The 54,964-nt window shown below is 73.0% G+C and carries 55 protein-coding genes, 1 tRNA gene and 1 pseudogene (2 of these 57 only partly in view); 29 read left to right on the forward strand and 28 right to left on the reverse strand.

Features of this window, described 5'->3' with window-relative positions; translation table 11 throughout:
• The 5 genes from acs to DFJ68_RS12705 all read left to right on the forward strand — a co-directional run.
• Positions 1 to 624 carry the final stretch of an acetate--CoA ligase gene (acs, locus tag DFJ68_RS12685; RefSeq protein ID WP_121033730.1) on the forward strand. It extends 1,359 nt beyond the left edge of the window, so only the last 624 of its 1,983 coding nucleotides appear in the window; its start codon lies off the left edge, out of view; it ends in the stop codon at positions 622 to 624.
• A gap of 78 nt (positions 625 to 702) precedes the next feature.
• Positions 703 to 1,329, forward strand: coding sequence for an NADPH-dependent FMN reductase (locus DFJ68_RS12690; protein WP_245963632.1), 627 nt, complete (start codon positions 703 to 705; stop codon positions 1,327 to 1,329).
• Between the two features lie 178 nt (positions 1,330 to 1,507).
• A complete protein-coding gene (locus DFJ68_RS12695; protein ID WP_121033734.1) occupies positions 1,508 to 2,029 on the forward strand; it encodes a phage holin family protein in 522 nt (173 codons plus the stop codon).
• 21 nt (positions 2,030 to 2,050) lie between these two features.
• The gene (locus tag DFJ68_RS12700) at positions 2,051 to 2,962 is read left to right on the forward strand and encodes an alpha/beta fold hydrolase (protein ID WP_121033736.1); all 912 of its coding nucleotides are present in this window, start codon (positions 2,051 to 2,053) and stop codon (positions 2,960 to 2,962) included.
• Complete coding sequence (locus DFJ68_RS12705) at positions 2,959 to 3,891, forward strand: serine hydrolase (RefSeq protein WP_245963633.1); 933 nt, start codon at positions 2,959 to 2,961, stop codon at positions 3,889 to 3,891. Before DFJ68_RS12700 ends, DFJ68_RS12705 begins: the two co-directional genes overlap by 4 nt.
• A gap of 307 nt (positions 3,892 to 4,198) precedes the next feature.
• Here DFJ68_RS12705 and DFJ68_RS12710 read toward each other — a convergent pair whose 3' ends face one another.
• Genes DFJ68_RS12710 through nth form a run of 3 tightly spaced genes read right to left on the reverse strand, consistent with a single transcriptional unit; the run spans position 4,199 to position 6,926 of the window.
• A complete protein-coding gene (locus tag DFJ68_RS12710; RefSeq protein ID WP_121033738.1) occupies positions 4,199 to 5,401 on the reverse strand; it encodes a MarP family serine protease in 1,203 nt (400 codons plus the stop codon).
• On the reverse strand, positions 5,398 to 6,183 hold the full coding sequence (locus tag DFJ68_RS12715; RefSeq protein ID WP_245963634.1) for an NUDIX hydrolase: 786 nt from the start codon (positions 6,181 to 6,183) through the stop codon (positions 5,398 to 5,400). Before DFJ68_RS12715 ends, DFJ68_RS12710 begins: the two co-directional genes overlap by 4 nt.
• Positions 6,180 to 6,926: an endonuclease III gene (gene nth, locus DFJ68_RS12720; protein ID WP_420823672.1), complete on the reverse strand. Its 747-nt coding sequence runs from the start codon at positions 6,924 to 6,926 to the stop codon at positions 6,180 to 6,182. The genes DFJ68_RS12715 and nth overlap by 4 nt, the downstream gene beginning before the upstream one ends.
• Positions 6,927 to 7,050: 124 nt before the next feature.
• Here nth and DFJ68_RS12725 point away from each other — a divergent pair, with 124 nt between their 5' ends.
• A complete protein-coding gene (locus DFJ68_RS12725; RefSeq protein WP_121033740.1) occupies positions 7,051 to 7,728 on the forward strand; it encodes a Crp/Fnr family transcriptional regulator in 678 nt (225 codons plus the stop codon).
• An 82-nt stretch (positions 7,729 to 7,810) separates the two neighbouring features.
• Here the strand turns inward: DFJ68_RS12725 and DFJ68_RS12730 are convergent, their stop codons facing one another.
• The 3 genes from DFJ68_RS12730 to DFJ68_RS12740 form a co-directional block, all read right to left on the reverse strand.
• Positions 7,811 to 8,755 (reverse strand): pentapeptide repeat-containing protein, encoded by a 945-nt coding sequence (locus DFJ68_RS12730; RefSeq protein ID WP_245963635.1) that lies wholly within the window; start codon positions 8,753 to 8,755, stop codon positions 7,811 to 7,813.
• A 78-nt stretch (positions 8,756 to 8,833) separates the two neighbouring features.
• Positions 8,834 to 9,208 carry a DUF202 domain-containing protein gene (locus DFJ68_RS12735; protein WP_170165765.1) on the reverse strand — a complete coding sequence of 125 codons (375 nt, stop codon included), beginning with the start codon at positions 9,206 to 9,208 and terminating at the stop codon, positions 8,834 to 8,836.
• Positions 9,205 to 9,621: a YidH family protein gene (locus DFJ68_RS12740; protein WP_338067420.1), complete on the reverse strand. Its 417-nt coding sequence runs from the start codon at positions 9,619 to 9,621 to the stop codon at positions 9,205 to 9,207. Before DFJ68_RS12740 ends, DFJ68_RS12735 begins: the two co-directional genes overlap by 4 nt.
• 85 nt (positions 9,622 to 9,706) lie before the next feature.
• On the opposite strand from DFJ68_RS12740, the gene DFJ68_RS12745 reads away from it, so the two are divergent.
• Positions 9,707 to 11,005 (forward strand): alpha-amylase family glycosyl hydrolase, encoded by a 1,299-nt coding sequence (locus DFJ68_RS12745; protein WP_121033746.1) that lies wholly within the window; start codon positions 9,707 to 9,709, stop codon positions 11,003 to 11,005.
• A gap of 38 nt (positions 11,006 to 11,043) precedes the next feature.
• Here the strand turns inward: DFJ68_RS12745 and DFJ68_RS12750 are convergent, their stop codons facing one another.
• From DFJ68_RS12750 to DFJ68_RS12770, 5 genes are all read right to left on the reverse strand, one after another.
• The gene (locus tag DFJ68_RS12750; RefSeq protein ID WP_121033748.1) at positions 11,044 to 11,424 is read right to left on the reverse strand and encodes a VOC family protein; all 381 of its coding nucleotides are present in this window, start codon (positions 11,422 to 11,424) and stop codon (positions 11,044 to 11,046) included.
• 85 nt (positions 11,425 to 11,509) lie between these two features.
• The gene (locus tag DFJ68_RS12755) at positions 11,510 to 12,274 is read right to left on the reverse strand and encodes an MBL fold metallo-hydrolase (RefSeq protein ID WP_121035351.1); all 765 of its coding nucleotides are present in this window, start codon (positions 12,272 to 12,274) and stop codon (positions 11,510 to 11,512) included.
• Between the two features lie 43 nt (positions 12,275 to 12,317).
• Positions 12,318 to 13,154, reverse strand: a complete 837-nt coding sequence (locus tag DFJ68_RS12760) for an NUDIX hydrolase (protein WP_121033750.1) — start codon at positions 13,152 to 13,154, stop codon at positions 12,318 to 12,320.
• A gap of 24 nt (positions 13,155 to 13,178) precedes the next feature.
• On the reverse strand, positions 13,179 to 13,652 hold the full coding sequence (locus tag DFJ68_RS12765) for a RidA family protein (RefSeq protein ID WP_121033752.1): 474 nt from the start codon (positions 13,650 to 13,652) through the stop codon (positions 13,179 to 13,181).
• A 2-nt stretch (positions 13,653 to 13,654) separates the two neighbouring features.
• On the reverse strand, positions 13,655 to 13,810 hold the full coding sequence (locus DFJ68_RS12770; protein ID WP_121033754.1) for a Sp36 family protein: 156 nt from the start codon (positions 13,808 to 13,810) through the stop codon (positions 13,655 to 13,657).
• A gap of 53 nt (positions 13,811 to 13,863) precedes the next feature.
• Here DFJ68_RS12770 and DFJ68_RS12775 point away from each other — a divergent pair, with 53 nt between their 5' ends.
• From DFJ68_RS12775 to bagB, 3 genes are read left to right on the forward strand one after another with little or no spacing between them, the layout of a single operon-like run.
• Entirely contained in the window at positions 13,864 to 14,640 is a 777-nt protein-coding gene (locus DFJ68_RS12775; protein WP_211333359.1) for an alpha/beta hydrolase family protein, read from the forward strand.
• 40 nt (positions 14,641 to 14,680) lie between these two features.
• Positions 14,681 to 15,667: an ATPase BagA gene (gene bagA, locus DFJ68_RS12780; RefSeq protein WP_121033759.1), complete on the forward strand. Its 987-nt coding sequence runs from the start codon at positions 14,681 to 14,683 to the stop codon at positions 15,665 to 15,667.
• Entirely contained in the window at positions 15,664 to 16,821 is a 1,158-nt protein-coding gene (gene bagB / locus DFJ68_RS12785) for an ArsA family ATPase (RefSeq protein ID WP_121033761.1), read from the forward strand. Before bagA ends, bagB begins: the two co-directional genes overlap by 4 nt.
• Before the next feature lie 169 nt (positions 16,822 to 16,990).
• On the opposite strand, the gene DFJ68_RS12790 is transcribed toward bagB, so the two are convergent.
• Positions 16,991 to 17,269, reverse strand: coding sequence for a WhiB family transcriptional regulator (locus DFJ68_RS12790; protein ID WP_276330703.1), 279 nt, complete (start codon positions 17,267 to 17,269; stop codon positions 16,991 to 16,993).
• A 576-nt stretch (positions 17,270 to 17,845) separates the two neighbouring features.
• Between DFJ68_RS12790 and DFJ68_RS12795 the strand changes: the two genes are divergently transcribed.
• On the forward strand, positions 17,846 to 20,440 hold the full coding sequence (locus tag DFJ68_RS12795) for a penicillin-binding protein (RefSeq protein WP_211333360.1): 2,595 nt from the start codon (positions 17,846 to 17,848) through the stop codon (positions 20,438 to 20,440).
• Positions 20,441 to 20,525: 85 nt separating this feature from the next.
• On the opposite strand, the gene DFJ68_RS12800 is transcribed toward DFJ68_RS12795, so the two are convergent.
• Positions 20,526 to 20,981, reverse strand: coding sequence for a GatB/YqeY domain-containing protein (locus DFJ68_RS12800; RefSeq protein ID WP_121033765.1), 456 nt, complete (start codon positions 20,979 to 20,981; stop codon positions 20,526 to 20,528).
• Positions 20,982 to 21,059: 78 nt separating this feature from the next.
• Here DFJ68_RS12800 and DFJ68_RS12805 point away from each other — a divergent pair, with 78 nt between their 5' ends.
• The 3 genes from DFJ68_RS12805 (at position 21,060) to DFJ68_RS12815 (ending at position 23,144) form a co-directional block, all read left to right on the forward strand.
• Entirely contained in the window at positions 21,060 to 22,034 is a 975-nt protein-coding gene (locus DFJ68_RS12805; RefSeq protein WP_121033767.1) for a metallophosphoesterase, read from the forward strand.
• Positions 22,035 to 22,115: 81 nt separating this feature from the next.
• A tRNA-Pro gene (locus DFJ68_RS12810) sits at positions 22,116 to 22,192 on the forward strand.
• 118 nt (positions 22,193 to 22,310) lie between these two features.
• The gene (locus DFJ68_RS12815) at positions 22,311 to 23,144 is read left to right on the forward strand and encodes an Fpg/Nei family DNA glycosylase (protein WP_170165766.1); all 834 of its coding nucleotides are present in this window, start codon (positions 22,311 to 22,313) and stop codon (positions 23,142 to 23,144) included.
• A gap of 50 nt (positions 23,145 to 23,194) precedes the next feature.
• Here DFJ68_RS12815 and DFJ68_RS12820 read toward each other — a convergent pair whose 3' ends face one another.
• The gene (locus DFJ68_RS12820) at positions 23,195 to 24,535 is read right to left on the reverse strand and encodes a C1 family peptidase (protein WP_121033769.1); all 1,341 of its coding nucleotides are present in this window, start codon (positions 24,533 to 24,535) and stop codon (positions 23,195 to 23,197) included.
• Positions 24,536 to 24,776: 241 nt separating this feature from the next.
• Between DFJ68_RS12820 and DFJ68_RS12825 the strand changes: the two genes are divergently transcribed.
• Together DFJ68_RS12825 and DFJ68_RS12830 are read left to right on the forward strand one after the other, a co-directional pair.
• Positions 24,777 to 25,205, forward strand: a complete 429-nt coding sequence (locus tag DFJ68_RS12825; protein ID WP_121033771.1) for a DoxX family membrane protein — start codon at positions 24,777 to 24,779, stop codon at positions 25,203 to 25,205.
• A gap of 77 nt (positions 25,206 to 25,282) precedes the next feature.
• Positions 25,283 to 26,020, forward strand: coding sequence for a sulfite exporter TauE/SafE family protein (locus tag DFJ68_RS12830; RefSeq protein ID WP_245963636.1), 738 nt, complete (start codon positions 25,283 to 25,285; stop codon positions 26,018 to 26,020).
• Positions 26,021 to 26,065: 45 nt separating this feature from the next.
• On the opposite strand, the gene DFJ68_RS12835 is transcribed toward DFJ68_RS12830, so the two are convergent.
• Entirely contained in the window at positions 26,066 to 27,469 is a 1,404-nt protein-coding gene (locus tag DFJ68_RS12835) for a DUF2252 domain-containing protein (protein WP_121035352.1), read from the reverse strand.
• Between the two features lie 43 nt (positions 27,470 to 27,512).
• Here DFJ68_RS12835 and DFJ68_RS12840 point away from each other — a divergent pair, with 43 nt between their 5' ends.
• Entirely contained in the window at positions 27,513 to 28,373 is an 861-nt protein-coding gene (locus DFJ68_RS12840) for an SCO6745 family protein (protein ID WP_121033775.1), read from the forward strand.
• 75 nt (positions 28,374 to 28,448) lie between these two features.
• On the opposite strand, the gene DFJ68_RS12845 is transcribed toward DFJ68_RS12840, so the two are convergent.
• Positions 28,449 to 28,964 (reverse strand): DUF3995 domain-containing protein, encoded by a 516-nt coding sequence (locus DFJ68_RS12845; RefSeq protein ID WP_121033777.1) that lies wholly within the window; start codon positions 28,962 to 28,964, stop codon positions 28,449 to 28,451.
• A 199-nt stretch (positions 28,965 to 29,163) separates the two neighbouring features.
• Between DFJ68_RS12845 and DFJ68_RS12850 the strand changes: the two genes are divergently transcribed.
• Entirely contained in the window at positions 29,164 to 30,909 is a 1,746-nt protein-coding gene (locus DFJ68_RS12850; RefSeq protein WP_245963799.1) for a flavin-containing monooxygenase, read from the forward strand.
• A gap of 39 nt (positions 30,910 to 30,948) precedes the next feature.
• A complete protein-coding gene (locus DFJ68_RS12855; protein ID WP_245963637.1) occupies positions 30,949 to 32,301 on the forward strand; it encodes an APC family permease in 1,353 nt (450 codons plus the stop codon).
• Here DFJ68_RS12855 and DFJ68_RS12860 read toward each other — a convergent pair.
• Complete coding sequence (locus tag DFJ68_RS12860; RefSeq protein WP_121033779.1) at positions 32,288 to 32,710, reverse strand: nitroreductase family deazaflavin-dependent oxidoreductase; 423 nt, start codon at positions 32,708 to 32,710, stop codon at positions 32,288 to 32,290. The genes DFJ68_RS12855 and DFJ68_RS12860 overlap by 14 nt on opposite strands.
• A gap of 152 nt (positions 32,711 to 32,862) precedes the next feature.
• On the opposite strand from DFJ68_RS12860, the gene DFJ68_RS12865 reads away from it, so the two are divergent.
• The 5 genes and pseudogenes from DFJ68_RS12865 (at position 32,863) to DFJ68_RS12880 (ending at position 37,654) form a co-directional block, all read left to right on the forward strand.
• On the forward strand, positions 32,863 to 35,181 hold the full coding sequence (locus DFJ68_RS12865) for a M14 family zinc carboxypeptidase (RefSeq protein ID WP_147431580.1): 2,319 nt from the start codon (positions 32,863 to 32,865) through the stop codon (positions 35,179 to 35,181).
• 73 nt (positions 35,182 to 35,254) lie between these two features.
• Positions 35,255 to 36,118 carry an oxidoreductase gene (locus DFJ68_RS12870; RefSeq protein ID WP_121033783.1) on the forward strand — a complete coding sequence of 288 codons (864 nt, stop codon included), beginning with the start codon at positions 35,255 to 35,257 and terminating at the stop codon, positions 36,116 to 36,118.
• A gap of 21 nt (positions 36,119 to 36,139) precedes the next feature.
• Positions 36,140 to 36,526: pseudogene (locus tag DFJ68_RS19095) on the forward strand (putative immunity protein); the annotation flags it as partial.
• Between the two features lie 114 nt (positions 36,527 to 36,640).
• A complete protein-coding gene (gene arr / locus DFJ68_RS19100; protein ID WP_245963801.1) occupies positions 36,641 to 37,093 on the forward strand; it encodes an NAD(+)--rifampin ADP-ribosyltransferase in 453 nt (150 codons plus the stop codon).
• Positions 37,094 to 37,210: 117 nt separating this feature from the next.
• Positions 37,211 to 37,654, forward strand: coding sequence for a PA2169 family four-helix-bundle protein (locus tag DFJ68_RS12880; protein ID WP_121035355.1), 444 nt, complete (start codon positions 37,211 to 37,213; stop codon positions 37,652 to 37,654).
• 93 nt (positions 37,655 to 37,747) lie between these two features.
• Here the strand turns inward: DFJ68_RS12880 and DFJ68_RS12885 are convergent, their stop codons facing one another.
• The 7 genes from DFJ68_RS12885 to DFJ68_RS12915 form a co-directional block, all read right to left on the reverse strand.
• Positions 37,748 to 38,752: a Gfo/Idh/MocA family protein gene (locus DFJ68_RS12885; RefSeq protein ID WP_121033787.1), complete on the reverse strand. Its 1,005-nt coding sequence runs from the start codon at positions 38,750 to 38,752 to the stop codon at positions 37,748 to 37,750.
• A gap of 13 nt (positions 38,753 to 38,765) precedes the next feature.
• The gene (locus tag DFJ68_RS12890) at positions 38,766 to 39,698 is read right to left on the reverse strand and encodes a TIM barrel protein (protein ID WP_121033789.1); all 933 of its coding nucleotides are present in this window, start codon (positions 39,696 to 39,698) and stop codon (positions 38,766 to 38,768) included.
• A gap of 89 nt (positions 39,699 to 39,787) precedes the next feature.
• The gene (gene iolD / locus DFJ68_RS12895; RefSeq protein WP_121033791.1) at positions 39,788 to 41,824 is read right to left on the reverse strand and encodes a 3D-(3,5/4)-trihydroxycyclohexane-1,2-dione acylhydrolase (decyclizing); all 2,037 of its coding nucleotides are present in this window, start codon (positions 41,822 to 41,824) and stop codon (positions 39,788 to 39,790) included.
• Entirely contained in the window at positions 41,821 to 42,741 is a 921-nt protein-coding gene (gene iolB / locus DFJ68_RS12900; RefSeq protein WP_121033794.1) for a 5-deoxy-glucuronate isomerase, read from the reverse strand. Before iolB ends, iolD begins: the two co-directional genes overlap by 4 nt.
• Entirely contained in the window at positions 42,738 to 43,664 is a 927-nt protein-coding gene (locus tag DFJ68_RS12905; protein WP_121033796.1) for a Cgl0159 family (beta/alpha)8-fold protein, read from the reverse strand. Before DFJ68_RS12905 ends, iolB begins: the two co-directional genes overlap by 4 nt.
• Complete coding sequence (gene iolC / locus DFJ68_RS12910) at positions 43,661 to 44,698, reverse strand: 5-dehydro-2-deoxygluconokinase (RefSeq protein WP_121033798.1); 1,038 nt, start codon at positions 44,696 to 44,698, stop codon at positions 43,661 to 43,663. The genes DFJ68_RS12905 and iolC overlap by 4 nt, the downstream gene beginning before the upstream one ends.
• The gene (locus DFJ68_RS12915; RefSeq protein ID WP_121033800.1) at positions 44,695 to 45,702 is read right to left on the reverse strand and encodes a Gfo/Idh/MocA family protein; all 1,008 of its coding nucleotides are present in this window, start codon (positions 45,700 to 45,702) and stop codon (positions 44,695 to 44,697) included. Before DFJ68_RS12915 ends, iolC begins: the two co-directional genes overlap by 4 nt.
• Positions 45,703 to 45,889: 187 nt before the next feature.
• On the opposite strand from DFJ68_RS12915, the gene DFJ68_RS12920 reads away from it, so the two are divergent.
• The 3 genes from DFJ68_RS12920 (at position 45,890) to DFJ68_RS12930 (ending at position 49,445) form a co-directional block, all read left to right on the forward strand.
• Positions 45,890 to 46,630: a GntR family transcriptional regulator gene (locus tag DFJ68_RS12920; RefSeq protein WP_121033802.1), complete on the forward strand. Its 741-nt coding sequence runs from the start codon at positions 45,890 to 45,892 to the stop codon at positions 46,628 to 46,630.
• A gap of 172 nt (positions 46,631 to 46,802) precedes the next feature.
• On the forward strand, positions 46,803 to 48,131 hold the full coding sequence (locus tag DFJ68_RS12925) for a cation:proton antiporter (protein WP_121033804.1): 1,329 nt from the start codon (positions 46,803 to 46,805) through the stop codon (positions 48,129 to 48,131).
• A gap of 291 nt (positions 48,132 to 48,422) precedes the next feature.
• Positions 48,423 to 49,445, forward strand: coding sequence for a 1-aminocyclopropane-1-carboxylate deaminase (locus DFJ68_RS12930; protein ID WP_121033806.1), 1,023 nt, complete (start codon positions 48,423 to 48,425; stop codon positions 49,443 to 49,445).
• Here the strand turns inward: DFJ68_RS12930 and DFJ68_RS12935 are convergent.
• Together DFJ68_RS12935 and DFJ68_RS12940 are read right to left on the reverse strand one after the other, a co-directional pair.
• Positions 49,421 to 49,966 carry a DUF6328 family protein gene (locus DFJ68_RS12935; RefSeq protein WP_121033808.1) on the reverse strand — a complete coding sequence of 182 codons (546 nt, stop codon included), beginning with the start codon at positions 49,964 to 49,966 and terminating at the stop codon, positions 49,421 to 49,423. The two genes, DFJ68_RS12930 and DFJ68_RS12935, sit on opposite strands and share 25 nt — an antisense overlap.
• Positions 49,967 to 50,082: 116 nt before the next feature.
• Entirely contained in the window at positions 50,083 to 51,198 is a 1,116-nt protein-coding gene (locus DFJ68_RS12940) for an NADH:flavin oxidoreductase/NADH oxidase (protein WP_420823673.1), read from the reverse strand.
• A 355-nt stretch (positions 51,199 to 51,553) separates the two neighbouring features.
• Here DFJ68_RS12940 and DFJ68_RS12945 point away from each other — a divergent pair, with 355 nt between their 5' ends.
• Complete coding sequence (locus DFJ68_RS12945; protein ID WP_121033812.1) at positions 51,554 to 53,041, forward strand: MDR family MFS transporter; 1,488 nt, start codon at positions 51,554 to 51,556, stop codon at positions 53,039 to 53,041.
• A 59-nt stretch (positions 53,042 to 53,100) separates the two neighbouring features.
• Here DFJ68_RS12945 and DFJ68_RS12950 read toward each other — a convergent pair whose 3' ends face one another.
• A complete protein-coding gene (locus DFJ68_RS12950) occupies positions 53,101 to 53,379 on the reverse strand; it encodes a Rho termination factor N-terminal domain-containing protein (RefSeq protein WP_121033814.1) in 279 nt (92 codons plus the stop codon).
• Positions 53,380 to 53,540: 161 nt separating this feature from the next.
• Here DFJ68_RS12950 and DFJ68_RS12955 point away from each other — a divergent pair, with 161 nt between their 5' ends.
• Positions 53,541 to 54,026 (forward strand): pyridoxamine 5'-phosphate oxidase family protein, encoded by a 486-nt coding sequence (locus DFJ68_RS12955; protein ID WP_184509466.1) that lies wholly within the window; start codon positions 53,541 to 53,543, stop codon positions 54,024 to 54,026.
• Positions 54,027 to 54,139: 113 nt separating this feature from the next.
• Here DFJ68_RS12955 and DFJ68_RS12960 read toward each other — a convergent pair whose 3' ends face one another.
• Positions 54,140 to 54,964 carry the 3' portion of a DNA topoisomerase IB gene (locus DFJ68_RS12960; RefSeq protein ID WP_170165767.1) on the reverse strand. The gene runs 213 nt beyond the window's last position, so 825 of the gene's 1,038 nt are visible here — the last part of the coding sequence; its start codon lies off the right edge, out of view; its stop codon occupies positions 54,140 to 54,142.

A 54,964-nucleotide genomic window follows, 5' to 3' on the forward strand; every position in this document is an offset into this window, starting at 1 on the left:
GAGGGCAAGCCGTTCACGACGCCCGAGCAGGTCGGCTACCTCGTGCTGACCAAGCCGTGGCCGTCGATGCTGCGCGGCATCTGGGGCGACCCCGAGCGGTACAAGGAGACGTACTGGTCGCGGTTCGGGCCCGAGTACTACTTCGCCGGTGACGGCGCCAAGTACGACGCCGACGGCAACATCTGGCTGCTCGGCCGCGTCGACGACGTCATGAACGTCTCGGGCCACCGGCTCTCGACGGCCGAGATCGAGTCGGCCCTCGTCTCCCACCCCAAGGTCGCCGAGGCCGCGGTCGTCGGCGCGTCCGACGAGACGACGGGCCAGGCGGTCTGTGCCTTCGTCATCCTCCGCCAGGAGGCCGTCGCCGAGGCCGACGAGCCCGGCGAGGGCGAGGCCCTCGTGCAGGAGCTGCGCAACCACGTGGCCAAGCAGATCGGCCCGATCGCCAAGCCGCGCCAGATCCTCGTCGTGGCCGAGCTGCCCAAGACCCGCTCGGGCAAGATCATGCGCCGCCTGCTCAAGGACGTCGCCGAGGGCCGCGAGGTCGGTGACGTCACCACCCTCGCCGACAGCTCGGTGATGGACCTCATCAAGAAGGGCATGGACGCCCCGGCCTCCGACTGACCGACCCCCGTCGGGTGGGCGCCCCGTCCTCGGTGGCGGGGCGCCCACCCGAGCACCGGACGTGAGACGAACCACACCGTGGATGCCGCTCGGCCCGGAATGCGCGTGGGCCGGCATCCGTTCGGCACCGTCGTGAAGCAGCTACGAGTCGTCGTCTCCAGCACCCGTCCCGGCCGCATCGGCCCGAAGGTGGCCCAGTGGGTCGCCGAGCGGGCTCCCGGAGCCGAGTGGGAGGTCGAGCTCGTCGACCTCACGAGTTTGCCGTTCCTCGACGAGGACGACATGCCCCGCAACGGCAACTACGCCAAGCCGCACACGAAGCGGTGGGCCCGCGAGGTCTTCGAGGCCGACGCCGTCGTCGTCGTGACGCCGCAGTACAACCGCAGCTTCCCGGCCCCGATCAAGAACGCCGTCGACTACCTCTTCGCCGAGTGGCACGCCAAGCCCGTCGCCCTCGTCGGCTACGGCTGGACCGGCGCCTCGGAGGCCACCGCAGACCTCGCCCGCGTGTTCGGCCACGTCAAGGCCCACGTCGTGGGCGAGGTCGGCCTGACCTTCACGAAGGACCTGTCGCCCGAGGGCGAGATGCACCTCACCGACGAGCGCCGCGACGAGACCGACGCCCTGCTGCGCCGTCTCGGGGTGGCCGCCGACGAGGCTGCCGACGGTGTCGAGGACGGGGTCGCCGAGGTGACCGTCGGCTGACTCCACCCCGTCGCACCCCGGCCCACCGGGGCACTGCCGGGGTTCCCGGGTCGCGCGGTCCGACGCGACCCGGGAACGGGCACAGTAGGGTTGCACCGGCGACCGCAGCGGCGGTCGCGCACCCGGCCGTCGTCGCGGCCATCCAGGGCAGACACCGTCATCGTGAGGACGTGAGCAAGTGAGCAGCGAGCCGCAGCAGGACCGCACGCTGGGACAACTCGTGGCCTCGGCCACGGAGGACGTCTCGACGCTGGTCCGCGGCGAGATCGCGCTGGCCAAGGCCGAGATCGGGGCGCAGGTCAAGAAGGCCGGCATCGGCGGCGTCTTCCTCGCCGCGGCGGCCGTCGTCCTCTTCTACAGCGTCTACTTCCTCTTCACGACGATCGCCGAGGCGCTGCAGGCCCTCGGGCTGCCGCGCTGGCTCTCGTTCCTCATCGTCTTCGTCGTCATGCTCCTCGTGGCCGGGGTCTTCGCCCTCATCGGCGTGCGCAAGATGAAGACGGTCGAGCCCAAGCCGGAGAAGACGATCGAGAACGCGGAGCGCACCGTCGACGGCCTCAAGGCCGCCGTGGCCAACCCCGGCAGCGCCCGCCCGGCCCCGCGCCCGACGTTCGCCGACCGCCCGCTGGGCTCCCCGGCATCCGGTGCCTCGACGCCCGCGACCTCGCCGGTCACGACGTCGTCCACCCGCGACGCCTGACCCCGCCCCGGACCGCTCGTCATGTCGGTGGACGCCTCCGTCGTCAACGTCGACGGACCCTGGGAGCACCGCTTCGTCGCGGCCAACGGCGCACGCTTCCACGTCGCCGAGATGGGCGACGGGCCGCTCGTGCTCATGCTGCACGGCTTCCCGCAGTTCTGGTACGCCTGGCGCCACCAGATGCGCGCCCTCGCCGCGGCGGGGTACCGGGTGGCCGCGATGGACCTGCGCGGGTTCGGCGGCTCCGACAAGCCGCCGCGCGGCTACGACACGTACACGGCGACCCTCGACGCCGCCAGCGTCATCCGTGCGCTCGGTGAGAAGGACGCCGTCGTCATGGGCCAGGGGCTCGGCGGCTGGATCGCCTGGTGCATGCCGGTGCTGCGCCCCGACGTGACCCGCGCGATCGCCTCCCTGTCGATGGCGCACCCGCGCGTCATGCGGCACGCGACGTGGACGAACGGCGCGCAGCGTGAGGCGTCGCGCTGGATCGTCGGGCTGCAGAAGCCCTTCGTGCCCGAGCGTGAGATGGCCCGGTCGCACGGCTACGTCGCCGGGCTGCTGCACGAATGGTCCTCCCCCTTCGGGCAGTTCCCGACGAAGGAGGACATCGCGCGCTACGGCGACGGGATGATGATCCCGTTCGTCGCGCACTCCGCCGCGGAGCACTACCGCTGGCTGGGGCGCTCGTCGGTGCGACCCGACGGGCCGATGTTCATGCGGCGCATCAAGCACGCGGTGCGCGTGCCGGTGCTGCAGCTGCAGGGCACAGACGACCGCTGCGTGCTGCCCGAGGCGACGTACGGCTCCGGCGCCTGGGTGCCGGGCGACTACCACCACGTCAAGGTGCCGGGGGCGGGGCACTTCCTCACCGAGGAGGCGCCCGAGGCCGTCGACGCCGCCCTGCTCGACTGGCTGCGGACCCTGCCGTGAGCGGCCTCGTGCTCCCCGACGCGGGCGGCGTGACGTGGTCGGTTCTCGTGCAGACCGACGAGGGGATGCCGGTGGGCGCGGTCGGTGCCGAGTCCGCCCTGCGCACCGCTTCCGTCGGCAAGGTGCTGCTGCTGCTCGAGACCGCCCGCGCCGTGACCGAGGGCGAGGTGAGCGGCGACGAGCTGCTGACCCGCACCGTCGACGAGTGGGTGGCCGACTCCGGGCTGTGGCACACGATGGCGGTCGAGTCGCTGCCCGTGACCGACGTCGCCGCGCTCGTCGGGGCGGTGAGCGACAACCTCGCCACGAACGTCCTGCTGCGCCGCATCGGTCTCGACGCCGTGGCGCGCCGGGCCGTCGTGCTCGGGCTGCGCGCGACGGCGCTGCACGACCGCGTGCGCGACGTGCGCACCACCGAGCACGCCGCCACGTTGTCGACCGGGTCGGCGGCCGAGCTGGCCGGGCTCATGGCCCGCGTCGCCGCCGGCACCGCGGTGTCGCCGGCCGCCGACGCCCTCGTGCGGCAGTGGCTCTCGGCCAACGTCGACCTGTCGATGGTCGGCTCGGTGCTCGTCGAGCAGGCCGGCGTCGACCCGATCGCCCACTCGGTGGTGCTGGCCCGGCAGGCCGCGGCCGACTCGTCGGTGGCCGGTCACGCGCCCGGGCTCGTGCTGTGGAACAAGACCGGCACCGACGACGGCGTGCGGGCCGACGTCGGCGCCGTCACCCGCCACGGGCGCACGGTCACCTGGGCGGCCATCGCGAACTGGAGCGTCGCCGGCGGCCGGGGCGCCGACCGCGTCGAGGCCGGGCCGGCGTTCGACGCCGCGGGCGCGGCCGGGATGTCGCGCGCCGACCTCACGACGTGGGCGGTGCTGCGGGGCATGCGCCAGGTCGGCGAGCTCGTCCTCGACACCGTCACCGCCTGACCCCCCGTCGAAAGGCCAAATAGAGGGTGCCGAAAGGTCAACCGGGCCGGACGACGACGCTGAGTCGCCGCGCATGCCGGATGCCGGATGCCGGATGGCGGATGGCGGCGTCTCGAGGCGCCCACCCCAGCGGTCGGCGCCGGGCTCGCGGGACGTGGAGCGGGAGGACGACGAGCCGCTCACGTCGGCACCGGCATCCGATCGGCCCCCGATCAGCACTCGACGGCCCGAGCGCCCACCCGACGAAGTGACCCTTCGGTGGCCTCTATTTGGCCTTTCGACGGGGTGGTCCCCCGGGGGAAGGGGGTCAGCCGGAGACGCAGGCTCCGGTCGAGACCTCCTGCGACGCCGAGGCGGCGGCCTGCAGCACCGGCTCGGCCTCGTCGAGCGTCAGGGCGTAGCCGGTGCGGTCGTCGTCGAGCGACTTGGCGAAGACGACCCCGACGACGCGCCCGTCGGTGTCGAGCAGCGGACCGCCGGAGTTGCCCGGCCGCACCGTCGTGTTGAGCGAGTAGATCTCGCGCACCACCTGCTCGGCGGAGTAGATGTCGAGCCCACGCGCGTCGAGCACCGACCGCACCCGGGCCGAGACGACCGTGTACGGACCGTCGAGCGGGTAGCCGGGCACGACGGCTGTGTCGCCGCGACCGAGCTCGGTGCCGAGCTGCAGCGCCGGGGCGTCGAAGTCGTCGACGCGCAGCACGGCGAGGTCACGCTCGGGGTCGTAGAGCACGACCTCGGCGGGGACGATCTGCCCGTCACCCTCGACCCGCAGGCGGCTCGCACCGGCGACGACGTGCGCGTTGGTCACGATGCGGCCGGGGCTGAGCACCCAGCCCGTGCCCTCCGAGCCCCGCTGGCACGAGGCGGATGCCGTCGTCACCTTGACGATGGAGCGGGCCGCGGACTGCACCCCGCTCGTGCGGGTCGCGCCGGGGTCGGGGTCGGGCACGGGCGTGATCGGCTCGGGCGCGAGGCCCTCGAAGACCTGCGGGAACCCCTGGCTCGAAAGGAAGCCACGGACGCCGGCGAACACCGACCCGGCATCGGTCGGGGCCACCGAGTCGACCGCGCGCAGCACTCGCGACTCGCTCACGGCCCGCGACAGCGTCGGGTTCCCCGCCGAGCGCAGGGTGCTGCCGATGAAGCCGGCGACGAGCGCGGCGACGACGGTCACGACGACGGCCCCGAGCACCGAGTCGACCCGACGCAGCGGCGAGCGCGCGAGCCGGTTGCGGATCGAGGCCCCGGCCAGCCCGCCGAGGAACTGCCCCAGCCAGCCGACCAGCACGACGCCGACCACGACCGCGAGGACACGCCAGCGCGGGTCGTCGGCGACGGCATCCCATCTCGCCAGCACGTTCGGCAGCTGCCAGACGGCGATGAGGGCGCCGATGACGAAGCCGACGAGCGAGAAGACGCTGGCCACGAGGCCGCGGCGGTACCCCGAGACGGCGTACGCGAGCAGCAGCAGCACGAGGACGAGGTCGAGCCACCCGGAGCCGGTCACGAACGGGGCCCCTGCAGGTAGCGCTCGGGGATCTCGCGCTCGACGGAGGAGTCCCACTCACGGCTCTGCCCGCCGAGGTCGAGGACCCGGCTGACGAGGCCCGCGGTGAAGCCCCAGAGCAGCAGGTCGTCGAGGTCGAAGGCAGGGCCGACGAAGCCGCTCGGGTGGGTGACGGTGAAGCGGGTGGCCGGGTCGAGCAGGTGCGAGACCGGCACCGACATCACGTCGTGCACCTCGTACGGGTCGCGTACCGACATCGGCGACGGCTGCGCCCACCAGCCCAGGACCGGCGTGACGACGAAGCCGGAGGGGGGCAGGAAGAGCGCCGGCAGCACCCCGAGCACGTCGACGCCCGCGGGGTCGAGACCGGTCTCCTCTTGCGCCTCGCGCAGCGCCGTGCCGACGACGCCGTCGTCGGAGGGCTCGGCCGCGCCGCCGGGAAAGGCGATCTGGGCGGGGTGGGAGCGCATGTCGTGAGAACGCTCGAGGAGCACGAGGTGCTCCCCCGGTACCTGTGAATCGGCAGGCGGCGGCCCGAAGAGGATGAGCACGGACGACTGCCGGCCGCCCTCCTCGGGCGGGAGGAAGCGCGAGAACCGCTCCGGCTCGAGGTCGGGCAGACGTGCCGCGAGGTCGGTCAGCCAGGTCGGCGGGGCGACTCCGGCCGGGCCGGGCGTGATGGCGCCGTGCGCCCCCGAGTAGGTGATCGGGCTGCCCGCCGACCCCCGCCCGGCCGCTGCGGGCGGGTTGGCCTCGCCGGGCGCGTCGGGCGCGTCGGTCACCGGGGAGCCAGCTCGTACTTGAGCAGCTTCGCCGCCTTGTCGGGGTCGGTCTCGCCGACGCCGTAGCTGGGGCACCACTGCGTCACCGGGCAGGCGCCGCACGCCGGGCGCTTGGCGTGACAGGTCCGCCGCCCGTGGAAGACGAGGACGTGGCTGAGCATGGTCCAGTCGCTCCGCGGGAACATCGAGCCCACCTCGTGCTCGACCTTGACGGGGTCCTCCTCCGTCGTCCAGCCGAAGCGGCGCACGAGCCGCCCGAAATGCGTGTCGACGGTGATGCCGGGCACGCCGAACGCGTTGCCGAGCACGACGTTGGCCGTCTTGCGACCCACGCCCGGCAGCGTCACGAGGTCGGCCAGCCGGCCCGGCACCTCGCCGTCGAAGCGCTCGACGAGCGCTGCCCCCAGCTTGATCAGGGCGTCGCTCTTCGCGCGGTAGAACCCGGTCGGCTGGATCATCGTCTCGAGCTCGGTGCGGTCGGCACCGGCGTAGTCGGATGCCGTGGGGTACCTCGCGAAGAGCAGCGGGGTCACCTTGTTCACCCCGACGTCGGTCGTCTGGGCCGACAGGATCGTGGCGACGAGCAGCTCGAGCGGGGTGGTGAAGTCGAGCTCGCAGTGCGCGTACGGGTAGCGCTCGTGCAGGGCCCGGTAGGTCTTGCGCGCCCGGCGCACCGTCGAGACGTCCTTCTTCGGCGGCGGTTCGGGGGCCTTGGCGCGCTGACGTGGTGGCACGGACGTCACTGTATGACGGGGCACCGACACGCCCCGCACGCCCGTCGAGCCCCGGCTCCGCCCATCGCCCGCCCCTCGTGGCCCGCGGCCGGGCCGCCGACGACCGCCGGGTGTGACGTGGCACACTGACCCCGTGGATCTCGACGTGGTGAGGCGAGCGCCTCTCTTCCAGGCCCTCGACGACGAGGCGGCCGCCGCCCTGCAGTCGGAGATGAGCCGTACCCACCTCGAGCGGGCCGACGTCCTGTTCCGTGAGGGTGACCAGGGCGACACGCTCTACGTCATCGCCGAGGGCAAGATCAAGCTCGGCCGCACGAGCCCCGACGGCCGCGAGAACCTCGTGGCCATCCTCGGCCCCGGCGAGATGTTCGGCGAGCTGAGCCTGTTCGACCCGGGCCCGCGCACGATGACCGCGACCGCGGTGGCCGAGACGCAGCTGCTCGGGCTGCGCAACGACTCCCTCACCCCGTTGCTGACCGGCCGGCCGGAGGTGTCCAAGGCCCTCCTCGGCGCCCTCGCCCAGCGGCTGCGCCGCACCAACGCGCACCTCGCCGACCTCGTCTTCACCGACGTGCCCGGCCGCGTGGCCAAGGCGCTGCTAGAGCTGTCCGAGCGGTTCGGCCGCCCGGTCGAGGGCGGGCTCATGGTCTCGCACGACCTCACGCAGGAGGAGCTCGCCCAGCTCGTCGGCGCCTCCCGCGAGACGGTGAACAAGGCCCTCGCCGACTTCGCCACCCGCGGCTGGCTGCGCCTCGAGAACCGTGCCGTGCTGCTGCAGGACGTCGAGCGCCTCACGCGCCGCGCCCGCTGAGCCACGCCCGCACACCGGCCCACTCCACCCGCCGGGCTCCCCCGCCGGCCGGCCGATCCCTGTCCCGCTCCGGCGTCCGCCCTCAGGACCGCGTCGTCGGCGCGGTGCGAGCCACCCAGTGGCGCGGCCGCTCGAACCCGTCCGGCAGCCGCGTCCGGTCGTCGCCGCGGGCGCTGTTGACCTGCATCTGCGTGAGGTAGATCGCCGTCGCGAGGTCCGCCCCGCCCAGGTCGGCGTCGCGCAGGTCGACCCCCAGCACGTCGCAGCGCCGCAACGTCGCGCCCCTGAGGTCGGCGGCGATGGCGAGGCTGCCGCGCAGGGTGAGCCCGTCGAGGTCGGCGCCGGCCAGCCGCGCCCCTGACAGGTCGCTGCCCGGCCCGACGGTGACGCCCGACACCCGCGCCCCACCACGCGAACCGCGCGGCCCCCGAGGCCCCTGCGACTCCCGGCCACCGCGTCCGCCCCGGCGACCCGGGCGTCCGCCCCGGACCGACCTCGCGACCTCGCTCGCCTCGACGAGCAGGTCCCGGGCGGCGGCGTACTCGGCGTCGACGTCGAGGGCCGCGAGCGCGGCCGGCTCGCCGTCGCTGAGTCGGCGCACCCGCTCGAAGGACGCGGCCCACGGGGCGGGGTCGCGGGCCGCCGCCACCATCGTGATCGCCTCGTCGAGGTACCAGAGCAGCTCGTGCAGCCGCCGCACGACGGGAAAGACCGCGAACATGGCCTCCCGCGTGGCCGGGTCGTCGCGCCACGACCGTCCACCGAAGGTGCGCTGCGACACCTTCTGGCCGGCGCCGAAGCAGTCGAAGACCGTGCAGCCCTTGTAGCCGACCTCGCGCAGCCGCCCGTGCGCGACGCAGCCGTCGTCGGCGTCGAGGTTGACGCACGGCTCCCCCGCTGGCTTGTCGACGGGGAAGTCGGCCGTCCGGGCGAACGCGAGGGCGACGCAGCACAGCCCGAAGCACCGGGCGCAGTCGGCGCCGAGGTCCTCGCGGCGACCCAGCTCGATGCGTGTGCGTGCGACCACTGTGCCCACGCTAGTCGCGGCGCCGCGGCGCCGCGGCGCCGCGGCGTCGCGGCGCCGACCCCGCCTGCCGCCCGAGGGCTACCGACCGCCCGTCGTGACGACGAAGGCCGCCCCACCGACGGCGAGCAGCAGCGCCGCCACCGCGGTGCACGTGATGAGCGTGCCGCCGGCCGCGAGGCGCCGGTGGTCGCGCACGAGCGAGTCGTGCGAGCGGCGGTAGCGCGCCACCGCGGTCGCCCACCCGGCCGCCGAGAGCACGAGCGCCCCCAGCGCCACGGGTACGACCGGGGCCCGGTCGACGGCCGCGAGCAGCCGCACGCACAGCGCACTGCCGATGACGAGCGAGAGGCACGTGCGCTGCCACGCGAGCAGCGTGCGCTCGAGCTGCAGACCGGGGTCGAAGGGCGAGGATGCCGGTGAGCCGGCGTCAGGGGTCCCCGCGCCCCCGCTCACAGCAGCAGGCCTATGACGAGCAGCACCGCGGCGAGGACGAGCCCGACCGCGAGCAGGGCCCCGAACGACGGCCCGCGCAGCACCTGCCCCCTGCGCAGCGCCCGCTCCGTGCGCGCCCAGCCCACCCAGCCCTGGACTGCGGCGGCCACCCCCATGGCGACGAAGAGCAGCGCCACGGCCATCCGCAGGCCGGGCGTGATGGGCGCCGAGACCGCCTCCAGGGCCACGCCGGCGGCGACGAGCGCGAGAGCCGTGCGCACCCAGGCGAGGAAGGTGCGCTCGTTGGCGAGGCTGAAGCGCGGGTCAGGCTCGGAGCCGCCCTCGTACACGAACCGCGGAAAGCGCTGCGGCACAACGTCGTCGGGGCGCAGAGGCATCGGCTCAGGCTCGTGCTGCGGGTCGACCTCGGTCACGACCCCACCCTAGGGTCGCCGCAGTCACAGTGACGGCCCGGCACGCGCGGCCCGCCCGACCCACGCCTGCGCCTACGGTGGGTGGATGCAGTGGACCGAGCACGTCATCTGGTGGCACGTCTACCCGCTCGGCTTCGTCGGCGCCGACACGACGGGTGACGACCGCTCGCCGCAGCCACGACTGCGCCGCCTCGTCCCCTGGCTCGACCACCTGCTCGCGCTCGGTGCCAACGGCCTCGCCCTTGGCCCGGTCTTCGCCTCCCAGACGCACGGCTACGACACGACCGACCACCTCGCGGTCGACCTACGTCTGGGGTCGACCGACGACCTCGTGCACCTCCTCGACGAGGCGCACCGGCGCGGCATCCGGGTCATGCTCGACGGCGTCTTCAACCACGTGGGGCGCGGGCACCCCCTCGTGGAGGCCGCGCTCGCCGACCCCAACGGGGCGGAGGCGGCGATGCTCGCCCGCGACGACGCGGGCGAGCTGGGGGTCTTCGAGGGCCACGGCGGCCTCGTCGCCCTCGACCACGCGAACCCGGCCGTCGCGGACCTCGTGACCGACGTCATGACGCACTGGCTCGACCTCGGCGTCGACGCCTGGCGGCTCGACGCGGCCTACACGGTGCCGACGTCGTTCTGGGCCCGGGTGCTGCCGCGGGTCCGCGAGCGCCACCCGGAGGCCTACGTCGTCGGCGAGGTGCTGCACGGCGACTACGCCACGGTCGTGCGCGAGAGCGGCATGGACAGCGTGACGCAGTACGAGCTGTGGCAGGGGGTCTGGCACGCGCTGCAGGAGGTCAACCTCTTCGAGCTCGACTGGGCTCTGCAGCGGCACAACGGTTTTCTCGACTCCTTCGTGCCGTACACCTTCGTGGGCAACCACGACGTGACCCGCATCGCGTCGCAGGTCGACGACGAGCGCCACCACCCCCACGCCCTCGTCCTGTTGTTCCTCCTCGGCGGCACGCCGTCGGTCTACCACGGCGACGAGGTGGGCCTGCGCGCCGTCAAGGAGGAGCGGTTCGGCGGCGACGACGCCATCCGCCCCGCCTACCCCGAGACGGTGTCCGAGCTGGTCGACCACCTCGACGACGAGCAGGCGGCGACCCTCGCGCTGCACCAGCAGCTCATCGGGCTGCGGCGACGCCACCCGTGGCTGCACCGGGCGCGCAGCAGCACGCTCGCGGTCGCCAACGCGAGCCTCGTGCTCGAGGTGGCGGCCGAGGGCGGGCGCCTGCTCGTGGCCCTCAACCTCTCCGACGACGAGCTGGCGCTGCCGACCGGGTGGCAGGCGCTGGCCGGGCGTGACGAGCAGCGTCGCGGGGACGCCCTCGCCGTGGGGCCGCACGGCTGGGTCGTGGCCGAGCCGACGTCACCCTGAGCCGGATGCTAGGGCCGCCCGCGGGCGCGCCGGGACCCTCACATCTGCGCCCAGTTCGCCCGCGTAGTGAGGCAGAAGGGGTGGCCGGCGGGGCTGAGAAGGACCAGCCAGGTGTCCCCGGGCTGGTGGTCGGGGCGGGTGGCACCGAGCCCGACCGCGCGCTCGGCGGCCTCGTCGAGGTCGCCGTCGACCGAGAGGTCGAGGTGGAACTGCTTCGAGCCGTCGGGGTCGGGCCACGCGGGCGGCGCGTACCCGTCGACGCGGCCGAACCCGAGGCGGCGCCCGTCGGCCTTGACGAGGCCGTAGCTCTCGTCGGCGTGGACGAGCTCGGCGTCGAGCAGCTCGGACCAGAACCGGGCCTCGGCCTGCGGGTCGTCGCAGTCGAGGGTGGTCATCTCGAGGACGGGGGTGCTGCTCATGGCGTCTCCTTCGCACAAGTGACGGACGGCGGTCGACCCATCGTGCTCCGGTGATGCCTCGACGCGCTAGAACGAATCCGACGCCCTACGTTGGCTGTTCGTGCTCGCGGAGGTAGTCGAGCTGGGCCCGCACCGACAGCTCCGCGGCCGGCCACACCGACCGCGCGACGTCGGCGTAGACCGTCTCGACGACCTCACGGGCGGTCGCCGCGCCGGACTCGACCGCCGCGCGCACCTGGTCGAGCCGCTCGACCCGGTGCCGCAGGTAGAACGCGACGGTGGCCGCCGCGTCGGCGACGACCGGTCCGTGGCCGGGCAGCAGGCGGGTGACGTCGCCCGCGCCCGTCAGCCGCTCGATGCGGGCGAGCGACTCGAGGTACTGCTCGAGCACGCCGTCGGGCCACGCGACCACCGTCGTCCCGCGACCCAGCACGGTGTCACCGGTGAGCAGGGTGGTCTCGGCGGGCAGGACGAACGAGTACGAGTCGCTCGTGTGGCCGGGGGTGGCGACGGCGACGAGCTCGAGCCCGCCGACCTCGATGTGCTCTCCCGGACGCACGTCGTCGTGACCGCGCCCGAAGGCCCGCACGGGCGCCCCCGTCAGCTCGTGCCAGCGGTCGGCGCTCTCGGCGTGGTCGTCGTGACCGTGCGTCAGCAACGTCAGCGCCACCCGGCGACCGGTCGCCTGCACGCGCGCGAGCACCGCTGCGAGGTGGCCCTCGTCGAGCGGACCGGGGTCCACGACGACGGCCTCGTCGCCGCCGGGCTCACCGAGCACCCACGTGTTGGTCCCGTCGAGGGTCATCGGCGAGGGGTTGGGGCAGAGCACGCACTCCGCCCGTTCGCTCACGGCGCCACCACGCCAGGTCGGGTCGACCTCCGCGCCCTGCACCTCAGCCGCCCACCTCGACGAGCTCCATGGCCGGCCCGTCGGGGGTGTCGACGACCTCGGGCAGCAGCAGCGGCACCCGGTCGCTGTGCTCGACGAACGCCGCCGCCGAGGCGGCGTCGCGCACCGACTCGACGCTGACGACCGTCGGGGGCAGCATCGAGACCTCACCGGCGGCCCACGCCTCGAGCAGGGCACCCGGCGCGAACCACGCCGCGTGGTCGGCCTCGCTCGTGTCGCCGTCGGCCTCCTGGTGACCGGGCATGACGGCCGCGAAGAACCACGTGTCGTAGCGCCGCGGCTCGAACACCGGCGTGAGCCAGTGCGCCTTGACGACGACGAGATCGCTTCTCAGCACGAGGTGCTCGTCGAGCAGCACCCGCGACAGCGACGTGCGGTGCGCCGCGAGGTCGTCGCGCAGGGCCCGCCACCGCGGGCCCGAGACGTCGGCGAGCCCGCCCGTGGGGTCCGGGCCGGCGAGCAGCACGCCGCACTCCTCGAACACCTCGCGCACGGCGGCGACGACGGCCATCCGGGCGACGTCCTCGGCACAGCCCATCCGCCGCGCCCACTCCGCAGGGCTCGGCCCTGCCCACGGCAGGTCGGGCTCGGCGTCGGCGGCGTCGACGCCACCGCCCGGGAAGACGAGGGTGCTCGGGGCGAACGCCATCTTCGCCACCCGGCGCAGCAGGAACACCTCGACACCCTGCGCCCCGTCGCGCACGAGCATGACGGTGCTGGCCGGGCGGGGCACGGCTTCGTCCCACCGCTCGCCGCGGAGCCAACGGGTGGCGGTGTCGGCCACCCCCGGCGCGGTCGCGAGGGGGAACAGGCGTGCCACGTCAGCCCACCGGCATCCGGTCGCTCAGGCCGAGACCGTGAGCAGCGAGACGACGACCTCGACCTCGACGGGGGCGTCGAGCGGCAGGGACGCGACGCCGACCGCGGAGCGGGCGTGCACCCCCCGGTCACCGAAGGCCGTGGCGAGCAGCTCGCTCGCCCCGTTGACGACCGCCGGCATGCCGGTGAAGGACGGGTCGACGGCCACGAAGCCGACGACCTTGACGACCCGCAGCACGGTGTCGAGGTCACCGACCTCGGCCTTGATGGCGGCGATGGCGTTGAGGGCGCAGGTCTGGGCCAGCTCGGCGCCCTGCTCGGGCGAGACCTCGGCGCCGACCTTGCCGGTCGCGGCGAGGGTGCCGTCGACCATCGGCAGCTGGCCCGAGGTGTAGACGATGTTGCCGTCACGCACGGCCGGCACGTAGGCGGCGAGCGGCGGCACGACGTCGGGCACGGTGAGCCCCAGCGCCGACAGGCGCTCCTCGACGAGCGACACGGTCAGCCCTTGGGGCGCTTGAAGTACGCCACGAGGCTCGAGCCGTCGGGGCCGTTGACGATCTGCACGAGCTCCCACCCGTCGGCCCCGAAGTTGTCGAGGATCGCCTTCGTGTTGTGGATGAGCAGGGGGGCGGTCAGGTACTCCCACGTCGTCATGCGGCTCACCCTACCCACCGGCCGCGCGGGCGGTCGGTGGCAGCATGGCGGCCATGACGGCCGCCCCGACCCCGCGTCCCTACGGCGACGACCCGGCGCAGGTGTACGACGTGCTCACCCCGCCCGACGGCGTCACGCATCGCCACCACACCGTCGTCGTCGTGCACGGCGGCTTCTGGCGCGCGTCGTACGACCGCGCCCACGCGGTGCCCGAGGCGCAGGCCTTCGCCGACGCCGGCTACGACGTCGCCCTCGTCGAGTACCGACGGGCCGGGATGCCGGGTGGCGGGGTCCCCGGCACCCTCGACGACGTGCGCGCCGTCGTCACCGCCGTGGCCGCGGACGAGGCCGTCGCCGACCGCCTCGTCCTCGTCGGCCACTCGGCCGGCGGCCACCTCGCGACGTGGGCGGCGGGGCAGGACTGGGTCACCGCGCTGCCCGGGGCCACGGTCGTCGGTGTCGTCTCGCTCGCCGGGGTCGTCGACCTGCGCCTGGCCGACCGGCTCGGCCTCGGCGACGGCGCCGCCCGGGCCTTCGTCGGTGACCCCGACACACGCCCCGACGCGTGGGCCCTCGCCGACCCGGTGACGACGCTGCCGCCCCGGGTGCCGGTCCGGCTCGTCAGTGGCTCGGCCGACGAGACGGTCCCGACCGCGGTCAGCGAGAGCTACCTCGCGCTCGCCCGGGCCGCCGGCGCGGGCGAGGGTGGCCACCCGCCCGTCGACCTCGAGGTCGTCGACGGCGCCGACCACATGCCGCTCGTCGAGCCCGAGCACCCCGCCTTCGCCCGGGTGCTCGCCGCGGTGGCCGCGCTGGCACCCGGCGACTGACCGGCATCCGGCCCGTCGGCCGCCCGTCTAGGGTGTGGGGATGGACCCCCGGCTGCACATCGTCACGGGCAAGGGCGGCACGGGCAAGACCACGGTGGCGGCCGCTCTCGCCATCGCCCTCGCCGGCCGCGACCGGCGCGTGCTGCTCGCCGAGGTCGAGGAACGGCAGGGCATCAGCCAGGTCTTCGAGGTCCCGCCGCTCGGGTCCGAGGAGACGCGGGTGGCCCGCACCGCGGCCGGCGGCGAGATCATCGGCCTGTCGGTCGAGCCGAAGAAGGCGCTGCTCGAGTACCTCCAGCTGTTCTACAAGCTCGGCCGGGCCGGCAAGATCCTCGAGAAGTTCGGGGCCGTCGACTTCGCCACCACCATCGCGCCCGGGGTGCGCGACGTGCTGCTCATCGGCCGCGTCTACGAGGCGAACCGCCGCCGCGCCGACGGCAAGCACAAGGGCGAGGCGCCGCCGGCCTTCGACTCGCTCGTGCTCGACGCGCCACCGACGGGGCGCATCGGGCGGTTCCTGTCGGTCAACAACGAGGTCGCGGGGCTGGCCAAGGTCGGGCCCATCCACTCGCAGTCCGAGTCCATCACCCGGTTGCTCGAGAGCGAGACCACCGTCGTCCACTTCGTCACGCTGCTCGAGGAGATGCCCGTGCAGGAGACCCTCGAGGCCGTCGACGAGCTGCGGGCAAAGAACCTGCGGCCCGGCTCGGTCATCGTCAACATGGTGCGCGAGCCCGAGCTCGACGACACCGCGCTCGAGCAGGCCCGCGCCGGCCGGCTGCACAAGCCCTCGATCAGCGCCCAGCTCACCGAGGCCGGGGTGACGGTGACCCCCGAGCTGCTCGACGGGCTGCTCGACGAGGCCCGCGACCACGCCCACCGCGTCGACCTCGAACGGGAGCAGCTGGCCCTGCTCGAGGCGAGCGGCCTGCCGGTCGTCGTGCTGCCGGCGCTGCCGGGGGGCGTCGACTCCGGCTCGGTGCGCGAGCTCGCGGCGTTCCTGCAGGAGCAGGGGCTGGGCGCATGAAGACCCCGCTGCTCGACGTCGACACCCTCATCGACGACCCCGGGGTCGGCATCCTCGTCTGCTGCGGCGCGGGCGGCGTCGGCAAGACGACGACCGCGGCCGCCATCGGGCTGCGGGCCGCCGAGGCCGGCCGCCACGTCGTCGTGCTCACCATCGACCCGGCCCTTCGCCTCGCGCAGTCGCTCGGCCTGACCGAGCTCGACAACACGCCCCGCCCGGTGCACGGCATCGACGAGACCAACGGCGGCAGCCTGCACGCGATGATGCTCGACATGAAGCGGACCTTCGACGAGGTCGTCATCGCCCACTCCGAGCCCGACAAGGCCGAGCAGATCCTCGCCAACCCCTTCTACCAAGCGGTGAGCAGCTCGTTCGCCGGCACGCAGGAGTACATGGCGATGGAGAAGCTCGGCCAGCTCAAGGCCGCGTCGGGCACCCCCGAGGCGCCGTGGGACCTCATCGTCGTCGACACGCCCCCGTCGCGCTCGGCCCTCGACTTCCTCGACGCCCCGAACCGGCTCGGCAGCTTCCTCGACGGGCGCTTCATCCGGCTCATGACGGCGCCGGCCAAGGTCAGCGGGCGCGCCGGCCTCAAGGTGTTCGGCTTCGGGGTGCAGCTCGTCAGCTCGACGATGACGAAGATCCTCGGCGGCCAGATGCTGCAGGACCTCGAGACGTTCGTCAGCGCGCTCGAGACGATGTTCGGCGGGTTCCGCGAGCGCGCCGACCAGACGTACCGCCTTCTCTCGCAGCAGGGCACGTCGTTCATCGTCGTCGCCGCCCCCGAGCGTGACGCGCTGCGCGAGGCGTCCTTCTTCGTCGACCGTCTCGAGGCCGACGGGATGCCGCTCGCCGGGCTCGTCGTCAACCGCGTCGGTCACGTCACGGCCTCCGGGCTCACCCCCGCGCGGGCCCTCTCGCTCGCGGAGACCCTCGAGGAGTCGGGCGGTCCGAAGTCGGCGACGAACGCCGCCGGCGTGCTGCGCCTGCACGCGGCGCTCGTCAAGACGGCCGAGCGGCAGCGGGCGCTCGCCGAGCGCTTCTCCCGCGCGCACCCCGGCATCCCCGTCGTGCAGGTACCCGCGCTCTCGCGCGACGTGCACGACCTCGACAACCTGCGTGAGGTCGGCGACGCCCTCACCGGCGCCGCCTGACCCCCACCCCCCGACCGTGCGTCGGGAAGTGGCCTCTCGACGGTGAAGAGGTGGGCCGGGACGCACGAGCGGGGCCCCGCCCGGTCGGACGTGGCCCCGCTGGTGTCACCGTGTCGCTGGCGGGCTCCCCCCGGAGCCCGTGCCCGACGCGTCGGCGGCAGGTGCCGCGTCAGCCTCGCGCCATGTTCGCCTGCAGCACCGACTTCCACGACGTGATGTCGGGACGCTTGCGGAGCAGGGCCCGGCGCTCGCGCTCGGTCATGCCTCCCCAGACCCCGAACTCCGTGCGGTTGTCGAGCGCCTCGGCGAGGCACTGCGCGAGCACGGGGCAGTGCTTGCACACGGCCTTCGCGTCGTGCTGTGCCTTGCCCCGGACGAACAGCGCGTCGGGGTCCTGGCTCGTGCAGCTGGCCTTGGTGGCCCACTCGTCGACCCAGGCGTCAGCCATGGCAGTACTCATCGTGATTCCCCTCCCCTGTGTCTCGGCGCCCCCACGACGCCGAGCGTGTCCGGACGTGCGCGTCTGATCGACGCTCCGGACGTGGACCCCCCTGGCCCGAGATGAAACATTACGGCCGCATGACAATGGGCGACATAGCCCCTTGGGACCATTTTGCGACCGGTTTCAACTACCTAGTGACTAGTCACTTGGCTCGTGCTGAGCACGGTCCACGCATGGTCACCTGCTTTACCATCGCTTTACCGACCGCTTGACGGTCGTTGAAGACTCGTCGACCAAGACGAGGGGGTTGCGGAGGCCTGCCCGAGCCCCCAGACCGTCAATCCGGACAAATGCGGAATCGTCGCGAGAAACGTCGCCCAGTTCTGTCCGTCATATGCCGCGCGAAGGACAAAAGACCGTCGAGGATGCCGGCCGGCCCGCCCTCAGCACCATCACCTGGGCCCGTGGGGCACCCGCGAGTCCCCGCCCGCGGCGCCGCGGGCATCGGTGGGCGTCCTGCTCCACCCGTGTCGCACTCGCGCGCGTCGGGGTGGCTAAGGTGGATCGTTTACCCTAGGGCCCATGTCTTCGCGCACCACCGCGTTCGGCGGCGTCATCAGTCTGCTCGGGGCCTTCCTCGCCTCGGCTCTCGTGCTCGGCCTGCTCCTGGCCGGTCTCGTCATGCCGGCCGTCGGGGCCACCGGGGCGCTGGCCCGAGGCGGTGTCGACGTCTTCAACGACCTGCCCAGCGAGTTCAAGACCGACCCGCTGGCCCAGCAGTCGCGCATCCTGGCCGCCGACGGCACGGTCATCGCGACGCCGCAGGACCAGAACCGCACCATCGTGCCGCTCAAGGCGATCGCGCCGATCATGCGCAAGGCGCAGGTGGCCATCGAGGACCGGCGCTTCTACGAGCACGGCGGTGTCGACCTGCAGGGCGTGGTGCGCGCCGCGGTGTCGAACCTGCAGGCGGGCGCCACCGAGTCGGGCGCCTCGTCGCTGACGCAGCAGTACGTGAAGATCTCGCTCCAGTACTCGGCGCTCAGCTCGGGCGACAAGGAGGCGGCGGCCGCTGCGGTCAAGAAGGACTACATGCGCAAGCTCAAGGAGCTGAAGTACGCCATCACCCTCGAGAAGCGGATGACGAAGGACCAGATCCTCGAGGGCTACCTCAACCTCGTCTACTACGGCGACCGGGCGTACGGCGTCGAGGCGGCCTCGCAGCACTACTTCAGCATCCCTGCCAGCAAGCTCAGCGTCTCGCAGGCGGCGCTGCTCGCCGGCCTGACGCAGAACCCGGGCACGACCGACCCGGTCAACAACCCGAAGCGCGCGATCGACCGCCGCAACGTCGTGCTGGCGGCGATGTACGACCAGAAGGTCATCACGCAGAAGCAGTACCAGCAGGCCAAGGCCCGCACGCTCAAGCAGGACATGAAGGTGACGAACCCGAAGTCGACCTGCCTCAGCTCGCCCTACCCCTACTGGTGCGACTTCATCATCAACTACGCGATGGAGATGCCCGAGCTGGGCAAGACCCGCGAGGAGCGTCGTCGCACGCTCTACCAGGGCGGCATCACCATCACGACGACGCTCGACCCCCGCATCCAGGACGCCACCCAGAAGGCGGTCACGTCCAAGGTGCCGATCGGTGACAAGTCGGAGGTCGGCGCGGCCGCCTACGTCACGGACCCGAAGACCGGCAAGGTGCTCGCCTTCGCCCAGAACACGAAGTACACGGTCGGCAAGCAGACCCTCGGCGCCACCGGCATCAACTGGGCGCTCGACAAGAAGTACGGCGGCTCCAGCGGCTTCCAGTTCGGCTCGACGGCCAAGGCCTTCGGCCTGCTGACCGCCATGGAGTCGGGCATGAACACGAAGTCGAGCGTCAAGGCCAAGGCCGCGGGGGGCAACAGCCAGGCCACGTACACGCCGAAGGAGTGGCCCGGCGGCACGGTCGACGGCTGCGGCCCCGGTGGCACGTGGAAGGTCTACAACGACAGCCCCTTCGCCGGCGGCAACATCTCGCTCATGGAGGCGACGGCCAAGTCGACCAACACGGCGTTCGTCGCCCTGGCCGAGCAGCTGGGTGGTTGCAAGGTGCGCGACACCGGCATGCGCCTCGGCCTGCACCAGGCCGACGGCGGCCAGATCCCCCCGTACGCGCCGGCCTACATCCTCGGCGGCTCGGAGGTCTCGCCGCAGGGTGTCGCCACCGCCTACGCGACCCTGGCCAACGACGGCACGCGCTGCCCTGTCGTCGCCATCACGAAGATCGTGCGCAACGGCAAGGAGGTCAAGCTCCCGAGCAGCGCCTGCAAGCAGGTGGCCGACCCCGATGCCGTGCGCGCCACCGACAAGTTCCTCGAGTACAACATGACCAACGGGTCGGGCATCCGCAACCAGCTCGACGGCCGACAGTCGGCCGGCAAGACCGGTACGGCCAACAAGAACAACGAGTCGTGGTTCGCGGGCTACACCCCGAACCTCGCCACCGCGGTCTGGGTCGGCACCCCCGACGACGGCAACAAGCGCAACATGGTCGACCTCACCATCGGCGACAAGTACATCCCCAAGATGCACGGCGCCGCGGTGGCCGCGCCCATCTGGAAGAGCGTCATGAGCACGGCGCTCGAGGGGATGCCGGTCGAGAAGTTCAAGCAGCCCAGCGACAAGCTGCTCAACGGTGACAACACGACCATCCCCGACGTCACCGGCATGCGGGTGAACGCCGCGGTCGACGCGCTCCAGGCCGCCGGCTTCAACGCGGGCGTCGGTGGCACGATGCGCAGCTCGGTGCCCTTCGGCCGGGTGGCCGGCACCTCGCCCTCCGGCACCGCCAAGAGCGGCAGCTTCATCACGCTCTACACCTCGGGCGCGGGCATGTCGTTCGGCGGCGACACCAACGGGTTCACGAACAACGCCAACCAGACCCGTCAGAACCGCCGCAGCGGTCGCACCGGCACGCCCACGCCGCCGCGCACGCCCACCGCCGACCCGACACAGGCCACGGCCGACCCGACGCGCACGCCGAAGGCGACGAAGACCAAGGCGCCGAAGCCCAAGCCGAGCAAGACCCCGAAGCCGTCCGCGTCGACGAAGTCGCCCACCAAGCCGACCAAGCCGGCCCCGCAGCCGACCAAGCCGGTCAAGCCGACCACTCCCCCGGCCGCCTGAGCGGACGCACCCGCCGGGCCCATCGGCATCCACACGACGAAGGGACCGACGCGGACGTCGGTCCCTTCGTCGTGCACGGGGCGTGTCAGCCGGCGAGCACCTGACGGACGATGGCCGCCACCCGGCCACCCTCGGCGCGCCCGGCGACGGCCTGCTGGGCGGCCTTCATGGCCAGGCCCATCTGCGGCATGCCCGAGGCGCCCGAGGCGGCCACGGCGTCACGGACGATGCCGGTGAGCTCGGCGTCGTCCATCTGCGTCGGCAGGTAGGCCTCGAGCACGGCCAGCTCGGCGTCCTCCTTGTCGGCGAGCTCGGGGCGCTGCGCGCCGCGGTAGGCGACCGAGGCCTCGCGACGCTTCTTCGCCTCCTTGGTGAGCACCTTGAGCACGTCGTCGTCGGTCAGCTCGCGGTGCTCGGTTCCCGCGACCTCCTCGGTCGTCACGGCGGTCAGGGCCATGCGCAGCGAGCCCGCCCGCACCTGGTCGCGCTCGCGCATCGCCGTGGTGAGGTCGGCCTGCAGCTGCTCCTTGAGGGTGCTCATGGCGCCAGTCTCTCAGGTGGCGTCTCAGCCGGTCGCGGCCTTTACGGCCGGCCGTGGGCGTGATGACAGGATGACGGCATGCAGCCGCTGACGAGAAGAGTGCTCGGGTCGGTGCTCGGGCTGGGCGCCGCCGGTCTCGGGGTGCTCGGCTGGGCGTCGCTGGTCGAGCGCAACGCCTTCGTCATCCGGCGCTTCGACGTGCCGGTGCTGCCGCCCGGCTCGCGGCCGCTGCGGGTGCTGCACGTCAGCGACCTGCACCTGCTGCCCCGGCAGAAGCGCAAGGCGCAGTGGATCCGCAGCCTCGGCTCGCTCGACCCCGACCTCGTCGTCAACACCGGCGACAACCTCGCGGCCGTCGACGCCGTGCCGGCGGTGCTCGGCGCCTTCGAGTACGTGCTGTCGCGTCCCGGCGTCTTCGTGCTCGGCAGCAACGACTACTTCGGCCCGCGCCTGAAGAACCCCCTGCGCTACTTCGTCGACGCCGCACCGCGCCGCGCCGAGGCCAGCACGCGCCTGCCGACCGACGAGCTCGTCGCCGGCCTGTCGTCGCAGGGCTGGGTCGACCTCACCAACCGCCGCGACACCCTCGAGATCGGAGGGCTGCGCATCGACGTCGTCGGCGTCGACGACCCGCACCTCGACTACGACCGGCTCGACCTCGTGCGACAGCCGGCCGACCCCGACGCCGACCTCACCATCGGCGTCACCCACGCGCCGTACCAGCGGGTGCTCGACGCCTACGCCGAGGACGGCTGCGCCCTCATCATCGCCGGGCACACGCACGGCGGGCAGGTCTGCCTGCCGTTCAAAGGCGCCCTCGTCACCAACTGCGACCTCGACGCCGGCCGCGTCAAGGGCCTGTCGCGCTGGTGGCCCGGCGCCGGGTCGACCCCGTCGTCGCAGGCCCCCGCGGATGCCGCGTGGCTCGAGGTGTCGGCCGGGCTCGGCACCGCGCCCACCGCGCCCGTGCGCCTCGCCTGCCGCCCCGAGGCGACGCTGCTCACGCTCGTGCCCCGACCACCCGATTCGGAGTTGGGTCAGGGCCTGCGCTAGCATCTGTGCTTGCTGCCCGGTCTCGGAGAGGTCGTCCGACACGGGGCAGTTCGCATGCGGAACGCTGGTCGTGACGCATGACGGGGTGTGGCGCAGCTTGGTAGCGCGCTTCGTTCGGGACGAAGAGGTCGCAGGTTCAAATCCTGTCACCCCGACCAGCCGAGAGGGCCCTGACCAGCGGAGACGCGGGTCAGGGCCCTTCGTCATGTCATCCGCGTGCACGAGCGGGCCCGACGCCGCCGTTCCGGTGGGCCCCGCGCTGGGCACGTGGTCGGTGTGCCCGAGGGAGACAGCGTCTACCGGCTCGCGCGACGGCTGGATGCCGGTCTGCGCGGCCAGGTGCTCGAGCGCACCTCCCTGCGCGTCCCCCGTCACGCCACGGCGAACCTCGACGGCCTCACGCTGCTCGAGCACGACACCCACGGCAAGCACCTGCTGACGCGGCTCAGCGGGGGCCTGACGCTGCACACGCACCTGCGCATGCAGGGCAGCTGGACCGTCACCCGGCCCGGCAAGAGGCTCCCCCGACGGGTGATGCCGGACGTACGGGTCGTGCTCGGCACGGCATCCGGCACGACGGCGTACGGCATCTCCCTGCCCGTCGTCGAGCTGCTGCGCACCCGCGACGAACGGCAGGTCGTCGGCCACCTGGGGCCCGACCCGCTGCGCGCCGACTGGGACGCCGCCGAGGCGGTCCGCCGGCTGCGGGCCGTCCCTGCCCGGCCGGTCGTCGCCGCCCTGCTCGACCAGCGCGTCGTCGCCGGCTTCGGCAACCTCTGGGCCAACGAGCTGTGCTTCCTCGTCGGGGTCAGCCCGTGGACGCCCGTCGGCGAGGTCGACGTCGAGCGGCTCGTCGCGCTCGGGGCGCGCGCCCTGACGGCATCCGCGACGGTCGAAGGTGCCTACCAGGTGACGACGGGACGGCGGCAGAAGGGCGAGCAGCACTGGGTGGCGGGCCGGTACGGCCGGCCGTGCCTGCGATGCGGCACACGGGTGCTCGTCGCGGCGGAGGTGAGCAACGACCCCGAGAACCGGCGGACGTGGTGGTGCCCCCACTGCCAGCCGGGTCCCGGGAGGCCGGCGCCGACGCGCCGGCCCCCGGGCACCTGACCATCGGGTCAGGGGCGGTGGCCCAGGCCTGGTGACTCAAGCTTGGTGACTCAGGCCTGGGTGGCGAGCGCGCCCATCGGGTCCCACGCGGGGAGGACGATCGGGTCGGCGTCGAGGGCGGCCTTGAGCTCGTCGGGCAGCGCGTCACGGCGGACGGCGATCTCGAAGACGTGCTCGCCGAACCAGTTGTCGTTCATCGTCATGAAGCCCTTGTCGCCCTTCTCGGTGCCCCAGCTGTTCTCGACCCGCCAGCGCCGAGGGGCGCCGTCGAGCAGGTCGACGCCGGTGAAGAGCATGGCGTGGGTCATGAGCGACTCGTGGTGGGTCAGGCGGTCGGCCTTGGGCAGGTCGGGCGTCGTGCCGTAGACGGCGGCGCGGTCGAAGAGTGCGGCGTCCCAGAGGCCGAGGTCGGCGTTGGACATCTGGCCGGTGTCGCAGCCGAACCACACCGGCTCGCCGCCGACGATGGCCTCCGAGGCGAGCTTCTTCATGAGCGCCGTCTCGACGTTGAGGTAGGTGACGGGCGGCGCGCCGACGACGTTGCCGAGGTGCTTGACGGTGAAGGTGCGGCCGAAGGGGCTGCTCTCGCGCGGGTCGTTGACGAGGCACACGTAGTCCTCGAGGGGCACGGTGACGTAGGCCTCGGCGAACTCCCGCGGGGTCATCGTCCCGTCGCGGTGGAAGCCCTTGTCGGTGTCCTTCCACTGCCACACGAACGACTGCGGCGGGGTGCCGAGGTGGATGCAGAGCAGGCGGTGCACGGTCGCGAGCGTCGCCTCCTTCGCCTCGTCGAGCTGCTCGGGGCCGGCACCGCCGGCCGCCGCGGCGCGCAGGTCACGCGCCGCCTGGCGCAGGATCGTCGCGATGTCGCGGTTCATCTGCCGGGTGTTGCTCGAGCTCTTCGTCTCGGGCATCGCCACCTTGGGCACGAGGCCGTGCTTGACGACGAGGGCGACGAACATGTTCCACTGGCCGCCGTCCTCGGCGGGCGCCCCGAGCAGGTGCGCGACGGTGCGGTCGTCGACGTCGCGGTCGGCGGTGGCGATGACCGACTCGAGCCAGTGGTTGGCCTTCTCGAGCTTGTCCCAGAACAGCAGGTAGTTCTGCGAGAACTCGAAGTCCTTGACGCCGAGCTTCTTCGCGGCGCCCGCCCGCAGCAGGTTGGTGCCGGCGAACAGCCAGCAGCGACCGCTCTTCTCCTGCGACGTGGCGGTCCAGTCGTCGAGCAGGTTCGACATCGAGTGGTCGATGGAGGTGACGACGCGGCGGTCGAGCGCCACCTCGTCGACGAGCGTGCTCGTCACGGCGTTCTGCAGCAGGCGCGCGGTGGGGTCGGCGTCGACGTCCTTGGACAGGCGGTCGGTGAGGTCGATGGGCAGGTCGTGCGGCATGAATTCTCTCCTCGGGTGCCGACGGCTCGTGGCCGCCGGGCTGGTTCGGCTCCGTGCAGTGGCGACGCTCTCTCACTCTAGGCCGGATGCCGGGAGCCTCCCGGGCGCGCCGGCGCGGTCGCCGGGTGGTTCGGGTGGTTGAGGGGACAACGACAGCGGGTACCCAGTGCGGGTACGTCACCGCGGTCTCCACGCCGGGTCCCGCCCGGCCGACCGTCCGTCCCCGACCTGGGAGGTCCCCATGAAGCTCGGCCACATCGTCGACCGCCTGCCCGAACGGCTGGCCACCGGCGCCTTCATCCTGCACTCCGGCCTCGAGAAGCTGAAGGGCGACGAGGAGACGGCCAAGGGCATGCACGGCATGGCCAGCGGGACCTTCCCGTTCCTGAAGAACATCGAGCCGACCCGGTTCCTGCGCATGCTCGCCATCGGTGAGATCACCGTCGGCTCGCTGTTGCTCGTGCCCGTCGTGCCGAAGCCGGTCGCCGGCGCCGCCCTCACCGGCTTCTCCGCCGCGCTGCTGACCGTCTACGCGCGCACGCCCGGCATGCGTCAGCCCGGCAGCATCTGGCCGACCCAGCAGGGCCTCGGCGTGAGCAAGGACGTCTGGATGCTCGGCATCGGCAGCGGCCTCATGCTCGACTCGGCCACCGACAGGACCCGCCGCTAGGCACCCACGCGGCGCCACGACATCCGACCACCGGGCCACCGGACGGGCGGATGCCGTGGCGCTGGCACGATGCCTCCGTGACGGTGACGGCGTGGGTGCTGCTCGGGGCGGCGGCGGTGCTCATCGGGCTGGCCAAGACGGCCCTCGGCGGGCTCGGCAGCATCGCCATCGCGATCTTCGCGACCGTGCTGCCCGCGAAGGAGTCGACGGGTGCCATCCTGCTGCTGCTCGTCGTCGGTGATGTCGTCGCGGCGTGGCACTACCGCGGCGACGCCGACCGCGCACTGCTGCGACGGCTCATCCCGGCCGTCGTACCCGGCCTGCTGCTCGGCGTGGCCTTCCTCGCCGTCGTCGACGACGTCGTGCTGCGGCGCTCCATCGGTGGGCTGCTCCTCGCCATGGCGGCGCTGCAGCTGTGGCTGAAGGTTCGCGCACCGTCGTCGACGTCGGCGGTGGCCTCGTCGCGCGCGGCCGGAGTCGTGACCGGAGCCGCCTCGGGCTTCGCCACGATGACGGCCAACGCGGCCGGCCCGGTCATGACGCTCTACCTCGTGGCGCAGGGGATCGACAAGCGGCGCTTCCTCGGGACCGGCGCCCTGTTCTACCTCGGGGTCAACCTGTGCAAGGTGCCGCTCAGTGCCGGGCTGGGGCTGCTCGGCGGCGACACCGTCGTGCGGACCGCGCTGCTCGCTCCCCTGGTGCTGCTCGGGACGTGGGCCGGGGTGCACCTCGTGCGGCGGCTGAGCCAGACCCGGTTCGAGCAGGCCGTGCTCGCTGCGACGGTGGTCTCGGCCGTGGCCCTCGTGGTCCGCTGACGGCCGCCCGGTCCGCGTCTGCCCCTTTCCCGGCCGTGGCGGGCGTCAGGCCGGGGCGACGTGCTCGAGCGCCCCACCGCGGAAGGCGTCGACGAACAGCTGGTGGTCTCGCCGGCTGCGCACCGCGTACTCGTGCGCGAACCTGGTCAGGTCGGCGACGAGCGCCTCGACGTCGCCACCCACCCGTCGCCCGATGGCGTCCTCGACATTGACGGTGACGAGGTCCTGGTCGCTCTCCTGGTCGGCGACGCAGTGGATCTTGGCCGTGGCCCGGCCGAGCTGCGGCACGAGCAGCGACAGCTCGTCGGGCTCGCTCAGCTCGTCCCAGTCGAGGTCGGCCTCGTAGGGCGACACCTCGCTGACGACGAACCCGACCTCCTCGCCGTCGGGGCCGGGCAACGACGTCCAGCCGAGAAAGCGGTCGGCCCGCGCCTGCAGCGCCCGCTGCGAGATGGCGGTGCGGTGGCCGTGGTGCTCGAAGTGAGCCCGCCCGCGCTCGTCGTCGACGACCCGGCTGGGGGCGGCGACGTTGGCCTGCTTGAGCGAGAGAACGACGTCGTTGTCGAGCGCCTGGGTGTAGCCCTCGATGAGCAGGCTGTAGGCCGGGAGCCCAGCGCTGCCGATGCCGAAGCCCGAGCGTCCGACGGCATCCAGCAGGTCGAAGGTGACCGCGCCACGGCGCGAACCCGGCAGCGTGTCGAGGTAGCGCTCGAAGGCGTCGCGCACGCGGCCCATCTCGTCGTCGTCGAGGCGCCGGACGCCCGAGCCGTCGGCGAAGCGGCGGCGGTAGTCGTCGACGACGGTCATCGACTCGAGCAGCTCGACCCGCGTCGACAGCTTGGCCACGTGCAGCGCGTCGAGCACCGCCCCCTCGGCGTTGTCGAGGGTCAGCGCCCACTCGGTGTCGTCGGCGACCTGACGGTAGTGCTCGACCTGGTCGAGGTAGGCCCGCACGTAGGCGTCGATGAGGTCGTCGATGAGGTCGTCGGGCAGCGCCTTCTGCCAGCAGAGCAGGGCGAGGCTCGCGCAGAAGCGGGCGAGGTCCCACGTCCAGTGGCCGACGTAGGCCTCGTCGAAGTCGTTGACGTCGAAGACGAGCCGGCCCTCGGCGTCGAGGTAGGTGCCGAAGTTCTCGGCGTGCAGGTCGCCCTGGATCCAGACCCGCGCGAGGTCGTCGTCGACCCAGCGCGCGTCGAACCGGGCCCACGCGCCGTCGCGGCCGACGTCGGCGTAGAACAGGCAGGCCGTGCCGCGGTAGAAGGCGTAGGGGTCGCGGGCCATCTTGCGGAACTTCGTGCGGAAGCCGTGCGGGTCGGCCTTCATCAGCGGCTCGAACGCCTCGACGAGGGCCCCGACGACGAGCTCGGTGCGGGCCGCGTCGTCATCGGTCGTGGCGCTGGGGTCGTCGGCGTGAGAGGTCGTGGCGCCCTCGGGCGCGTCCGGCGTCATGCCGTCACGATGCCACAGCGGCGCCCCGTCATAGGGTCGGCGCATGAGCGACGACGCCACCGCGGCCGGGCCCGACGAGCTGCGCCGGGCGTCACGCCGGGCGTGGGGAGCGCTCGAGACGCTGCACGTGCTCGGGTACTTCGCGCCGGCGGTGCGGGACGCCTACGTCGCCCTCGGGCTGCACCCACGCCTCAGCTACTTCGCCGCCCGGTCGGCCGCCTTCGGCCCCGTCGGGCCGGCCGTCCCGACGGCGACCTTCTACGTCTTCAGCCCGCGGCTGCACGAGCTCGCGCTGCCGGCGTCGTGGTCGGTGGCCTCCCCCGAGCAGGTGCAGCACACCCGGCGTCAGGCGATGGCGGGGGTGCTCGAGCAGGTCGTCGGCGACGTCGACGTCACCGAGCTGGTCGAGCTCGCCACGACGGCCTGCGACGGGCTCACGGCACCGGGCCGACCGCTGTACGCCGCCCACGCCGCCCTCGACCGCCCCGACGACCCGCGCGTGGCGCTCTGGCACGCGGCCACCCTGCTGCGCGAGCACCGCGGCGACGGTCATGTGGCCGTGCTGCTGCGGCACCGGCTCGACCCCGTCGAGTCGCTCGTGCTCGGCGGGCTGTTCTCGGTCAACACGGAGTTCGTGCGCACCACCCGCGGCTGGACCGACGAGCAGTGGGATGCCGGTACGCGACGTCTCGAGCGGCGTGGCCTCGTGCACGGCGCCGCCCTCACCGGCGACGGTCTGGCCTTCCGGCGACGCGTCGAACGAGAGACCGACGACCTCGCCCTCGAGGGCTGGGCCCACCTCGGGCTCGAGGGCACGCAGCGGGTCGTCGAGCTGGCCACGCCGCTGCGCGAGCGGGTGCTGGCGAGCGGCATCCTGCCCGAGTGGGTCGCGGCCCGCGGCTGACGCCGGCATTCGGTCGAGGTGCGGACTCGCGCCCGGCTGCGACGGAATACCTCGACCCGCGTCAGGGACCGGGTGTCACCTCGGCCGTGGCGCCCGCCGCAGCGCGACGGCGAGGGCGAGGCCCCAGAGCAGGAAGAGGGGGTCCCACAGCCACGCGTGGCCGACCATCGCGGGCCGGTCGTAGCCGCCGTCCGGTGTGATCACCCCGGCCAGCACGAGGTTGCCGACGACGGTGTTGGCCCCGCCCCACAGCACGAGCACGGCGACGGCGAGCCACAGCAGCGCGACCCAGGGCCGGCGCCGCAGGAGCCCCCGACGGGCGAGCCACAGCGGCAGGAGCGCTCCGGCCACCTTGACCGCCGCCACGACGAGCAGCAGCCAGCGCACGTCGGCGAAGGTCGTGACGATGCGCTCCCCCAGCGTCTCGAGTAGCCAGTCGCCGCCGAGGCCCCAGTAGGCGCTCGACGCGGCGTGCACGAGGCCCGCAGCGGCCGCCACGAGGAGGGTGACCCCGACCACCCGCGACGTCGAGGATGCCGGGTGGCCCGGCCCCGCGGCATCCGGGCGCCGTGAGCGGGGGGTCTCACCCATTGACCGCGCCCGCCGCGCGGGATTGGCTGGCGTCAGCGCGGGTCACCGACGACCCGCCCGGCCCCAGGGAGTGCACGTGACAGACACCCTCGACCTCGCAGAGGCACGCACCGACCCCGACCAGGACCCCGCGTCCGACCCCGCTTCGGACCCCGCCTCGCAGCGGGCGCAGGCGTGGCTCGACCGGCTCAACGAGGCGCTGGAGGCGAAGGACCCCGACCGTGCGGCAGGGTTGTTCGCGCGGCAGAGCTTCTGGCGGGATCTCATCGCCTTCACGTGGAACATCATCACCGTCGAGAACCCCGACGGCGTCCGCGACATGCTGGCGGCCACCCTCGACGACACCGCGCCGGTGCGGTTGCGCCTGACGGAGCCGGCCACCGAGGACGGTGGCGTCGTCACCGCCTGGGTCGAGCTCGAGAGTGCGAAGGGGCGCGGGCCCGGACTGCTGCGCCTCACGGAGGAGGACGGCGAGGACCGGGCCTGGACCCTGCTCACCGCCATGCAGGAGCTCGCCGGCCACGAGGAGCCGCGCGGCGCGCGACGGCCGCTGGGCGCACAGCACGGCGCCGCCAAGGACCGGGTGACGTGGGCCGAGCGGCGCCAGCAGGAGGCCGAGAGCCTCGGCTCGGACACCCAGCCCTACGTGCTCGTCGTCGGCGGCGGCCAGGGCGGCATCGCCCTCGGGGCGCGGCTGCGCCAGCTCGGGGTCCCCAGCCTCGTCGTCGACAAGCACCCGCGCCCCGGCGACCAGTGGCGCAGCCGCTACAAGTCGCTCTGCCTGCACGACCCGGTCTGGTACGACCACCTGCCGTACCTGAAGTTCCCCGACAACTGGCCCGTCTTCGCGCCGAAGGACAAGATCGGCGACTGGCTCGAGTCGTACGTCACGGTCATGGAGGTGCCGTACTGGAGCTCGACGGAGGCGAAGTCGGCCCGCTGGTCCGACGAGGCGGGCCACTGGACCGTCGAGGTCGAGCGGGAGGGCAAGCCCCTCACCCTGCGCCCGACCCACCTCGTCTTCGCCACCGGCATGTCCGGGCGCCCCCGGATGCCCGAGCTGCCGGGCGCCGACCACTTCCGCGGCGAGATCCACCACTCGTCGCGCCACCCCGGCCCCGACGCCTACCGCGGCAAGCGCGCCGTCGTCGTCGGCAGCAACAACAGCTCGTTCGACATCTGTGCGGCCCTGTGGGAGAACGACGTCGACGTCACGATGGTGCAGCGCTCGTCGACCCACGTCGTGCGCAGCCAGAGCCTCATGGAGTACGGCCTCGGTGACCTCTACTCGGAGCGGGCGCTCGACGCCGGCGTGACGACCGAGAAGGCCGACATGATCTTCAGCTCGCTGCCGTACCGGATCATGCACGAGTTCCAGAAGCCGATCTACGACACGATCGCCGAGGTCGACAAGGAGTTCTACGACCGGCTCGAGGGTGCCGGCTTCTGGCACGACTGGGGCGCCGACGGCTCCGGCCTGTTCATGAAGTACCTCCGGCGCGGGTCGGGCTACTACATCGACATCGGCGCCGCCGACCTCGTCGCGGACGGTGACGTCAAGCTGGCCCACGGGCAGGTCGACCACTTCACTGAGGATGCCGTCGTGCTGGCCGACGGCACCGAGCTGCCCGCCGACCTCGTCGTGTTCGCGACCGGCTACACCTCGATGAACGGGTGGGTGGCCGAGCTCGTCGACCAGGAGACCGCCGACCGGCTGGGCAAGGTGTGGGGTCTCGGGTCCGACACCCCGCTCGACCCGGGGCCGTGGGAGGGCGAGCAGCGCAACATGTGGAAGCCGACGCAGGTGCTGAACCTCTGGATGCACGGGGGCAACCTGCACCAGTCCCGCCACTACTCGATCTACCTCGCGCTGCAGCTCAAGGCCCGCCACGAAGGCCTCGAGACCCCCGTCCACGGGCTCGCGGAGGTGCACCACACCTCCTGACGCCCGCCGCCCGGGCGTCACGCCGCTAGCCTCACCAGCGTGACGCCGCAGCAGCAGCCACCGCAGGACGGGCCGTCGGCCGGCCTCTCGGGGTCGGCCGACGGCCCGTCGCTGGCGCGTCGCCTCTCGACGACCGACGCCGTCGTCGTCGGGCTCTCGGCCATGGTCGGCGCCGGCGTCTACTCGGTGTTCGGCCCCGCGACCGCGGCCGCCGGGTCGCTCGTGCTCGTCGCGCTCGGCGTCGCCGCCGTCGTCGCCGCCTGCAACGCCCTGTCGTCGACCCGGCTCGCGGCCCGCTACCCGCGGTCGGGCGGCACCTACGTCTACGGCCGCGAGGTGCTGGGCCCGTGGTGGGGCTTCGTGGCCGGCTGGGGCTTCGTCGTCGGCAAGACCGCCTCCTGCGCCGCCATGGCCCTGACGGTCGCGACGTACGCCCTCCCCGGCCCGGCCGGTGTCGTCACCGCGGCGCAGCGGGCGGTGGCCGCCGCGGCGGTGGTCGCGCTGACGCTGGCGACGGTGCGGGGGATCACCCGCACGGCCAGGCTCGCTCGCGTCCTGCTGGTCGTGACGCTCACCGCGCTGGTGCTGTTCGTCGTCGTCAGCGCGAGCACGTCGACGTCGCAGTACCGGTCGGCGTCGACCGCCGCCACGAACCTCATCACAGTCACGGAGGCCGGGTGGCCGGGAGTGCTGCAGGCCGCGGGCCTGCTGTTCTTCGCTTTCGCCGGGTACGCCCGGGTGGCGACCCTCGGCGAGGAGGTCCGCCGTCCCGAGCGGCTCGCCGCGGCCGTGTCGGTCGCGTTGGGGGTCGTCGTCGTGCTCTACCTCGCCGTCGGGGTGACGGTGCTGCGTGGGCTGGGCGTCGAGGCGGTGGCGGCGACGACGACCCCCGTGGCGGCGGCGGCCGACGCGACCGGCATCCCGTGGCTGCCGACCGCCGTGCGGGCCGGTGCGGTGGCCGCCGGGCTGGGGGCGCTGCTGGCCCTGCTCGCCGGGGTGGGGCGCACCACCCTGGCCATGGCCCGCGAGCACGACCTGCCGCACCGCCTGGCCGCCGTCGACCCGGTGCACCGGGTACCGGCCCGCGCCCAGGCGGCGGTGGCCGGCGTCGCGTGCCTGCTCGTGCTCGTCGGGGACCTGCGCGGCGTCATCGGCTTCTCGTCCTTCGGGGTGCTCGTCTACTACGCGGTCGCCAACCTGTCCGCCCTGCGGCTGGGTGGCCCGGGCACCGGTGGCGGCGCGACCAGGGCCGGCGCCGTGGTGGCGGTCGTCGGCCTGACGGGCTGTGTCGTGCTCGTCGCCACCCTCCCCGCGACGGCCGTCGTCGCAGGCCTCTGCGTCTTCGCCCTCGGCGTCGCGGGCCGGTGGGTGCGACTGCTCAGCGCCGGGTGAGCACGAGCACCGGGATGACCCGGCTCGTCTTGCGCTCGTACTCGGCGAAGCCCGGGTAGCGCTGTTTCTGCGTCTCCCACACCGGCTCGCGCTCCTCCGGGGCCAGCTCGCGGGCGGTGACGTCGATGGTCTCGACGCCGTCACCGTCGCCGGCGGCGACCTCGATCGCGGCCTCGGGGTGGGCCCTGAGGTTGTGGTACCACGCCGGGTTGACGTCGAGGCCGGCGTACGAGGCGAAGACGGCCCACCCGTCGTCGACGGCCTGGTACATCATCGGGCTGACCCGCTGCTGGCCCGACTTCGCACCGGTGCTGTGCAGCAGCAGCAGCGGCGCACCCGCGAAGTTGCCGCCCACGTGCCCGCCGTTGGCACGGAACTCCTCGATGACCTGCTCGTTCCAGTCGCTCATGGTCCGACGCTAGCCCGCCCGGGTCCGGACCACGACCCGTGGAGGTCTTCCGTCGTCCTGGCGACGAGAAACCTCCACGGGAGAACGGGTTCCGGAGCCGGCAGCCCTCGCTTCCGGTGGCCGAGTCGACCCGACAGGAGTTCAATGCGCTCATGCGTCGTCGCCTCGTGCTGACCTCAGTCTTCACCGCCGTCCTCGGCCTGACCGTCGCCCCCGCGGCGTCGCAGGCCTCGTCGCCCCCGTCGGCCTCGCCGACGTCGGCCTCCTCCGCCGCCGCGTCCTGCGCCGGCGTGCTCGACACCCCGGCCACCTACGACGGCACCGTCCCGGCGCCGAAGAAGGTGCTCGGCTACGAGCTGGGCTCCAAGCAGGCCAGCAACGCCGACATCCTCAAGTACTGGGATGCCGTCGACCGCGCGAGCGACCGGGTCGTCACCGGCACCTTCGCCACGTCGTGGCAGGGGCAGCCGCTGCGCTACGCCCTCGTCGGCTCCCCGACGACGCTCTCGCGCCTGCCCCGCATCACCGCGGACCTCGCGAAGCTGCGCGACCCGGCCACGCCGGCATCCGACGCCGACGCCATCGTCGCGCGCACCCCGGCCATCCTCTGGATCTCGGCCAACGTGCACGGCAACGAGCCGTCGGGCGGCGACGCGGTGCTGCGGCTGCTCTACCAGCTCGCCGACCGCAACGACTGCGTGGCGAAGGCGATCCGCGACAACGCGCTCGTCGGCCTCATCCCGACGCAGAACCCCGACGGCCGCACGAACGACGTCCGCACCAACGCGTACTCGTTCGACCTCAACCGCGACTGGTTCGCGCGCACCCAGCCCGAGACCGACGGCAAGCTCGACCTGCTGTGGACGTACCCGCCGCAGCTCTACGTCGACGAGCACGAGATGGGGGGCAACGGCTACTTCTTCCCGCCCAACAGCGACCCGGTCTACCACGAGACGCCCGACCGCCAGTACACGCAGATCGAGAAGCTCTACGGCGCCGCCAACACCGCCGCCTTCACGGCCAACGGCTGGAAGTTCGAGACGTACCAGGCCGGCTACGACATGTTCTACCAGGGCTACGGCGACACCGTGCCCACGACTCAGTTCGGCGCTGCCGGAATGACGTTCGAGCAGGGCGGCGACAGCCCCTACCCGGCCAAGACCAACCACCACTACACGTCGGCGATCACCACGCTCTACACCGGCGCGACCAACCGGGCCCGGTTGCTGCGCGAGTGGCGCCAGACCTGGCTGCAGGCGCTGCGTGAGGGTCAGGCGTGCCGGCTCGAGCCGAACGCCACCTTCAACCCGGGCAACGAGGTGCTCATCCCCGTCCCGAAGAAGCCGGTCTGCGGCTACTTCCTCACCGGCGACAACCCGGAGACGCGCAACGTCGTGCGTCGTCTGCAGCAGGCGAAGGTCGAGGTCAGCCGGCTGACCTCGAGCGTCGTCGTGCCCGACTACAAGCCCTACGGCCAGGCGGTGCGTAGCCAGCGCCTGCCCAAGGGCACCTACTGGGTCAGCCTCGCGCAGGTGCAGAAGCACTGGGTGCAGGCGATGCTCGGTGAGGACACCTACACGCCGTTCCCGTACTTCTACGACGTCAGCGGCTGGAACAACGCGATGCTCGCCGGCGTCGGCGGGGGCTCCACCGGCACCCGGCTCGACGTGGCGACCGCCCCCGTGGCGCTGCTGCCGGCCGCCACGGCCGCCCCGGTGGCCGACGCGCCGCGCATCGGCATCATCGACCAGCGTCCCGAGCCGACGTACCAGTACCAGACGACGGGCTGGCTGCGCTGGCGCCTCGAGCAGGACTGGAAGCTCGACTACACCGCGCTGACGCCCGAGCAGGTCACCCCGGCGGCCCTGAGCCGCCTCGACGTGCTGCTCGTCCCCGACGTCGACGGCCAGCCCACCTTCGACCGCCTGGGCCAGACCGGGCGCCAGGCCCTCCGGTCGTGGGTCAACCGTGGCGGGCGCTACGTCGCATGGCAGGGCGGCACGGTGCTGGCGAAGTCGCTCGGCCTCACGTCGGTCGGCCTCTCCGAGGCCACGGCGGTCTCGCCGGGAGCCCTGCTGTCGCTCAACGCCCCTCGTGCCAACACGTGGGCGCTCTGGGACGACGGCGACGCACAGATGAGCCCCGGTGGCGCCGCCGTCATCACCTCGTTCCCGGCCAGCCCGTTCGTGTCGGGCTACGCCGAGGACACCGACACCCTGGCCGGCAGCGCCGTCGAGGCCGTCGACCGTGTCGGGGCGGGCAGCACGACGGTGTTCTCCATCGAGCCGAACTTCCGCGGCTACAGCGACGGCACCGCCGCGCTGCTCCTGGATGCCGTCAAGGGCACCCCCGGTGAGAGCGCGCGGGTCGCGCCGCGGCCCCTCGCGGCGGAGGCGCCGTCGGTGCTCGGACTCACCCGTTCGACCGCGGATCACGTCGCCGACGAGCAGCGGGAGCGCGGCCGCGACTGAGCCGGCACCGCACGCGCGACGACCTCCGGGCCGGGCCTCGCACGGCCCGGCCCGGAGGTCTACCGTCGAACGGGTGACCGACACCTACCGCCTCGCCGACACCACCGTGCACCGCATCGGCTACGGAGCGATGCAGCTCCCCGGCCCCGGCGTCATGGGCCCGCCCCGCGACCGTGACGAGGCCCTGCGGGTGCTGCGCCGCGCGGTCGAGCTCGGGGTCGACCACATCGACACCGCCCAGTTCTACGGCCCCGACGTCTCCAACGAGCTCATCCGCGAAGCCCTGCACCCCTACCCCGCGGGCCTGGCCCTCGTCACGAAGGTCGGTGCCCGCCGTGACGCCGAGGGGCAGTGGCTGCCGGCCCAGTCGCCCGCCGACCTGCGGGCCGACGTCGAGGCGAACCTCCGGTCGCTCGGCACCGAGCGGCTCACCGCGGTCAACCTGCGGCGCATGGACGAGCACGGCGTCGGCGGTGTGCCGATCGAGGAGCAGCTCGGCGAGCTCGCCGCCCTCCGTGACGAGGGCAAGATCGCCGGCGTCGGGGTCTCGACGGTCGACGCGGGGCAGCTGGACGCCGCGATCGCCACGACCGCGATCGTCTGCGTCCAGAACGCGTTCAGCCTCGTCGACCAGTCGGATGCCGGTGTGCTCGACCGGTGTACCGCCGAGGGCATCGCGTACGTCCCCTACTTCCCCCTCGGCTCGGCGTTCCCCGACATGCCGAAGGTGGTCGACCGACCCGCCGTGCAGGCGGTGGCCGCCCGGCTCGGCGTGCCCGCCGCGAGGGTCGGTCTCGCCTGGCTGCTCGCCCGCGCCGAGAACGTCCTGCTCATCCCCGGCACCTCGTCGGTGGCCCACCTCGAGGACAACATGGCCGTCGCCGACGTGCACCTGTCGGAGGACGACCTCGCCGAGCTGGCGACGGTCACTGCCTGACGACGACGACCAGGAGGCGAGATGGCAACGGGCTCAGGTGACTTCGCCCTCACGACCGACGAGCTGAGAGCCGTCACGGCGTACGCCCTGGCGTGCGCGGAGCCGGCCCTCGTCGTCTGGGACCGGGCCCACGCCGACGACGACCGCCCGGCCGCGGCCCTCGAGGCGGCCCGGGTCTTCATTTCCGGCGCACGGCGCACCCGGCTGCAGCGCACGGCGGCCACCGAGGCCCACCGGGCCGCGAAGGAGACGGCGGACGAGGCGGCGGCCCATGCGGCGACGGCGTGCGGCGACGCGTCGGCGGCTGCCTACCTGCACCCCCTCGCGACGGCGACCCAGCTGCGGCACGTGCTCGGGGCGGCCGCCCACGCCGCGCGCGCGGCCGAGCTCGCCCGAGGCGGCGACCCCGTCGTGGCGGAGTACGTCGTGACGGCGGCCGCCCGCCGGGCGAGCCCCCTCGTGCTCGACGTGCTCTCGCGCTACCCGCGGGCGCCCGAGGGACGCACCCGGGTGGCCGCCCTCATGCGCCGCCTCGACGTGCTGCTTCGCGACCCACCCCCGGCGCCTCGGGTCGTCGACGACGCCGGCCCCTTCTTCCACGGGACCCGCGCCGACCTGCGCCCCGGCGACCTCCTCGTGCCCGGCCGCACGACGAACTACGGCTCCGGCAGGGCGTCGGTGCACGTGTACGTCACCGCGTCCGACGTCGGGGCCCCGCTGGCGGCCGAGCTCGCCCTCGGCGACGGTCCGCCACGGGTCTACCGGGTCGAGCCGACCGGACGCATCGAGGACGACCCCAACGTCACCGACAAGCGCTTCCCCGGCAACCCCACCCGCTCGTACCGCACGCGCGAGCCGGTGCGGGTGGTCGAGGAGGTGCACGGCTGGGAGCCACCGTCCGCCGACCTCGTCGCGCGCATCCGGGCGAGCTCGGGCGAGCTCGCCGAGCTGGGGATCGAGGCGATGGACGACTGAGCCGGGGAACGTTCGGCGTGCCCACCGGCATCCGGTCGGCCGGTCGTCGGGTAGGGCGGGCGTGCCGAACGGGTAGGTCACCCGTGAACCACCAACCCCCAGAACGTAGGAGTGAGCATGTCTGCAGACGAGAAGGTCGCCAAGGAGCTGGTCGAGACGCTCAAGGACGGCGAGAAGGGCTACGCGCAGTCGGCCGAGAAGCTTCGCGACAGCGAGCACGCCGAGTGGGCGACGACCATGCAGCGCCTGTCGGAGCAGCGTGCGGAGTTCCGCCGCGAGATCGTCGGCCTCGGCCACGAGTACGGCGACGACGTCGACGAGAGCGGCTCGGCCCTCGCTGCACTGCACCGGGGCTGGATGTCGCTCAAGGACGCCCTCACCGGTGACGACGCCTCGGGCGTGCTCGGTGCGGCCGTGTCGGGCGAGGACCACGCGGTGACCGAGTACGAGAAGGGCCTCAAGGAGGACCTCAGCGACGGCTTCCGCGACGTCGTGCAGCGCCAGCACGCCGCCATCGTGTCGGCCCGCGAGGAGCTCAAGGCCCTGCAGACCGCGAGCTGAGCCGGCGGTGCCGCTCGGCGCCACGACAAGACGAGGGCGGGTCACCGGCAGCATGCCGGTGACCCGCCCTCGTGCTCGCTCGGCCCTCTCGGGTCAGGCGTAGAAGGCGGGCTTGTCGACCATGTGCACCGCGACCACACCGTCGTCGGTCAGCGCCTTGACGCCGGCATCGCACACGCTGGCCGCGGCGTAGCCGTCCCACGCGGTCGAGCCGGTGTGCTCGCCGCGGGCGACGGCGTCGATCCACTCCTGCACCTCGGTGACGAACGCGCCTCGGAACCGGTCGTTGTGGTCGCGCGTGATGCCGTTGCGCCGACCCCCGCCGTCGCGGACGACGACCGCGTTCTGGTCGGCGAGCGAGACGGTCCCCCGCTCGGCGACGGCCTCGCAGCGGATGTCGTAGCCGAACTGGCAGTTGACGAAGATCTCGTCGTCGACCCGGACCCCCGACACCGTCTCGAGCACGAGCACGAGCGGGTCCTGCAGGTGGGGCGCCCTGAGGCTCGTCTTCCTCGGCTTGTCGACGCGGGCCGAGACGAACTCCTCGCCCAGCAGCCACCGCATCGTGTCGATCTCGTGGATGGCGGTGTCGTTGATGGCCATGTCCCACGTGTAGAAGTCGGGCACGGTGGGGTTGCGGTGCGCGCAGTGCACCATGAGCGTCTCGCCGAGCTCGCCCGAGTCGAGCAGTGCCTTCATCTCGCGGTAGCTGCGGTCGAAGCGGCGCATGAAGCCGACGGTGACGAGCCGGCGTCCAGCCGCCTGCTCGGCCTCCATGATGCGCAGCGCGGCATCGGCCGTGGGCGTCAGCGGCTTCTCGCACAGCACCGGCTTGCCGGCGGCGATGCAGGCGAGCACGTCGACCTCGTGGGCCGGTCCGTACGAGCAGATCATCACGGCGTCGACCTCGTCGGCCGCGATGAGCTCGGTCGACGAGGCGTACCTCGTGCCCCTGATGCGCCGCGCGACCTCCGTCGCGCGCGCCTCGTCGACGTCGGAGACCGCCACGACGCGGCCGCCGGCGATGACGGTGTGGATGCGGTCGATGTGCGCCTGGCCCATGCCGCCGGGCCCGATCATGCCGATGCGGACTGTCATGTGAAGCTCCGGTTCACCGTCGGCCGAGGCCGACCGACGCGAGGTACTCCCGCGTCTCGATGGCGTTCGGCAACGGGACGCTCGGGTCGCACGGGTACATGTCCTGCTCGCACACGACGTAGAGCTCCTTGTCGAGGTCGGCGAGGGCGTCGACGAGCGACGGCATGTCGGGCGCCCCGGCCGGCGGCTTCACCGAGCAGCCCTTCGCCACCGCCTGGCCGAACGGCCAGTCCTCGTCGTGGGCCTGCTTCACGAGGGCCTGGTCCATGGCCTTGATGTGCACGTACGAGATGCGCTCGGGGTACCGGCGGACGAGCTCGACGGGGTCGCCGCCGCCGTAGACGACGTGACCGGTGTCGAGGCAGAAGCCCACGTACTCGGGGTCGGTCGCCTGGAAGATGCGGTCGATGTCCTCGGGCGTCTCGATGTGGCTGTCACCGTGGGGGTGCAGCACCATCTGGAGGCCGTAGTCCTCCTTCATGATGCGGCCCAGGCGGTCGGCGTTGCGGATGTAGTCGTTCCACGCCTGCGTCGACAGCACCCGGTCGTCGGTGTACTCCCATGTCTTCTCGTCACGGAACATCGGCGGCAGGTGGACGACGTACTCGGCGCCGACGGCGGCGTGCGTCTCGGCTATGGCCCGGAAGGTCCTCTCGGTGTCGGCCCACGCCTCCGGCTGGTGCAGGATGCCCCAGCCGGTGCCGGCGACGACACGGAAGCCGCGCTCGTCCATCTCCTCCTTCAGCCGCACCGGGTCCTTCGGGAAGTAGCCGAACGGCCCGGTCTCCATCACCGAGAAGCCGGCCTCGGCCATCTCGTCGAGTGCGGTCTCCCAGTGGATCTGCTTGTCGTCCTCGGGGAACCAGACACCCCACTGGTCGGGGCACACCCCGATCGTCAGCTTGCTGTATCGCGGGTCGGTGTTGCGGGCCTTGTCGTCGGCCATGGTGGAGCGGTCCTCTCGGAAAGCGGTGCGAGACAGTGATGTCGAAGGCTGAGCGCGGTGTGGCCGATGGCGACAGGGGCCGGATGCCGTCAGGGCGAGTCGGGCGGAGAAGGCGGGACGGGCGCGACGAGCGACCGCTGGTGGGACTTGTGCCCGGCGTAGTCGGAGTAGGCCGTCCGGGTGCTCTCGATCGCCGACACCTGGCTCACCGGGACGTCCCACCAGCTGCGGCTGTCGGGGGCGTGGACCAGCGGGTCGGTCTCGACGTGGATGACGACCGGACCGCCGTCCGTGGGGGCGGCCTTCGCCTCCTTGACCGCCCGGGCCAGCTCGTCCCGCGAGTGCACCTCGATGACGTGCGCCCCGAGGCTGCGCGCGTTGGCGGCGAGGTCGACCGGCAGCACGTCGCCGTCGAGCCGGCCGGTGCCCTCGCCGCGGTACCGGTAGCGCGTCCCGAACCGCTGAGACCCCAGCGACTCCGAGAGCGAGCCGATGGAGTGGAACCCGTGGTTCTGCACGATGACGACGACGACCTTGACCCGCTCCTGGACCGCGGTGACGAGCTCGGTCGGCATCATGAGGTAGCCCCCGTCGCCGACGAGCGCGAAGACGTCGCGGGACTCGTCGGCGAGCCGGATGCCGATCGAGGCCGGCACCTCGTAGCCCATGCAGGAGAAGCCGTACTCGACGTGGTACCCCTTGCGGTCGCGCACGCGCCACAGCTTGTGCAGGTCGCCCGGCATCGACCCGGCGGCGCACAGCACGACGTCGCGCGGGTCGGTCAGCTCGTTGACGGCGCCGATCACCTCGCCCTGGGTGAGCAGGCCGTCGGCGAGCGCGTCGGTGGCCGACGCGGGCGGGTCGTAGGTGGCCTCGACGAGGGAGTCCCACTCCGCCCACAGCTCGCCCTGCCGGGCACGGTAGGCCTCGTCGACGCGATGGTCACCGAGGGCGGCCGCGAGCGCTGTGAGGGCCTCGCGGGCATCGGCCACGACGGGCAGTCCGGCCTGCTTGCCGGCGTCGAAACGCGCGACGTTGACGTTGACGAAGCGGACGCCCCTGTCTTGGAACGCCGTCCGTGACGCGGTCGTGAAGTCGCTCCACCGTGTGCCGACGCCGATGACGAGGTCGGCCTCGGCGGCGAGGGCGTTCGCCGCCGTCGTGCCCGTCGAGCCGACCGCGCCCATGAGCTGCGGGTGGCCGTGGGGCAGTGAGCCCTTGCCCGCCTGCGTCTCCCCGACCGGGATGCCGGTCTGCTCGGCGAGCGCGGCCAGCGCCTCCTCCGCGCCGGAGTAGTGCACCCCACCGCCCGCCACGACGAACGGGCGCCTCGACGCTCGGACCAGCGACACGGCATCCGCGACGTCGACCGCCTCGGGGACCGGGCGGGCCACGCGCCACGTCCGCGGGGCGAAGAGCTCGACGGGCCAGTCGAACGCCTCGGCCTGGACGTCCTGGGGCAGGGCGATCGTCACGGCCCCCGTCTCGGCCGGGTCGGTGAGCACCCGCATCGCGGCCAGCAGGGCGGAGGGCAGCTGCTCGGGCCGGCTGACCCGGTCGAAGAAGCGTGACAGCGGCCGGAAGGCGTCGTTGACGGTGACGTCGGCGGCGTACGGCGCCTCGAGCTCCTGCAGCACCGGCGCGCTGACCCGGGTGGCGAAGGTGCCCGAGGGCAGCAGCAGCACCGGCAGCCGGTTGATCGTGGCGAGCGCCGCCCCGGTGAGCATGTTCGTCGAGCCGGGGCCGACCGAGGCCGTGCACACCCACGTCTGCAGGCGGTCCTTCTGCCGGGCGTACGCGACGGCGGTGTGCACCATCGCCTGCTCGTTGCGGGCGAGGACGTAGGGCAGGTGGCCCTCGTCGGCCCCGCCGACGCGATCGGGCTCGCGCTCGGGCCCGTGCTCGAGCTCGTGCTCGAGCTCGTTCTGCAGTAGGGCCTGGCCGATCCCGGCGACGTTGCCGTGGCCGAAGATGCCGAGGCACCCGGCGAAGAGCCTCTGCCGCTCGCCGTCGCGCTCGCTCCACTGGTTGGCGAGGAAGCGGACGACCGCCTGCGCGACCGTGAGCCGGACGGTGCCGGGGGCGGCCGTGTCGGTGGGGGCGGTGGGGTCGGGGGCCTGCGTCATCGGGTGCCTCCCAGCGGCAGTCGGGGGTCGGTCGGCTGCGTCGCCCAGGTCTCGCGCACCCAGCCGTGGGCGGGGTCGTCGCAGATGAGCCAGGCCCGCTCGGGGCCGGGGCCGGCCATGACGTTGAGGTAGTAGAGGTCGTAGCCGGGGGCGGCCATCGCCGGTCCGTGCCAGCCGTGCGGCACGAGCACGACGTCGCCGGTGCGCACCTCGGCGAACACGTCGATGGGACGCTCGTCGGTCCCGTAGACCCGTTGGTACCCGACGGGGTCGGCGCCGGCGGATGCCGGTGAGCCGGCCTCGGGGGCCACCTCGAAGTAGTAGACCTCCTCGAGCTCGCTCTCCTGCCCTGGTCGGTGATCGTCGTGCTTGTGCGGCGGGTAGCTGCTCCAGTTGCCGCCGGGGGTGACGACCTCGCACGCGATGAGCGCGTCGGCGTCGAGCACTCCAGGGACGCCGAAGTTGCGCACCTCGCGCGACGCGGTGCCGGCCCCCCGCAGCTCGACGGGGACGTCGCCGACGGGCAGGTGGTTCAGAGCCGGGGTGAGTGGTCGCGTGGCCCGGGCGCCGCAGACGGCGACCCGGGCGTGCCCGCCCACGGCGGTCACGGTGAGGGACGCGTCGCGCGAGACGTAGGCGACGTCGGTAGGCCCGGCAAACACGGACGGGCGCCCGGCGAGGGTGCACGACGCGCTGCTGCCCTCGGCGTCGACGACCGCGACGGCGAGCGACCCCTCCAGCGGCACCACCAGCCGCTCCCACGCGTCGGGCGCGAGGGTGCGGCTCGCGCCGTCCTCGATAGTGGTGACGTGCAGTGCGGTGTGCGCCCAGCCGTCGACCCTGTCGTCGACGACGACGTCCCAGCCGTCGGCGGTAGCGGAGCCGAACGGCCGCACCCAGCGCTCGTTGCCGGTCACGGGGTCCCCTGCCCCTGCGGTCCGTGCACGAGCTCGGCCGCGACGTCGACGGCGGCCGCGACGTCGCCGTCGGGCGGGAACAGTAGGGCGCGGCCGACGACGAGACCGCGCACGGCGGGCAGCCGCAGCGCCTGCCCCCATGCGGCGTACGTGTCCTGCGGGTCACCCTGCGGGTCACCGCCCAGCAGCAGGGTCGGCATCGTCGTCGCGTCCATGACGCGCTCGAGCTCGTCGACGACGGGCAGCTTCAGCCAGGTGTGCGCGCTCGAGGCCCCGAGGCCCGCGGCGACGTGCATCGACCTGATGGTCGAGTCGGGGTCGAGGCGGTTGACGAGGCGGCCGCCCACCCGCTCGGAGAGGAAGGGCTCCACCATGGCCATGACCCCGGCCTCGGCGAGCTCGGTCACCGCGGAGGCGCTCGCCTCGAGCGTGCGCACCGTGGCCGGGTCGTCGAGGCAGATGCGGGTGAGCATCTTGCCGCCCTCCAGGCCCTGGGCCGCGATGTCGCGGGCCCGGTAGGCCGTGAACCGGTCGTCGAGCTCGAAGCTGGCCCCCTGCAGCCCGCCCCGGTTCATCGACCCGATGACGACCTTGTCCTCGAGGACGCCCATGAGCAGCAGGTCGTCGAGGATGTCGGGAGTGCCGAGCACCCCGTCGACACCCGGCCTCGAGACGGCCGTGGCGAGCCGTCCGAGCAGCTCGCTGCGGCTGTTCATCGCCGTCGCGTCCCCCCGCACGCCCAGCGCACCGCGGGCCGAGTGGTCCGCGGCGACGACGAGGAGCCGGCCGTCGTCGCCGAGCAGCGGCCGGCGCGACCGCGCGGCCCAGGCCGCGGCGATGCGGTGCGGCTCCCGCGCCCGGATCTCGGTGAGGTCGGCGACCGCGACCCGAGGCGTCGGGGCGAGGGGGGACACGGCGGTCATGCGGACTCCTGGGGTGCGGCGGGTGACGACGGGACCGGCTGCCGCCCGGGAGCGTCCGGGGCGGGGGTCAGGTGCTGCTCGACCTCGATCGAGGTGGGCATCGCGGTCGAGCACTCGAGCCGGGCCGCGACGAGCGCCCCTGCGACGTTGGCGAACTCGAGGATGCGACGCAGCGACCACCCCTCGAGCAACCCGTGGCAGAGAGCCCCGCCGAACGCGTCGCCGGCGCCGAGACCGTTGACGACCTCGACCGGGAACGGCGGGACCTCGACGCGCTCGTCGCGGGTCACGGCGAGCACCCCCTTGGGTCCCTGCTTGACGACGGCGAGCTCCACTCCGCGCTCGAGCAGGGCGTCGGCCGCCCGCTGCGGCTCGGTCTCGCCCACGGCGACCTCGCACTCCTCACGGTTGCCGACGGCCACCGTGACGTGGTCGAGTGCCCGGCCGACCTGCTCGCTCGCCTCGGCCGCGTCGGCCCAGAACATGGGCCGGTAGTCGAGGTCGAGCACGGTGTGCGGCCGCCGGCCCCGGGCCTCCCACGCGGCGAAGTGGGCGGCGCGACTCGGCTCCTGAGAGAGGCCGGTGACCGTCGACCAGTACACCCCGGCATCCGAGATCGCCGACAGCGGCAGGCTGTTCGCCTCGATCATGAGGTCGGGCGCGGTCGGGTAGCGGTAGAAGTAGAGCGGGAAGTCGTCGGGCGGGAAGACCTCGCAGAACGTCACCGGGGTCGGGGGCCCCGCTACCGCAGTGACGAAACGGTCGTCGACGCCGAAGCCGCGCAAGGCCTCGTGGACGTACCGGCCGAAGGCGTCCTGGCCGGTGCGGGTGAGCAGGGCCACGCGCCGACCGTGGCGGGCGGCCGCGACGGCGACGTTCGTGGCGCTGCCGCCGAGGAACTTCTCGAAGGTGCGTACCTGCTCGAGGCCGACGCCGTGCTGCAAGGGGTAGATGTCGACACCGGTGCGCCCGATGGCGACGACGTCGTAGGCGCCGTCGCCGTCGTGCGTCGAGGGGGTGGGGGCGCTCGTCATGACGGGCTCGCGATCTCGTCGAGGGTGACCACGCGCTGCTCGCGGCGCGACAGCTCGCACGCCTCGGCGACCCGGAAGGCCTGCAGGGCGTCGGTCGCGGTGCACGGGGACGGGGCGTCGCCGCGCGCCAACGCGGCGAAGTGGGTCAGCTCGGCGCGGTAGGCGGGGAGGAAGCGCTCCATGAACGACCGGTGCCGCGGGCCCCTCGGCTGCGCGGCTCCCGGCTCGGCCGACGTGACGGCGAGCGAGTCGTCGAAGCCGACCCCGAGCGTGCCCTCGCTGCCCATCACCTCGAGGCGGACGTCGTGGCCGGCGCCGTTGTACCGCGTCGCGGTCACGGTGACGAGGATGCCGTCGTCGAGGGTGAGCACCGCGGCCGCCGTGTCGACGTCGCCGGCCTCGCCGAAGAAGGCCGCGCCCGTGTTGGCGCCGGTGGCGAAGACGGACGCCACCTCACGGCCCGACACGTACCGGACGGCGTCGAAGTCGTGCACCGAGCAGTCGCGGAACAGGCCGCCGCTCGTGGGGATGTAGGCGGGATGCGGCGGCGACTGGTCGTGGGTGTTGGCCCGCATCGTGTGGACGGTGCCGAGCTCGCCCGCCCGGACGGCGGCGGCCACCCGCTGGTAGGCGCGGTCGAAGCGGCGCTGGAAGCCGACCTGCACCGGCACCCCCGAGGCCTCGACGAGCTCGGCCAGCTCTACGGTCTCGGTGAGCGTCGCGGCGAGTGGCTTCTCGCAGAACGTCGGTACCTTCGCGGCCACCGCCTGTCGCACCAGCGGCGCGTGCCCTGCCGTGCCGGTGGCGACGACGACACCGTCGACGCCGGAGGCGAGCAGGTTCTGCACCGTGGCGGCGTGCGTCGCCCCGAGCCGTTCGGCGACCGCCCGGGCCGCGTCGACGTCGAGGTCGGTGACGACGAGCTCGTCGACCGCGTCGAGGCCCATCAGGGTCTCGGCGTGGAAGGCGCCGATGCGACCGACACCGGCCAGACCGATGCGCATGGCCCTCCTTGGTGACGTGTCGGTTGGGGCGGCGCGAGGGCCCCGGCTTCCGGGCCCGGTGCCCACGCCTGCGATGAGCGCGATGGGTGCGGTGCGCCCGGCGTCGATGCTGTCCCACGACAGATGCCGTGTCAACAGTATGTCAGGACATTAGGACAGCAGGTCTCACCGCGGCTACCATCCACCCATGGAGGCACCGGTGGACGTCGTCATCGACCGCGCGTCCCCCGTGCCGCTCTACCACCAGCTCGCCGAGCAGCTCACGGCCGCCGTCGTCTCGGGGCGCCTCGAGCCCGGCGACCCGTTCGAGAACGAGCTGGCCATGGCCGACCGGCTCGGCCTCTCCCGGCCGACCGTGCGCCGGGCCATCCAGGAGCTCGTCGCGCAGGGCCTGCTGCTGCGCCGGCGGGGGCTGGGCACGACGGTGGCGCAGCGCCAGATCCACCGGCGCGTGGGGCTCACGAGCCTCTACGACGACCTCCGCGCGCAGGGCGACACCGAGCCGACGACCACCGTGCTGCACCACGCCGTCGTCGAGAACGAGGTCGCCGCCCGGGCCCTCGACCTGCCGCCCGGCACCCCCCTTCTCGAGATCGGCCGGCTCCGTCGCGCGGGGTCGACGCCGCTCGCCCTGCTGCGCAACTGGCTGCCGCCGGCCTACTCCGACCTCACCGCCGCCGACCTCGAGCAGGACGGTCTCTACGCGCTGCTGCGAGCTCGGGGCGCGCGTCCCGTCGTCGCCCACCAGCGCATCGGCGCCAGGTCCCCGACGACGGCCGAGCGGCGACACCTCGGGCTGCGGGGCTCCCAGCCCGTGCTGACGATGACCCGTAGCGCCTTCGACGCGCAGGGCTCCCCCGTCGAGTACGGCGACCACAGCTACCGGGCGCAGGACTACGCCATCGAGGTCATGCTCGACGAGCGCTGACCCTCGCGCCGGCTCCGCCGTCCCGGATGCCGTCGTGGCTCCGTCGGGCCGCCGCCGGGCCGCCGCCGGGGTGCCGCCGCGGAGCTCGTCGTGGTTGAGCCTGCCGGCCGGTGGGGTACGTCCACCTGCGGCACGGAGCAGAGAGCGCGTGCGGTGAAGGAGCGCAGCGCACGTGTCGAGCAACGTCCTCTATCTCATCGCGGGGCTGTCCCTGCTGCTGGCGGTCGTCCTGCCCTCGCTGCTCGAGCGCTACGCCGTGTCGGCGGCCATGGTGCTGCTGCTCGTCGGTGCGGTCATCGGGCGGCTGCCGCTGCCGGACGGGTTCAGCCTCGACCCCGTGCAGATCCGCCCCGACATCCAGCACGTCACCGAGCTGACGGTGCTCGTCGCCCTCATGGGCGTCGGGCTCGCCATCGACCGGCCGCTGCGGCTGCTGCGTCGCGGGAGCTGGGCCGCGTGGTCGCCGACCTGGCGGCTGCTCGGTGTGGCCATGCCCCTCACCATCGCGGCGATGTGGGGCCTCGGCTGGGCGCTCGGGGTCGCGCCGGCCGCCGCGCTGCTGCTCGCCTCGGCCCTCGCCCCGACCGACCCGGTTCTGGCGAGCGACGTGCAGGTCGAGGGGCCGCGGGTGGAGCGGGCCGACGGGCAGGGTGACGACGACCCGGTCGACGACGAGATCGACGAGGACGACGACGTCCGCTTCGCCCTCACCTCGGAGGCCGGGCTCAACGACGGCACCGCCTTCCCCTTCGTGCACCTCGCCCTGCTGCTCGCGGCGTCGGGCGCCTCCGCTCCCCTGCTCGCGCGCTGGGCGGCGTGGGAGCTCGTCGGCAAGCTCGTCCTTGGCGTGCTCGTCGGCATGGCCGTCGGCTGGGTGCTGGCCAAGGTCGCCTTCAACGCCTCGCAGCGCTCCCTGCGGCTCGCCGAGCAGGGTGAGCCGCTGCTCGCGCTCGCCGCCCTCATCGCGACCTACGGCCTCAGCGAGGTCGTCGGCGGCTACGGTTTCGTCGCCGTCTTCGTCTGCGGCATGACGCTGCGGGCCAACGAGCGCAGCAGCGCCTACCACGAGCTCATGCACGGGGTCGTGCAGCGGCTCGAGCGGCTGCTGACACTCATGGTGCTGCTGCTGCTCGGCATGGCCATGAGCAACGGCCTGCTGGGGGCGATGGACTGGCGCAGCGTCGTGATCGCCCTCGCCCTCGTGCTCGTCGTGCGACCGCTCGCGGGCTGGGTCGCGCTCGTCGTGCGGCCCCGACCCGAGACGGTGCCCGGTGGCCTCAACCGGGCCGAGCGACTCGCCACCTCGTTCTTCGGCGTGCGCGGCGTCGGCTGCATCTTCTACCTCGCGTACGCCGCGGGCGAGCACGAGTTCGCCGAGGAGCGCTGGATGTGGTCGACCCTGGCCCTCACGATCGTCGTGTCCGTCTTCGTCCACGGCATCCTCGCGACCCCGGTCATGTCGCGCCTCGAGGTGCGCCGCGAGGAGCAGGCCACCGCCTGACGCACCCCCCGGCATCCGGTGGAGGTGTTCCACGACCACTTCTGGTCGCCCTTCACCTCCACCCAGCGGTACCGGCACCGGGTGGAGGTAAAGCGAAGCGCCCGACCGCGAGGTTTCACCTCCACCCGGAGGCCCCGGCATCCGGTCCAGGTAGTACGGCGCGCCCGACCGCGAGGTTTCACCTCCACCCAGCCGGGCGACCGGCTCGCGCCGAGACGGGAGCCCGCCCCCCGGCATCCGGCGGCGATACTGGCGCGCCCCACCCGACCGTGCGCACCGCAGGAGAACCGAATGGCCACCAGCGACTTCGACCGTCACCCCCTGACCTTCGGGCCGAGCCCCGTGCACCCGCTGCGCCGGCTCACCGAGCACCTCGGCGGGGCGCAGGTCTGGGCCAAGCGCGAGGACGTCAGCTCGGGGCTGGCCTACGGCGGCAACAAGACCCGCAAGCTCGAGTACATCGTCCCCGACGTGCTCGCCTCGGGTGCCGACACGCTCGTCTCGATCGGCGGTTTCCAGAGCAACCACACCCGTCAGGTGGCGGCGGTCGCGGCGCACCTAGGGCTCGGCTGTCGCCTCGTGCAGGAGAAGTGGGTCGACTGGGACGACGTGGGCAACGACCGCGTCGGCAACATCCTGCTCAGCCGCATCATGGGCGCCGACGTGCGCCTCGACCCCGCGGGCTTCGACATCGGCATCCGCACGTCGTGGCAGGACGCCATCGACGAGGTGACCGCGGCCGGCGGCACGCCGTACGCCATCCCGGCCGGCGCGTCCGAGCACCACCTCGGCGGCCTCGGCTTCGCGAACTGGGCGCACGAGGTCGCCGCGCAGGAGCACGAGCTCGGCGTCTTCTTCGACACCGTCGTCGTGTGCACCGTCACCGGGTCGACGCACGCCGGGATGATCGCCGGCTTCGCCGAGCTCGAGGATGCCGGTGGGCGGCCTCGCCGGGTCATTGGCATCGACGCGTCGGCGACGATCGACAAGACGCGGGCGCAGGTGGCGCGGATCGCCCGCCACACGGCATCCCTCATCGGGCTGCAGCGCGAGCTGCGCGACGACGAGATCACGGTGCTCGAGGGCTGGGCCGGCGACCTCTACGGCATCCCGGTCGAGTCGACCGTCGAGGCGATCCGGCTCTCCGGGCGGCTCGAGGCCATGATCATCGACCCCGTGTACGAGGGGAAGTCGATGGCCGGTCTCGTCGACCTCGTCACCTCGGGCGAGATCCCGCGCGACTCGACGGTGCTCTACGCCCACCTCGGCGGGCAGCCGGCGCTCAACGCCTACCCGGGGATCTTCGGGGACTGACCGCCCCGGGGTGACACGCCGTCGTCGACGTCGGCCTTGCCCGGCGGGGTGCGGCGGCGGCGCGTCCACGGGACCCCCACCCAGAGGACGAGCGCGAGCAGGCCGAGGGCGGCACCGGTCCACAGGGCGGCGGTGTGCGAGAGCAGGACGTCGAGCACGAGCACGACGCCGCCCAGCACGGTGACGGCGAGGGTCCCGAGACCGCAGGCCGTGAGCACAGCGGTGTACCGCACGATGAAGTCCTTGACGCCCTCGCGGAACAGCACGCGGTGCGCGGCCACGGGAGCGACGAAGAGGACGACGCTGAGGGCGGCGAAGACGAGCGTGACGATGTAGATGTGGCGCTGCAGGTCGGTCAGCGTGGTGAAGCGCTGCTGGAACGGGATCGACAGCAGGAACGCGAAGATGATCTGCACGCCGGCCTGGGCGACGCGCAGCTCCTGCAGCTGCTCGTTGAAGTTGCGGTCGAGCCGGGCCCCGCTCGACTCCTGGCGCGAGTAGGGGCGGGCGTCGTCGCTCATGGGGACACCCATGCCCACCCGGGGCCGCCGTCAGTCAGCCGGGGCCGACCGACGGCAGCGGACGGCGGTCGACGGGCCCGGCCGACCGACGGCGGCCGGGCCTGTCCCGCTCTGCCTCAGCGGGCGTCGTGCCAGTGGCCGCGCGCGTGCGCGGCGGGGTACGGCGCCTCCTGCCACGGCATCCCGAGCTCGTGCGCGGCACGCAGCGGCCACGCCGGCTCGCGCAGGGCGGCGCGGGCGAGCAGCACGACGTCGGCCTCCCCGTCGACGAGCACCTGCTCGGCCTGCTTCGGCTCGGTGATGAGGCCGACGGCACCGGTCGGGACGTCCGCGCCCTCGCGCACACCGGCGGCCAGCGGCACCTGGTAGCCGGGCCCGACGGGGATCTCGGCACCCGGCACCGCGCCGCCGCTCGAGCAGTCGACGAGGTCGACGCCGCGCTCGGCGAGCAGCCGGGAGAGGCGGACGGACTGCTCGAGGTCCCAGCCGCCCTCGACCCAGTCGGTGGCGGAGATGCGCACTAAGAGCGGCTTGTCCTCGGGCCAGGCGGCGCGGACCGCGTCGACGACGCGCAACGGCACCGTGACCCGGCCCTCGAAGTCGCCACCGAGCTCGTCGGTGCGGTGGTTGGCCAGCGGCGAGAGCCACTCGTGCAGCAGGTAGCCGTGGGCGGCGTGGATCTCGACGACGTCGAAGCCGGCCCGGTCGGCGCGGCGGGTGGCCGCGGCGAAGGCCTCGACGAGCGCGTCGACGTCGTCGTGGGTCATCTCGGCCGGGGCCGCGCAGTCGGCGAAGGCCTCTGCGGAGGGTGCGACCGTCGGCCAGCCGCCGCGGTCGCCGGGGACGGTGCCGCGCGGCTCGCCCGGAAAGTCGCGGTACGTGGACGCCTTGCGCCCGGCGTGGGCCAGCTGCACGCCCGAGGCGGCGCCCTGCTCACGGATGAAGGTGGTGATGCGCGACCACGCCTCCACCTGCTCGTCGTTCCACAGCCCGGTGTCCTGCGGGCTGATCCGGCCCTCGGGCACGACCGCGGTCGCCTCGGTCAGCACGAGGCCGAACCCGCCCTGCGCCCGCGCGCCGAGGTGCACGAGGTGCCAGTCGGTCGGGACCCCGTCCTCGCGCTCGACGCGGTACTGGCACATCGGGGCGACCCACGCCCGGTTGCGGAAGGTCGTCCCGCCCAGGGTCAGCGGCTGCAGGAGCAGCGGCCGGTCCGTGCCGGCGTCGTCCACGGTGTGGTCCACGCTGTCGTGGGTCTGGCTGGTGGCGTCGAGGGTGCTGGTCACGAGGGGTGCAACCGGCGACGCGACCGCGCCATTCCCGGCATCCTCGGCATCCTCGGTACTCACGACGTCCGGGCCGAAACCGGGGCCGCTCCCAACGCCGACCAGCGTCCACCCGATGGTCGCGGCGGAGCCCGACGGGGAATGAAACGACCGGCCGCGTGTTGCACGAAGGTCGTACGGCGCCGCGATCCGGCGCGCCCAGAGCACGAACCCCACCAGGAGAACCGTGTCGACCACCACCACCGAGACCGGCGCCGGCGTCGGCTTCCGCTCCGAGCGCGGACCCGTGCTCATCGCCCTCATGCTCGCGACCGCCCTCATCGCGCTCGACTCGACGATCCTCGCGACCGCCGTGCCGACCATCGTCGACGAGCTGGGCGGGCTGACGCAGTTCCCGTGGCTGTTCTCGGTGTACCTGCTCGCGCAGGCCGTGTCGGTGCCGGTGTACTCGAAGCTCGCCGACACGGTCGGCCGTAAACCCGTCATGCTCATCGGCATCGCGCTCTTCCTCGCCGGCTCCCTGCTGTGCGGGATCGCCTGGGACATGGGCTCTCTCATCATCATGCGTGCGGTTCAAGGGCTCGGCGCGGGCGCCGTGCTCCCCGTCTCGATCACCATCGCCGGCGACATCTACACGGTCGCCGAGCGGGCCAAGGCGCAGGGCTACATCGCGAGCGTCTGGGCCGTGTCGTCGGTCGTCGGCCCGAGTCTCGGCGGCGTCTTCTCGCAGTTCACCTCGTGGCGTTGGATCTTCTTCGTCAACGTCCCGCTGTGCCTCGTCGCCGCGTGGATGCTCTCGCGCAGCTACCACGAGAAGGTCGAGCGAGTGCGTCACCGCATCGACTACGCGGGTGCCGTCACCCTGACCCTGTCGCTGACGCTGCTCATCCTCGCGGTCCTCGAGGGCGGCCAGGCGTGGGCGTGGGCCTCGTGGCAGAGCATCGGTGGCTTCGCCGTCGGCGTCGCCCTGCTCGTCGCGTTCGTCCTCATCGAGCGCCGGGCCGCCGAGCCGATCCTGCCGCTCGCCATCTTCAGCCGTCGCCTCATCGTCACGACGCTGCTCATCTCCCTCGGCGTGGGCGTGGTGCTCATCGGCCTCACCTCGTACGTGCCGACGTTCGTGGAGCGCTCGCTCGGGGTGCAGCCCGTCGTCGCCGGGCTCGCTGTCGCAGCCCTGACCCTCGGCTGGCCGCTGGCGGCGTCGCAGTCGGGTCGGCTGTACCTGCGCGTCGGCTTCCGCCCGACGGCCGTCATCGGTCTCGTCGTCGCCGCCGTCGGGGCCGCCCTGCTGTGGCTGACCTCGTCGGGGTCGGCGTCGATCCCCGCCGTCGCGGTCTCGTGCTTCGTCGTCGGCCTCGGCCTCGGGCTCGTCGCCGCGCCCACCCTCATCGCCGCGCAGGCGTCGGTGCCGTGGAACGAGCGCGCCGTCATCACCGGCGCCAACATGTTCATGCGCTCGGTCGGCAGCGCGGTCGGCGTCGCCATCTTCGGGGCCGTCGCGAACAACGTCATCGCCGGCCAGAGCGACCCGAAGCGTGGCATCGAGCTCGGCTCGCACGCGGTGTTCCTCGCCGTCGTCGTCGCCGCGGTGCTGTCCATCGTGGCCGGCGTGCTCATGCCGAACACCAAGGTGTCCGACGTCGAGGACACCCCCTCGGCCTCCGACGACTCCGAGACCGACGATCGCGAGCAGGGCGTGCCCACCGGTCAGGATGCCGGTCGGCCCGGCGGGCGGTCGGCCTCCTCCGTCGTCGGCACCGCCGCCCCCGCCGACCGCTTCGACGCCTGACCGTCGCCTGACCGTCGCCTGACCGTCGCCTGACCGTCGCCTGACCGTCGCCTGGGGGCTCAGTGCTCCCGGAGGGCGTGGATGAGCTCGTCCTTCGTCATCGTCGACCGGCCGTCGATGCCGACGGTACGGGCGCGGTCCATAAGCTCGTCCTTGGTCATGTCCTCGTAGTCGCCGGACTCGCCGCCCTTGCGCCCGACCTCCGACCGCGAGGACTTGGCCGCCGCGTTGGCGATGCGGGCCGCCTTCTCCTTGCTCGCGCCGTCGTCGCGCAGGGCCTCGTACAGCTCCGGGTCCTTGACCGACGGGCCGGGCCCGTCCGACTTCTTCTCTGCCATGGCTCCTCCTCGGGGTGACGCTGGTGCCCATGGGCCTACCCCGCGACGCGCCCCGGGTGTCACCGACCAGCCGACGACCGAGACGGCGCGGACCACCGTCGCGCACCGGGTACGAACCCGTCGACCAGCATCCGAGGCACGATCAACCGCAGGAGGTCGCCGTGAGCGACGAGAACCCCACCCAGAAGGTCGCCGAGCTCATCAAGGACGTGCGCATCGCGATGCTCACGCACACCGACCACGAGGGCCGGCTCGTGAGCCACCCGATGGCGACCCAGGACGTCGAGTTCGACGGCGACATCCTCTTCATCGCCGAGCGCAGCAGCAACAAGTGCCGCGACATCGAGGCGCAGCACCCCGCCAAGGTCAACGTCGCCTACAGCTCGAGCAGCACGTGGGTCTCGGTGTCGGGCACGGCCGAGATCGTCGACGACAACGCGAAGCTGCGCGAGCTGTGGGACGGCTTCACCGGCGCCTGGCTCGAGGGTGGCCCCGAGAACCCGAACAACGTCCTCATCCGCGTCAACGCCGAGTCGGCCGAGTACTGGGACTCCCCCGGCGCCAAGGTCGTCCAGCTGGCCAACTTCGTCAAGGCCAAGATCACCGGCAAGCGCGTCGAGGGCGACAACGAGGTCGTCGACCTCTGAGCTGACCCGCACCCGGCGGGCGTTCCCCGCGGTCGCACCACGACGGCATCCGAGACGATCGGATGCCGTCGTGCTGCGTGACGAGGGAGCGCGCACCGTGGCGCCGGCTCCCGTCACTCGGCGCGCGCGAGCAGGCGCATGACCGCGCGCTCGAGCGCGTCGCGGTCGCGGACCCGGACGAGGTCACCCGCGACGAGGCGCTGCCGGTCGGCCTTCGTCAGCCGCGAGAGGCTGCGCTCGATGGTGCGGCCGACCGCGAACTCGTCGAGCACCCGGGTGTCGACGTACGAGCGGCGTGCGACCGCCGGCGTGTTGCCCAGGTGCTCGCTGACGACTTTCATGGCGTCCTTCTCGGCGCGCTTCAGCTCACGCTCGGTGGTCACGACGCCCGACTGCGCGAGCGTGACCGCGGCGGTCACCGTGGCCGCCCACGTGCGGAGGTCCTTGACGGTGTACTCGGGGCCGACGAGCTCCTTGAAGGCGACGTTGAGGTCGGTGGAGTGCACCTCCCGCCACTGCCGCTGCTCGTCGCGGTAGACGAGCAGACGCTCACCGGGGTAGCCGCAGCGCTTGAGGGAGCGGACGACGCTCGCGAGCAGCGGATCGGTCATCACCGCCTCGCGCGTCACCCCCGACTTGGCGGGGAACTCGAAGGTGATGTCGTCGCCGCTGACGGTGACGTGGGTGCGCAGCAGGGTGGCGACGCCGTGGGAGCCGTGCTCGACCTCGTACTCGTCGCCGCCGGAACGGAAGAGACCGGCGTCGAGCATCCGCAGGGCGGCGGCGGTCACCCGCGTGCGGGTCAGCCCGTCGGTGCGCAGCTCGGCCGCCACCTGCTTGCGGGCCTGCGGCAGCTTCTTGGCGAGGGCGAGCACCCGGTCGTGCTTCTCGCGGCCGCGGACCTCGTGCCAGGCGTCGTGGTAGATGTACTGCCGCCG

It is taken from the genome of Terracoccus luteus, assembly GCF_003635045.1.
GTDB classification, from domain to species: Bacteria; Actinomycetota; Actinomycetes; order Actinomycetales; family Dermatophilaceae; genus Terracoccus; species Terracoccus luteus.

What these genes read in the sequence shown, in the direction of transcription:
- bagA (WP_121033759.1), top strand. Translation starts at nt 14,681, where the DNA reads ATGGACCCCCGGCTGCACATCGTCACGGGCAAGGGCGGCACGGGCAAG.
- DFJ68_RS12800 (WP_121033765.1), bottom strand. Translation starts at nt 20,981, where the DNA reads ATGAGCACCCTCAAGGAGCAGCTGCAGGCCGACCTCACCACGGCGATG.
- DFJ68_RS12775 (WP_211333359.1), top strand. Translation starts at nt 13,864, where the DNA reads ATGACGGCCGCCCCGACCCCGCGTCCCTACGGCGACGACCCGGCGCAG.
- DFJ68_RS12750 (WP_121033748.1), bottom strand. Translation starts at nt 11,424, where the DNA reads ATGAGCAGCACCCCCGTCCTCGAGATGACCACCCTCGACTGCGACGAC.
- DFJ68_RS12880 (WP_121035355.1), top strand. Translation starts at nt 37,211, where the DNA reads ATGTCTGCAGACGAGAAGGTCGCCAAGGAGCTGGTCGAGACGCTCAAG.
- DFJ68_RS12915 (WP_121033800.1), bottom strand. Translation starts at nt 45,702, where the DNA reads ATGCGCATCGGTCTGGCCGGTGTCGGTCGCATCGGCGCCTTCCACGCC.
- DFJ68_RS12835 (WP_121035352.1), bottom strand. Translation starts at nt 27,469, where the DNA reads ATGACGCCGGACGCGCCCGAGGGCGCCACGACCTCTCACGCCGACGAC.
- DFJ68_RS12790 (WP_276330703.1), bottom strand. Translation starts at nt 17,269, where the DNA reads ATGGCTGACGCCTGGGTCGACGAGTGGGCCACCAAGGCCAGCTGCACG.
- iolD (WP_121033791.1), bottom strand. Translation starts at nt 41,824, where the DNA reads ATGACGCAGGCCCCCGACCCCACCGCCCCCACCGACACGGCCGCCCCC.
- DFJ68_RS12885 (WP_121033787.1), bottom strand. Translation starts at nt 38,752, where the DNA reads ATGACAGTCCGCATCGGCATGATCGGGCCCGGCGGCATGGGCCAGGCG.
- DFJ68_RS12930 (WP_121033806.1), top strand. Translation starts at nt 48,423, where the DNA reads ATGGCCACCAGCGACTTCGACCGTCACCCCCTGACCTTCGGGCCGAGC.
- DFJ68_RS12905 (WP_121033796.1), bottom strand. Translation starts at nt 43,664, where the DNA reads ATGACCGCCGTGTCCCCCCTCGCCCCGACGCCTCGGGTCGCGGTCGCC.
- DFJ68_RS12865 (WP_147431580.1), top strand. Translation starts at nt 32,863, where the DNA reads ATGCGTCGTCGCCTCGTGCTGACCTCAGTCTTCACCGCCGTCCTCGGC.
- DFJ68_RS12890 (WP_121033789.1), bottom strand. Translation starts at nt 39,698, where the DNA reads ATGGCCGACGACAAGGCCCGCAACACCGACCCGCGATACAGCAAGCTG.
- DFJ68_RS12700 (WP_121033736.1), top strand. Translation starts at nt 2,051, where the DNA reads ATGTCGGTGGACGCCTCCGTCGTCAACGTCGACGGACCCTGGGAGCAC.
- DFJ68_RS12860 (WP_121033779.1), bottom strand. Translation starts at nt 32,710, where the DNA reads ATGAGCGACTGGAACGAGCAGGTCATCGAGGAGTTCCGTGCCAACGGC.
- DFJ68_RS12820 (WP_121033769.1), bottom strand. Translation starts at nt 24,535, where the DNA reads ATGCCGCACGACCTGCCCATCGACCTCACCGACCGCCTGTCCAAGGAC.
- DFJ68_RS12945 (WP_121033812.1), top strand. Translation starts at nt 51,554, where the DNA reads ATGCTCGCGACCGCCCTCATCGCGCTCGACTCGACGATCCTCGCGACC.
- DFJ68_RS12770 (WP_121033754.1), bottom strand. Translation starts at nt 13,810, where the DNA reads ATGACGACGTGGGAGTACCTGACCGCCCCCCTGCTCATCCACAACACG.
- DFJ68_RS12825 (WP_121033771.1), top strand. Translation starts at nt 24,777, where the DNA reads ATGAAGCTCGGCCACATCGTCGACCGCCTGCCCGAACGGCTGGCCACC.
- DFJ68_RS12795 (WP_211333360.1), top strand. Translation starts at nt 17,846, where the DNA reads ATGTCTTCGCGCACCACCGCGTTCGGCGGCGTCATCAGTCTGCTCGGG.
- DFJ68_RS12845 (WP_121033777.1), bottom strand. Translation starts at nt 28,964, where the DNA reads ATGGGTGAGACCCCCCGCTCACGGCGCCCGGATGCCGCGGGGCCGGGC.
- DFJ68_RS12950 (WP_121033814.1), bottom strand. Translation starts at nt 53,379, where the DNA reads ATGGCAGAGAAGAAGTCGGACGGGCCCGGCCCGTCGGTCAAGGACCCG.
- arr (WP_245963801.1), top strand. Translation starts at nt 36,641, where the DNA reads ATGCGCCGCCTCGACGTGCTGCTTCGCGACCCACCCCCGGCGCCTCGG.
- DFJ68_RS12920 (WP_121033802.1), top strand. Translation starts at nt 45,890, where the DNA reads ATGGAGGCACCGGTGGACGTCGTCATCGACCGCGCGTCCCCCGTGCCG.
- iolC (WP_121033798.1), bottom strand. Translation starts at nt 44,698, where the DNA reads ATGACGAGCGCCCCCACCCCCTCGACGCACGACGGCGACGGCGCCTAC.
- DFJ68_RS12805 (WP_121033767.1), top strand. Translation starts at nt 21,060, where the DNA reads ATGCAGCCGCTGACGAGAAGAGTGCTCGGGTCGGTGCTCGGGCTGGGC.
- DFJ68_RS12745 (WP_121033746.1), top strand. Translation starts at nt 9,707, where the DNA reads ATGCAGTGGACCGAGCACGTCATCTGGTGGCACGTCTACCCGCTCGGC.
- bagB (WP_121033761.1), top strand. Translation starts at nt 15,664, where the DNA reads ATGAAGACCCCGCTGCTCGACGTCGACACCCTCATCGACGACCCCGGG.
- DFJ68_RS12935 (WP_121033808.1), bottom strand. Translation starts at nt 49,966, where the DNA reads ATGAGCGACGACGCCCGCCCCTACTCGCGCCAGGAGTCGAGCGGGGCC.
- DFJ68_RS12840 (WP_121033775.1), top strand. Translation starts at nt 27,513, where the DNA reads ATGAGCGACGACGCCACCGCGGCCGGGCCCGACGAGCTGCGCCGGGCG.